Genomic DNA, 57,671 nt, shown 5'->3' on the forward strand with positions numbered 1-57,671 from the left:
TATGATCTTGTTTAATTACAATATCTCCATATTCGCTGTTATGAAAAGTCTCATATTCATCAGTTGAATACCAATGATTTTTGTTTTTTAAACGTTTAGTTACTTTATCACTATCTGTGCCTACCAATCCGAATCGTTTTTTCCACAAAAACTCAGTTGCTTGTTTTGTTGCACATTCTGCTGAACTTGTATTTCTATCCTCAACTCTACTATAAATAACTCCTGCATGGACTATGGTTTTATCCTTTCCGGGAGTGTTTTTTACATAGTCTTTCAGTAAATAATAGGGTGTAACATTACTATTATGAATAATTAAAACATCAATTTCTTTTCCGTAGATTTGTATGTTTTTTACTTCTATATCAGGAATTTCTTCACCAGACCAGATTTGAGAGTTAAGAAAACCAATGATATTTTCTTGGTTTTTACGATTAATATCATCTATAACACCAGTAATCTTGAATGTCTTATCTTCAATACCAAAAATTATATATCCATCCTGCATATCAACAGTTGTGTTGTTCGCCATGCAAATAATATCTTTAAGTAAATCTGAATTATTATTATGCCAATTTTGTTTAAAATCCCAATAACTGCCTTCTGAATGTTTTTTGATAAATGATTCCACTATATATTGTAATTCCATCTCTTTCTCCTAGCCTATTTTATATGTATTATTGCAATTTGTATAAATTTATTATAGCAGTTTTGACATTGAAGCAGAAGAATTAATATATTATTTTATATTCTTTGCTTTTTTTAATCTTGTTACATGTAAGGAAATCATATAATTTAATATTCGCTGTTGATTATATAAATATGTGGGATAATATATCTATTGATTTATATAATTATTACTTATATAGAAACCAGAAATTGCTATGCAAGAAGATTGAATTTCTAAAATTTTTAGATCTTATTCATGGAGTAACGATGCACTTGTTGTATTAATCCTATTTTGTAGTTTTGTTTTTACACATAAAAATCACATAATATTCTGATACTAATTTGATATCGCTAACTTGTATAATCAGTAGAGTTAGTATAAAGTAAAGTTGAAAAAAGATATGTATATTATACGAATCAAACAAATGTGTTTAGTATAATTAATCTAATGAAGAGTTTGAGTAGTACGAAAGCGTATCATTTATTTTATATGGCAGGTAGTCTATATGATTGCCTGTTATAAATTATTTATTTTGTAATGTTTTATTTATATCTATACCGTTAGTTGGATTTTGTAAATCATCTCAACAAACAAAACAAATAGTTCCTATAATTATTACTAATGTTAGCCCAATAACCATGTTTAACCATGGATGACGCTTAGAAAAAGCATCTTTAACGTTTACCACTTTTTTATCCTTGTATTTTCCAGCCACCCAACATACAAATATGCTTATCAATGAACCCGCAAAAAACATATTAGTATATAATAATAAATGTGTCTTTTTATACTCATTATTGTTTAAACAAAAAATCAAGATTATAAGTAGGTGTCATAAATTGTATAATGAGATTTACAAATTAAAATTTATGAGATAATATTCATTATTATTGACCTTAAAATGACCTTGTTTTATTGAAAACAACAAAAATATTATGAAAATTGTGTAATAGATAAAATAAGTGATAAATATTAATCTAAGTAGATTAGTAAAAAGATATGAATTCATGGAGTTTGAATAGTAAATAGAATGTAAAAAAGCCTTTAGATGATATGATGCCCCAGTAAACATTGTAAATAATTAAACACTGACTATAGGAGGTTTTTACTTACTATAGGTAGAAAATTACAATATTCAAAAGAAATAAAAATATGTACTGTAAAACGTTATTTGTCAGATTTTTATTTGAATAACATAGATGATTCCAAAAGCTATTTTGAAAATTGAAAAAATGAAGATATTTACTTGACAGGATGGTTGCGAAGATATTTTTCAAAAGTCAGAAGTAAATTTGAAATTGGTGAATTAGATAATAGTTTAAGAAGAAAAGAATTTTTTATAAAAGAAAATTTTCAAGAATAAATAGATGTAAATTATAAAAGTCAAGTTCTTTGGTTACAAAGAATATTGACTTTTTTAATACACTATATTATTTTGTGCTTACTATTTATAAAAAAGTATTTCATATTTATAAAAATATATTATAATGTAAAAGCATTAAAAATGTAAATATATAGGGGAAGAAGGTTTGATATGATTAAATTTTTTAAAGTAAACATAGAACCTAAAAAAAGGTTGAGAATGATAGAAGTAATATTTTCAATAGGATTATGTATTGCTTCAATTATATCAATTGGATATGGCTTGTTTGATATTAATGCTAATATTGAAGATATACAGTTTAAACAAAGTATCCAGATGACAAGAGATACTGACTTAGAAGACTACAGTGAAGATAACACGATTTGTGATGTTACCTATATAAATGGTGACAAGCAGCTAATTGTATCTTATTCATATGAAGACTATGTTAAATTAGATGATAAGACAATTACAGCATATGAATACGAAACAAAAAATGGGACAAAATTATATTTTGATCACCAAAATATAAACGATCAAGAAGTACAGTATGCCTACAAACAAGTAAGAGCTAATGAATTAGCCTCATTATTTAACTTTGGGATTGCTTCTTTAATCTTGATGTTATCCATTTTAATTATGATGTTATTTGCGAAACAATTTACAACCTATGAAAAATCATGGTTTATTTCGATCATGGTTCTAGCAACGATTTTTTCCGTAGTTTTCCCAGAAGAAAGTGCTAATGGGGTAAATGGAATTATCATTATGTTACTTTATTTATTGGATACATTCTTAAATATTCTTTGTGAATTATTGATTTCTAAACAATCACGATATAATTTTCTTGTGTCGATATTAGTTGAAATTGTTGAAATTGCTATATGTGTAGTATTAATGTATCGATTTGCTACAATGGCAACAACATTATTTTTCTGGCTGCCAATTGATATTATTAGTTACATAAATTGGTCAAAACATAAAGATGATGAAGAAAATGAATTAACAGTAGTAAGAAAACTAAGAGGATACCAGGAAGTTTTAGTTATCATCGGAATCATTGTTTGGACGTTTGTAATTGGATATCTTATTAGTGGTTTAAATATTGCCACGGATTTCTACAACAATGAATTATTAGAAACATTCATTATCTATATTGATGCTTGTGCCTCAGCAGTAGGGATTGCAAATGGTTTATTTATTTTCTTTAGGTTGCAAGAGCAGTGGATTGCATGGTATATTTGTGCATTTCTTGAAGCCGTTATAAATATTATTTCGGGACAATATGTTTTATTAGTTCTAAAACTAGGCTATTTTACTAATACAACATATGGTTATATCAAGTGGAGCAGATATATTAAGGAACATACAACAGAGAAACAAGCACAAATATCATAATGTGTCTTGAGGAATGATGTTAAAATTGATAGAATAAAGTATATATTAATATGAGCAAGATTAGGAGTGAAAATATGGCTATATTAGCAGGTGATTTTAAAACAGGATTAACTTTGATTGTTGATGGTGATCCTTGTCAAGTTATGGATTTTCAACATGTAAAACCAGGTAAAGGAGCAGCCATCTTAAAAACAAAGATGAGAAACTTAAAAACTGGAGCGATTCAAGAAAGAAACTTTAATGCTTCGACTAAGTTTGAAGCAGCAAATATTTCAAGAAAAGATGCGCAATATTCATATGAAGCAGATGCTACTTTTTATTTTATGGATCTAGAAACATATGAAACATATGAATTGGCAGAGGATCAAGTAGGGGACAATAAATATTATATTATTGAAGGTTCAACTGTTTCATTAATGTTCTTTGACGGGTTATTGTTATCAGTATCTGTTCCTGAAAAAGTAGAATTAACGGTGGTTGAAACGGATCCAGCCATCAAGGGTGCACCATCTAACCAGACAAAAGATGCCGTTACTGATACAGGGTTAACATTACGGGTTCCTCAGTTCATTGATACTGGAGAAAAAATCGTTGTGTTTACAACTGATGGAAAGTATGCTGGAAGAGCTTAATAAGCTCTTTTTTAAAATTATGAATAAAATTGTATTGATTACTGGGGGAGCTAAAGGAATTGGCAAAGCAATTGCTTTAGAATTGGCAAAACAAGGATATGATATTGTAATTAATTATTTAACATCTAAAAAAGAAGCTGAGGCATTAAAAAATATGATTATTGATGATTATGGAGTACGTTGTTTGGCTATTGCAGGAGATGTTTCTAAGGAAGATAAAGTAGATGAAATGGTATCTTTGATTGAGTCAAAACTTGGTGGTGTTGATATTTTGATCAATAATGCAGCCGTAGATTTATCAAATTTATTTCATTTAAAAAATGCTGAAGAATTTAAAAAAACATTAGATGTAAATGTAGTAGGAGCATTTAATTGCAGTAAACGTGTTTATCGCCATATGATCGATCAAGAATATGGGAAAATCATTAATATTGCTTCGACCAATGGCATTAATACCTATTATCCGATGTGTATTGATTATGATGCATCTAAAGCTGCATTGATTTCTATGACACATAATCTTGCCTTTGAATTTGCACCTTTTGTTAATGTAAACTGCATTGCTCCAGGTTTCATTGGTACGGAAAATGAACTGAATGGTTATGATGAGCAATTTTTAAAAGAAGAAGTTGAAAAAATCATGGTCAATCGCTATGGTGATCCTCAAGAAGTAGCTTATTTAGTAAAGTTTTTAGTAAGCAAAGAAGCTGATTTTATTAATAATACCGTAATTCGAATTGATGGTGGACAAAAAGGAAGTTGCTAATTCAACTTCCTTTTCATATTTGATAATGCTAATAAAATAGATAATTTTCCATACTCAAAAGTTAAACCGCCTTGCAGATATAAGGTATATGGTTCAATAACTGGGGCATCAGCACTTAATTCAATCGTACTGCCTTGAGTAAAGCTGCCGGCAGCCATAACTTCATCAAAAGGATACCCTGGCATTGGAGCTGGTAAAACATGGACAAATGAATCAATCGGACTAGTTTGTTGAATGCCTTGAGTAAAGCTTACTAAATTCTCCTTAGATTTAAGTTCTAATGTTTGAATAATGTCAGTCCGTGGTTCATCATAGCGAGGAGATACGTTTGAATATTCTAGTTTTTCCAACATATAAGCTGTAAATATAGCAGTTTTTAATGCGTTTTTTACAGCATTGGGTGCCATAAAAATTCCTTTAAAAAAAGCATTGTTTAAATTGAAATTAGCCCCTAAATCTTTTCCAATTCCTGGAGCTGTTAATCTTTCCGCTACCATATAAACTAAATTTTGATTACCGGCTACATATCCTCCAGTTGGAGCAATCCCGCCACCAAGATTCTTCATTAAAGATCCGACAACAATATCAGCACCAACATGCCCGGGTTCTTTGGTTTCTACCAACTCGCCATAACAATTATCTACCATAATAATTACTTCATCATTTACTTCACGAATCTTTTTAATGATCCGTTCAATCTTTGCTATCGATAATGACTTACGATGCGAATAACCCCTAGATCTTTGAATTTCAACTAATTTAATATTCTTTTCTTTTAAGCGTTCAATAATCATTTGATCATCAAAATCGTCATTAATTAATTCAATTTGTTCATACTTCACTCCGGCAGCTTTTAGCGACTGACTTGAATCTCCGCTTATCCCAATCATTTCCTGAAGCGAATCGTAAGGAGCACCAGACAATGAAATCATTGTATCACCATGTTTCAATAAGGCTGAAAGAGTTATGTATAAGGCATTTGTTCCGCTCATAATTTGAGGCCGTACTAATGCATCCTCACAACCAAGAACCGTTGCAAAAATCTTTTCAATCTTATTTCTTCCCTCATCATAGTTTCCATAACCGTTGATATCACTAAAATCTGAGTAAGAGACTTTGTTTTCAATAAAAGCAGATAAGATTCGATTAGAATTTGTTAGACAAATAGAGTCGATCTTTTCGTAGATATCATGTAAAACTGTATCAGATTCTTTAGCTAAAGTAAGTAGATCCGGATTTATTTGTTCAAGTATCATAAAAAACCTCCTATAAATAATACATTGTTTATTATACACATTTTTTGATTAATTGCATTGGTATAATATCTGTTAACTATAATCTATCTATCATTGAGTGCTCATATTAATGAGCAACAAATGATGACTGATGAATTTTTTCTACCCATTAATATTTATAAATTAGATGATGAGTTGAAAATTTAATCAAATTAAACACCATGGACGCTCTTAATTGAGCTCTCTAAAAAATTGCGGGATAAAAATTAAATAGCTTTAAATACTTACGGGGTCAATGCCTTAAATTGACTTTATTAGATTTTGAAATATGGATTATTATTGAAAATTTATAAATTAAGAGAAGTAGCGCTTATATCTTAATTTAAAAAGATTAGTAAATTTGTATGAATTTGACGAGTTCGAATAAGAATATGATAGATATGCGCTTTAAAATATTGATTACAAATTATTAAAACGATATTGAATGGTACTAGCTTGTGATATCAAGTTATTATCAATAATTTGCATAATAATTGTGCTTAGCTTAGCAAAGCAAACCCTTTGTAAAATTTATAGAAGAAGTTGAGGTTAAAAAGATCAATGAGATATATTTTGAAAATTATTTTTTGATGCAATAAAAGTCAATTTTCGAAAGCCTTCATTTTATATTTGATTATTATTGTTTTGTACATTATGAGTATAAGTTTTCATTATATAGAAAGTAATTATTTATATTATATTGATATGAATAAAAGAGTAGATTTACTTAAAAAAATATCTAGTTTAGATTTTAATTTATTAAAATCTAAAGATATAACTAAGAGAGAGTATGATGATATTTTGGATAAGATGAAAAATCATCACAGTGATAGTTGAGAAGTCATAGATAATAATATAAAATCCATATCTGGTCCGTTTCTACCATTTTTAGTAATGCTATTTGTTCCGTTTATGAATACTTTCAAGAGTAATGCTCAAAAGGTAGGAGCTATTATTATGATGCTAATTATTTCTATAATATTTGGTTTTTAGGTATGATTATCCCACCATTGCCTATTAGATAGTTAAATTATGTGATACTAATATCTATAGAAATAGTTTTATATTTTTTAGAATATTTTGAGTGCTTAATTTTTAATAGTCATTTAGAATAATATTGAAATATAAATATATAGATAAAAGAAATATGATTACAAAAGAGTGACTGTCTAAACTAATAAGACAAGTTGGTAAAAATATTTATTTTTTAAGCAATGAGAACATATGTGGTATATAATAAAAAATGATATATTCTATAACTACAATGATAAGTTGTATTAAATAAAGGTTATTAGAAGTATTTTTTGTAAAAAGAGAATATTGAGTATAGAAAATTTGATGGACTTATAGTCCTAAGAGCTGCCATATGTAAATCAGATACATCTGTTTTTTATGAAATAGGATACAAAATTAATGTGCTATTATTATGATGAAGATTTAAAATTTTTTAAGGATGGTGATGAAATTATGAAAGAAGTAATCGTTTCAGCAGGATTAGTATACATATATCTTAATGGATATTTAGAAAATGAAAGGCTGCATATTCAATCCATTGATACTTATAGCTGTTTAGAAAATGGCTTTTATCAACGTGTAATAGAGGCTTCAACAATAGCTAATGAAGTTGATGAAATAGTACATATTTTTGCTGTTGTTGGAGTTAAAGAAAAAGCAAATCAAATATATTCTATGATAGAGAAAAGATTAAAGAATAATTTTAATAATATTATAGCTGGGAAAAATATTAAAAAATCTTCGAAAATGCTAGATAAAACAGGTAATGTTTTTTTTCGCTGTGTTCAAGAGTTTTTTTGTGAACAATTAGATCATTTTCCTAAACAAGTTAATTACGATTTTAACGATTTTACTATCAAAGGAATTTGTTCTAGCCGCTTACCGGATTATGTAGGAGATTCTATTACGAATGAAATTATTTATATATGGCTAGAACGCGAGAAACCAATGTTGTGTGGTAGACAATTGATGATAAGATCTTTCTTTGTGCGTGATTTTATTGGGAGAAAAGTTATAGCCTCACTTCCTAACAAAGAGAATGAATCATGGCGATTCATTTTTGAAGGGGGTCATCAGATTTCAATGAATGAGAAATTTTCTTATTTAAAAGAAACATTACATCCAGATGATTTAGGTGGATTCTGTTCATCAAATATACAAAGTATATTAATGAACCCAATTTATGCATATGGTCAATGGTTTCAACCAAATGATGTTTGCGAAGAATGGCATAAAGTGTTTCTTTATCTATGTGCTATTTCAGATAATGAGTGGAATGAAGTAAGTATCTCCAAAATATATGATAAGTTTTTAGATTTTCTTCGAAAAAATATATGTATTACAATGGAGGCCCCTTCTTTAATTTCTAAAAGTGAATATTACAAAATATTATTGATTCATATTGTAAATTTCCGTAGTTTCCTTAAAGGAGAAGATGAGCCAGTACTTTCTAAAGATTTGCTCCAAACAATGAACTCAAGGTATGTATATTTGCCATATCTGTGGGAATTGATTCCCCCAAATACATATAAAAATAGATTTTCAGCTAATAATTTTAAAAAGCAAATAAATGAAGCTATGAAAGAAAATGATTCTTATATAAAAGGAATTCTTTGGGAAAATGCTATAGCATATGTGTTAAACAATATAGAAGGTTTAAAAATCACTGGTAGAAGAATTCGGACATGTAATCAAGAAATAGATATCAGTCTTGTAAATATATCATTAGATGATCAACTTTGGCAATTGGGAGCATATATCTTGGTTGAATGCAAAAATTGGAGTTCGCGTGTAGGCGTACACCAAATTAGAAATATCGCACATATTTCTAATTTGAAAGGAAATAGAACAGCAATTTTATTTGCCTCAAACGGGATAACTAGCGATGCACAAAGAGAAATCTATCGATTGGCAATTGAAGGTTGTTTTATTGTTTGCGTTACTGTTGACGATCTTCTTCAAATGACAAGTGCTAAAGAGTGCAAAATACTTATTTTAGATAAGTGGAATCTTTTACAAGAAAATGTAGAATTAACTACGATATTATAATTATAGTATAAATAATTTCCATTTGTTGTCTATTTTTACTAAACTATAAAAATAGTGGTTAATTTTAGTGAAATCAATATTTAAATAAGATAATAATATAAAAGATATATGTGTTAATTCATACAGTTTCATAAATAATGGATGATTCTAATTAATGTATTATTTGAAGCTGCATATTATTTTTGGAGTTTATTAATATCAATGAAAATTAACATATAATTTTGTTTTCATTAATTTATTGATATTATGTTATACTTAAATAAATAGTTTTTAATTTGGGGTGAAGTTATGATAGTATATCAAGAAACAAAAGAACAATTTCTATTAGATGTATATAATGATAAAATAGATGAAAAAATAGAAAAATTAGTATTTGAAAGATTGAATAGAAGAACAGGCTATAGCGAATACCAAACATGGATGAATTCAATGCAATACATGTATAAAGTATTGGAAAATAAAGCTATACCATCAAATAGTATTGTTGCAATAGAGTACAAAGTACCTAATTCTAATAAAAGAATTGATTTTATTGTCAGTGGTGAAGATGAACAAGGTAGAGAAAGTGCTATAATTATTGAATTAAAACAATGGCAAAGTTTAAATAAGATTGAAAATATGGATGGATTAGTAGAAACGAAATTAAATGGTCATTTAACACCAGTAGCTCATCCATCATATCAGGCATGGTCATATGTTAGTTTAATTGAAGATTATAATGAAGATGTAAGAAAATATAAAATTAATTTGCAGCCATGTGCTTATTTACATAACTATCGAAAGAAAGAATATGATGATTTAGTAGACTTATGTTATGAATATTATTTAGATAAAGCCCCTGTTTTTACCCGTGGTGATACTAAAAAATTAGCAATGTTTATTGCTAGATATGTAAAAAAGGGCAATCCTGATGTAATGTATCATATTGATAGTGGTAAAATTAAGCCGAGTAAATCACTACAGGATAGTTTAACTAATATGTTAAAGGGTAAACCAGAGTTTACCTTGTTAGATGAACAAAAAGTTACTTATGAAAAAGCTCTTGCTATTGCTAAAGAAAATTCTGCTAGAAAACAAGTTTATATTATTCATGGTGGTCCTGGAACTGGTAAAACAGTTATCGCAGTTAATATGTTAGTTGAATTGATCAATCGAGATAAAAATACTATTTATGTAACTAAAAATTCTGCACCTCGTGAAGTATATCAAAAGAAACTAACTGATGGTGGATATAAAAAGGTTTATATTAATAATTTATTTAAAGGTTCAGGTGTTTTTATAAATGCGAATGAAAATGATTTTGATTGTATAATAGTTGATGAGTCACATCGCTTAAATGCAAAATCTGGAATGTATCAAAATAATGGAGAAAATCAAATTAAGGAGATTATTAATGCTGCCAAGTTTTCAATTTTCTTTGTTGATGATCATCAAATTGTAACAACCAGTGATATTGGTTCAAGTAAAGAAATAAAAAAATGGTGTAAATATTATAATGCTATTGTTTATGAGGATAAGCTGACTTCGCAATTTAGATGTAATGGCAGTGATGCTTATTTATCGTGGGTAGATAATGTTTTAGAGATAGAAGACACTGCAAATGATGAACTGGATATTGATTATGATGTTAGAATCTTTGATGATCCTTTAGCATTAAAAAAAGCTATTTTCGAAAAGAATAAAATTGCTAATAAATCAAGAATGTTAGCGGGCTATTGTTGGAAATGGCAAAAAAATGGTAGAAATAGATCAGATGTTCACGATATTGAAATTGGAGACTTTTCGATGTCATGGAATTTTGCATCAACTAAAACTTGGGCAATTGATGAGGAATCTATAAACGAAGTAGGGTGTATCCACACAAGTCAAGGATTGGAATTTGATTATGTAGGAGTCATTATTGGAGATGATTTACGTTATGAAAATGGCAAGATTATTACAGATTTTTTTAAACGGGCACCTACGGATAGATCAATTCGTGGTTTAAAAGGTCAATATAAAAATGATAAAGAAAGTGCTCTAAAATTAGCAGATGAAATTATAAAGAATACATATAGAACACTTCTTACTAGGGGACAAAAAGGATGCTATATATATTGTACAAACAAAGAATTAAATGAATATCTAAAATTAAAACTTAAAAGAGGTAAAGAGAATGTTAGAAAAAGTTAGAGAAGAGATAATTAAGTTTAATCAGGATAGGGATTGGGATCAATTCCATTCTCCAGAGAATTTAGCGAAAAGTATTGCAATTGAATCAGGTGAATTATTAGAGTGTTTTCAATGGGATAATAGCTTTAATAAGCAAGATGTATGTGATGAATTGGCTGATGTGGTAAATTATTGTATTTTGATGGCTGATAAGTTAGATGTTGATTTGGAAGATATAGTATTAAAGAAATTGAAAAAGACTGAAAAGAAATATCCTGTTGAAAAAGCTAAAGGAAATAGTAAAAAATATAATCAATTATAAGCTTTGTATATATAATAAAGTGTTGTATAAATATGCTGTTTTATATTAAAAGATATCAATAAATTTTGATATGAGGAATTTAAAGAGTATTAAAATCGTTACTTAAAATTAAAAAAATTGAGAGTTCTACCCATTGCATTTTATTTGGGTAATAATACTGCAGTAGAAATGAAAAAATTATATAAAGAGGATAATTTTGAAGAAAGGATAAAAGGTTAGTTTTAAAACATTTTATCCTTTTTATATAAAATTTTCTAAATTACTTAATAAATATTTTTGATTATCTCAGTAAGCATAGATGATTTGCATATATCCTAGACATTTACTATCTAATGATGATAAGATAGTTGTTAGTAAATAAAAAATTAGTAGCTAAAAAAGAGAGGAATCTAATTATGGAACCTAAACATAAAAGAAGGATTAGATATAAGGGAACGCATCCTAAAAAATACAATGAGAAGTATAAAGAATTAAATCCAGAATTATATCCAGAAACAATTGAAAAAGTAATTAAAAAAGGTAGCACGCCAGTAGGTATGCACCTATCAATCATGGTTGATGAAATTTTAGAATTTTTAGATATTCAAGAAGGGCAAATAGGATTAGATTGTACTTTAGGCTATGGCGGACATACTTTAAAAATGCTGGAATGTTTAAATTATACTGGTCATATGTATGCTTTAGATATTGATCCAATTGAAAGTATAAAAACTAAAGAACGCTTATTAGGTAAAGGATATGGCGAAGATGTTTTAACAATAAAAAATTGTAACTTTAAAGACATTGATATCATATCAAAAGAGGTTGGTTTGTTTGATTTTGTTTTAGCTGATCTAGGGGTATCATCTATGCAAATAGATAATCCAGAACGGGGCTTTTCCTATAAAAAAGAGGGTCCCTTAGATTTAAGATTAAATCCTCAAAAAGGAGTTCCAGCATCTATTAAGCTACAAGAGTTAAATAGAGATCAGTTAGAGCAGCTTTTTATTGAAAACTCTGATGAGCCATACGCAAAAGAAATAGCTAGAAATATTGATTCATACTTAAAATCAGGCCAATTAATTACAACGACAACACAACTGTATAAAATAATTGAAAAAAGCCTGTCTTCTATTCCAGTGACAGAACGAAAAGACATAGTGAAGAAATCAGCTGCACGGGTATTCCAAGCTTTACGGATTGAAGTTAATCGTGAATTCGATGTACTTTTAGAGTTTATGGAAAAACTCCCAACGATTCTTAAACCAGGTGCAAGAGTGGCGATATTAACATTTCATTCTGGTGAAGATCGAATTGTTAAAAAGGCATTTAAAGAAATGAAAAATCTTGGACTATATAGAGATGTTGCTAGAAATGTAATTAGACCAAGTAAAGAGGAATGTCATATCAATAGCCGAGCTAAGTCAACTAAAATGAGATGGGCAATCAAAGCATAAGTATATTTGGAATTGCTATACTTTAAAAGATAACTAAACTAATATATTAATAATAGGGGGAATCAAAATGGTGGATTTTAGTGATTTAATTATCCCAACATTGGAGATTTTATATGAATCAAAAAAAGAGATGTCAATTAGGGAAATTGATGAGACTTTAATTAGTCGATTAAATATAGGCGAGTTAGATTTAAAATTAAAACATAAAGATACCAAGCAATCTGAATTTTCATATAGATCGTCATGGGCAAGAACATATCTAAAAAAATATGGGCTAATATTGAATATTAGTCGAGGAATTTGGAAAATCAGTGATATATATAATGGAGAAAACATTGATGATAAAGCGGTTGTTTTGGCAGTAAGAAATAATCAAGTATATATTCCGATTTCAAAGTTAGAAGAGAATATAGATATCATTGAAGAGAATTGTGATGATATTGCAGCTAATAACGATAAGTACATAAAAGAATTATCAAAAAAATATCATAACTATAAGGTAGCATTATTTTTAGGTGCAGGGGTATCAATGTCAGCAAACATGCCATCTTGGGATGAGTTAGTAGCTAGTTTTTTAGTAAATAGGTTTCGTAATGAATCAAAGAAAAATTTGGATGATAACATTGTTGATGAATTAGCAAGAATAGCAAAACTTAATAGTGATAATTCGCCAATAAGCCAAACTAGATTCATCAAGCAAAATATCGAGCCAGAAATATATCTTGAATTATTAAAAGAATCTATTTATCATAACGAGAAATCAATTAATATTAATAATGATTTATTTGAAGTTTTAACAAATTTGATCAGATATGAAAATTGTGTCTACATTAAAGATATTATTACCTTTAATTTTGATAATCTCTTAGAAAGAAAATTTGAACAAAAATATATTGCATATCAAAAATTTACTAATTATGAAGAAATACAAAATCAAAATTATGTCAATATTTATCATGTACATGGATATATTGATAAAGAGGCTACACCTGATGAAGTTGATTTAGAAAGAATTATTTTTTCTGAAGAACAATATCATAAAATGTATAATGATGTATATAATTGGTCAAATATAAAACAAATCAACGCATTAAGAGAAAAAAATTGTTTATTCATCGGGTGTTCATTGTCTGATCCAAATATGAGAAGACTCTTAGATATTGCTTATGATAAAAGTGAGGCTAAACATTATGCAATTCTAAAAAAAGAAGATATAAAATTACCAAATTCAATGAGTAAAGATAGTAATGCATATTTACTCTATCAAAATTTTCATTTAAAAAATCGAAATGATTATTTTAATAGTTTGGGGATAAATGTCATTTGGATCGATGATTATGATGATATTCCCAAAATACTCATGGAAATTATTAATATAAAATAAATTCTATAATAATTTTTAAGTAAAACAAAGCTTGATTAAATTAATTTTAAAATCATATAAATAAGAGGGCAACTTTAAATATATTAGATTTTGTAGTTGTCTTTTTATTTATTTTGATATTCATCTTTAAGGGGTTTATGAAATAGTTTCTTTTTATGTTTTCGACAGGCATCAAGGTCACAGTTTTCACAACTTAAATTATTGTTACTGATTTTATAAAAGTGTTCTGGATGTTTATAATGCATGTATACCCATTCAAGCATAGAAACCCTAAACAAAAAAGCCAAATTGTATATGGTGAGGGAATAAAGATAAGAAAACTATATTGAAAAAAAGAATCCCAATTATAAATATGACATTCCATACAGCATTCGGGTTTAATAAAAATAGAATTAAAAGGGCACCAGCCAAAAATAGCAAAAAATACAGAGAAGTTAGATAGAGCAAAGAAAACGAAAATCCAGATCCGTTCTAGATACCCTGTTAAATATAAAAATCCTGGAATCAATAGGAAAATAAGCTAAAAAACCAATAACCAAAAAGCTCTTTTATTATATTCTTGAACGATGTTTTTAAAGTTTATCTAATCTAACTGATTATTAGGAAAGTATTTTTTTGAAAACTGACGACCTTTATATAGGGTAGTGTTAAATGCAGCTATCATATCTTTAATAGGAAAGATTGTAAAATAGATAGTTGTTAAAAGATATACCCAAGAGGTTAAGTTAAAAGGAAGATTAGGGTTTTTTAAAAGACAATATATAGCAAATACGAATAAAAAGCCGCTAGAAAAGACTCTGATTCGATTCATCGTATTTTACCGTAGATCATATTTTTTGATTGCTTGTATATTTTCATAATTACCTACCTGAATTAATATATACATGATTAAATTGCCTAATATGACGTTCTAAAATATCTATTGCTTTTTGCTCGCGTTCTGGGGCGCCGTCACATAGTGAAATAAGAAAATAGATTGGTCCATAAAAATGGAGGGCAATAATATAAGAATCTTCGTTTTTTTAGTATGTCTTGTTTAGTTAAAATAGAAAAAATATATTGCTGGTATGATAAGGAATAATCAAAATACTGTTTGATATATTGGTCTGCTAAATTCTTATTTTTAAATTGTTCGATTGTAAGCATTTTTCTAAATTTGCTTTGCACCACATCATGAAGAAAATACGTAAACATATTTTTACCTATATTGATCAATTCCAGTTCATCCATGTTAATGAGACGGTTCATATCTTGTTTAGGCGATATTCCGGTCATTTTTAATATAATTGCATCAAAAATTTCTTGTTTACTTCGATAATGTTTATACAGTGATGGAGCCTTGATTCCAACGATTTGAGCAATTTGGTTAACAGTTATTGCATCGTAGCTATTTTTTGAAAATAAAGTTAGTGCTTCTAATAATATTTTTTCTTTTGTTGAAATCATTTCCTCCCCTTTTTAGCTAATAGTTATTAGTTGCCAAAATAAATATATTTAATAGTAGAAGTTTAAATATGAGAAAAAAATATATTGATGTAAGAAAAATTTCATATTCGTGTTTTTTTGATAAAAGAATGATAAAATATTAAAAAATATAAGGAGTGGAAACATGATAAAAATAGGAATTGTAGGATACGGAAATTTAGGACGTGGGGTAGAATGTGCAGTATTACATAGTCAAGATATGGAACTAACTGGGGTTTTTACAAGAAGAAATCCTAAATCAGTAAAAACACATAGTGATGTACCTGTTTATAGTATGGATAAAGTTTATGATATGAAAGATCAAATTGATGTTCTTGTTTTATGTGGTGGTAGTGCCAATGATTTACCAAAACAAACAGTAGAATTAGCAGAATATTTTAATGTAGTTGATAGTTTTGATACACATGCTAAAATCCCTGAACATTTTGCTAATGTTGATGAGGCAAGTAAAAAGAATAAACATATAAGTATTATTTCTGTTGGCTGGGATCCAGGGTTATTTTCATTAAACCGTCTTTATGGACAAGCTATTTTACCGCAGGGTCATGATTATACTTTTTGGGGAAAAGGGGTTAGTCAGGGACATTCTGATGCAATCAGAAGAATTGACGAAGTTAAGGATGCAAGACAGTATACTATTCCAGTAGAAGCTGCTCTTCAAAGTGTTCGTAATGGGGAGAATCCAACTTTAGTAACACGTCAAAAACATACTCGTGAATGCTTTGTTGTTGCTGAAGAAGGGGCTGATTTACAAAGAATAGAAGAAGAAATTAAGACAATGCCTAATTATTTTGCAGACTATGATACTACTGTTCATTTTATAAGTGAAGCTGAATTATTACGTGATCACCAAGGAATTCCTCATGGAGGGGTTGTATTAAGAAGCGGTACAACTGGATTCGAACAAGAAAACAAACATGTAATTGAGTATAAATTAACCTTAGATTCAAATCCGGAATTCACGTCAAGTGTATTAGTTGCATATGCTCGAGCAGCGCATCGGATGTATCAAGAGGGTCAACATGGATGTAAAACTGTTTTTGATATAGCGCCTGCTTACTTACATCCTGAATCTGGTGATGAATTAAGAAAAAAATTATTATAGTAAAATTTTCAAATTTAATAAATCTAAAACCTACTAGTAGATGTTATGGTATGGTACTTCTAAAGCAGACTGTGTAAATAAATGAAACGCTGAATATTAAAGAGGCATCAGATCATTAACTACTATGTAGGTTTTTATTAGAAATTACAGTTTTCTATTTTAATTATGTGATCAACTAATTCTTGATAAAAATCAGGCTCATGGCAAACTAAAATAGCACTACTAGAATAATTTTTAATTGCTTTTGCCAATGCTTTTTTTATTTCTTGATCTAGATGATTAGTTGGTTCATCTAAAATCAATAAATGGCTAGTAATAATAGCAACATACATAATTTTACTTTTGTCTGCTCACCACCATTTAATTGGATAATTGGTTTATCAATAAGATCGGTTGTAATATTGAAATGTGCAAGATTGGTTCGAATTGTCTTAATGCCTAATTTAGGATGACTATCGTGAACTATTTCTAACGGTGTTTGATAATCATTAGTCCAAATTAAATCTTGATTATAATAAGCAATTTTTATTTGATCATTAAAAATAAAGGTTCCTGATATCAGAATAATTTCACCTAGTAACGTTTTTTAAGTGTTGATTTTCCAACACTGTTAAATCCAGTAATGGCAATTTTTCTTGAGCGGACAGTGAAAAGCTGATCTTTGAAAGTAAAGGCTTATGATATCCAATCGTTAAATTAGCTGCTTTAAGAATTTGTTTCGTTAAAAGTGGTAGATTTTTAAATTTAAAATCTAGTATTATAATTGTAATAGGTGATGTTAGACGTTCAAAGTGAGCTAATTGTTTACGTCTTCCTTGAGTTATTTCTGAATTATTCCCAGCTATATTTTTGCGGATAAATTGTTCCGTTTTTTATATGTTTTTGTTGTTTTTGATAACGTCTTAGATAATCAGTGCGAAGACGTTTTTTTGTTTTAAAAAGATGAATATTTTCCACGATATTTTTTATTGTATAATAATCAATATCTAAAATACAATCAGTAATTTTATCTAGAAAATCAAAATCGTGCGAGATAACAATATAGGTGCCCATAAAATTATTTAAAAAGTCAACTCGCTAATTAATATGTTTAGTGTCTAAAAAATTAGTAAGTTCATCCAATAATAAAACATCTAGTTTTTCTAATAACAATTTAGCTAGAATCACTTTAGCACATTGTCCACCACTGATTTTATTAATTTTTTTATCAAGTCCAATTAGATTAATCCCAAGTCCTGCAGTTACCATATTTATTGAAGTATCGATAGTATAATAACCACTGTTAATCAATTTTTCTTGATATCTACCAGCTAAAGTCAAAAGTTCTTCATTATTATTAAAACTTCTTTTTTTGATACAGTGTTAGCATTTTTTGTTCTAAAAAATATTCTTCATTGTAGACAGGACTAAGATATTCTTTGATTATTTATTCTTGATTAAGAGTAGCATATTGATTAAGGTGGGCGACTTTAATATTAGAATGCCAAATAATTTGACCATACTCTGGTAAATAAGCACCGGTAAGCAATTTCATTAATATGCTATTACCAGCACCATTGGCTCCTAAGATGACTATATGTTCATTTTTATATCATATTTTATCTCTAAAATCATGAGATAAATCTTTAATTGTTAATAAACTCATTTTCTTTTTTTCCTATCTAATAAAGCAGTAAATATTAACATAAATATTACCTTCTGCAAATGAATATATAATAAATTAAAGATACTGTCAATTTCAGTCAATAAATGTATTAAACTATATTTTTTAATAAAGTGATTACTTGATATAAATAGTTTTTCATATTTATAAATTTTCTTAACATTGTTAGAAAATAATGTATAATAAATAAACATGTTTAAGGAGGGAAAATGATGAAAAAGGATATGACGACAGGTAGTCCTCTTAAGCTGATTATTGCTTTTGGGATACCTTTAGTAATAGGTAATATTTTTCAACAGTTTTATAGTATGGTTGATACAATTATTGTTGGGAAATATGTTGGGAAAACAGCTTTAGCAGCTGTGGGGTCGACCGGATCACTAAACTTTATGATTATTGGTTTTGGAATTGGTATATGTAGTGGTTTTGGAATTCCAATTGCCCAAAGTTTTGGTGGTAAAAAAATACAAGACATGAAAAAATACATAGTTAATTCATTTTATTTATGTATGTTGATTACAGCAATTATGACAATTGCTACTGTTATTGCTTTACCATCAGTTTTAGAGTTGATGCAAACACCAAGTGATATTTATCAGCAGGCATATGATTATATCGTGGTTATCTTTATTGGATTATTTGCCACAATGCTATATAATATTTTATCAAGTATTTTAAGAGCAATCGGAGATTCAAGGACACCGTTATATTTTTTGATTTTATCATCAATAATTAATATTGTTCTAGATTTGATTTTTATTACTCAATTTGATATGGGAGCAGTAGGAGCTGCCTATGCAACAGTAATTGCCCAATTTCTATCTGGAGCAGCCTGCTATATTTATATGAAAAAGAAAACCGACGTTTTAACTTTCGAACATGATGATAAAAAATTCAGTAAAAAACACAGTATTCGATTATTACAAATGGGCTTACCAATGGCAATGCAGTTTTCGATTACTGCAATTGGCAGTGTTGTGATTCAATCTGCTGTTAATACTTTAGGTTCAGATGTTGTAGCTGCAGTTACTGCTGCGATTAAAATTTCTGTTATGTTGACTCAGCCATTAGAAACTTTAGGGTTAACAATGGCAACGTATGGCGGTCAGAATTTAGGTGCAAATAAAATAGGACGGATTTTCGCCGGATTACGAGTAAGTTGTATTATTGGCGCTGCTTATTGTGCTATTGTATTTATATTTGTTTACTTTACTTCTGATTATCTATCATTGTTATTTATCGATGCTAAAGAAGTTGTTATTATGGCAGAAATTAAACAATATTTGTTAATTAATTCGATGGGATATTATATCTTATGTATTTTATTTATATTGCGTAATTTACTACAGGGATTAGGTTATAGTTTTTTAGCAATGTTTGGCGGTGTTGCGGAAATGATAGCTCGCTGTATTGTTGCTTTCTTTTTTGTTTCATCATTTGGTTTTAATGCAATTTGTTTTGCAAATCCATTAGCGTGGCTTTTTGCGAATATTGTCTTTATTGGTGGATGGATTTATAAACGTAAAGAATTAAAAGTAATTCAAAGTAGCGAGGAAGTAACAGTTTAATTAACAATTCGTTTATTTTTTCCCAGCAATAGTAACTAACGGTCAATTGTATCTTAGAATGCATATGTTATTATATTACTATAATGAGGTGAAAATTAATGAAAATTAATGAAATAATTAAAGAAAAGCGATTAGCTTTAGGGTATACACAAGAGCAATTAGCCAAGTTTTTAAATCTTACTACGCCAGCAGTCAATAAATGGGAGCGGGGGATTAGTTATCCAGATATTACTATTTTACCAGCTCTAGCAAGAATCCTAAAAACAGACTTAAATACTCTATTGTCATTTAAAGATGATTTGTCAGATTATGAAGTTGTGTTGTTTTTAAACGATTTAGCTGCAATCAAAGATTTTCAGCAGGCATATAGAATTGCAATAGATAAAATAAATGAATATCCAACTTGTGATAATCTAATTGTTAATGTAGCAGTTGTTTTAGAAGGATTGCTTTCATTAAACGAGATGGATGAAGCTATAAAATATCAGCAAAAAATTGACAGTTTATTGGAACAGTGTTTAACTAGTGACAATCCAATGATTAAAAATCAAGCTCAAGCAGTTTTGATCAACAAGTATATTAATCAAGGGAAACTTGAACAGGCTGAGAAGCTAATTAATGAATTACCAGAACAACATTTAATAGATAAAAAACAAAAGTTAGTCAATCTCTACATAGCTCAAGCAAAATTAGAAGCAGCCGCTAAATTACAAGAAGAAAAACTTTTAGTGACAGTTAATGAGATTCCAACTATGCTTTTAACTTTAATGGAGATTGCAATTAAACAAGAGCGGTATGATGATGCTGAAATAATCGCCGATATATATAAAGAAATGCATGAAGTTTTTGGATTATGGAAATATTCTAGTTATACTGCACATTTTCAATTATGTATAAATCGTAAAAAACGGTTAGAGTGTTTAAAAATATTAAAAGAAATGTTCAATGCAATTAATAAAGGATGGAATATCAATACTTCTCCTTTATATCGCCATATTACAGCAAAAAAAATTGATCAGACCTTTGTTCAAGAAATGAAAAATATGCTTGTGACATCAATTAAAAGTGATCCTGATTGTAAATTTATTACCGATGATCTTGAAATGAATAAAATCTTAGAAAAATATAAATGATGGTTAAATATCATCATTTTTTATAATATTTAAGAATATGCACAAGTAATTCACAATTTGTGAATTACTCTGTGATTGCAAGGTAGTCGCGTATCATTTAGTATTAAACATAATGTATAAGAAAAGGTGAATAACGCGTTTCTTTATAAGCTTAGATATGTTACAATAATATCCTTGAAAATCAATTTGAAAGTCGGTGAGTATATGACTATAGAAACTAATGATAATTTAAACCAGCTAATAAAAGCATACAATCATGATATTGAACTCAATCGTTTAAAAGATATTCTTGATTATTTAAAATCAAAACCAATTTATATGCCTTCGACAATTAAGATTTCAAAACAAAAATTACTAAAGATCCCCAATGATGATCTAATAATGATTTTAGATAATTTATCTGGAGAAACTACTCAAAATTATTTACCTGTATATTCTAGTCCTGTTTTATTCAATTCAAAATATCGCTATTTTGTTACTTTGAGTATTTATGATTGTTTTATGTTAATGAAAAGATTTAAAGAGAAAAATGCAATAATTATTAATCCTAATAGGGATAATTCATTAGTTATTGATAACATATTAATTAAGTATTTAAAAAATGGCGGATAAAAACTAAATTTATGTTTATTGATCCATATCGCAGCTTGTAAATAGAAATGATATGGATCATTTAATTGTTGCCTTTTAAATTGTATGATAAGATAATTTTAATGATAAATAGGTATTTATATTACATGGAATAAAGAAATAGAAAGGTTAAATGGAAACGTAAATCAAACTATTGAAAAGAAAGGGGATAGAATCTATCGTAACAGCTATTGGAAACCTTATATCCATGATTTTTCACAATATTTAGAATTTAAAAAGTGTAATAGAGTTCCAAGATTTTTAGGCGATGATGAAAATAATCGTGAGATATTATCTTTTTTGCATGAATATGTATCTGGTAACAACTTTTTTAATTGTCATGCAATTGTTTGGACAGATTATATTGTCACAATGATGCTAGTTATCAGACTAATTCGGATGGAACAATAAGAGATTATAAGACAAATGATACTTTGTTTAGAAAAGAAAGAATAAAAATATTTTTTAAAGCTTACGGAATGATTATACCAGATAATCTCTTTATTTGGGGGATATGTTGAATCGAAGAACTTTGTAATTTGACTAATCATGAGGTATTGGCTGGAAATAAAGCTTTTCAAAAAATAATGAGATTAATTATTATCAAAATGAAATTACTTTTATAAAAAACAATAGTAAAGCCTGGTATTGAATTATGAATAGGAGAAATTGGATGAATTTGGTGACAACAATGTTAATAAATGTAATAAATAATTCTCACAACAGTGTAGTTGATCGTGATATTGCTAAATATTTAATAGCAAATCACGAAAATATTAATAGTCTATCAATTAGTGAGTTAGCGAAAAATACAAATGTTTCAATATCGCAAGTAAGCCGATTTGTACGATCGTTAGGGATTGAATCTTTTTCTGATTTTAAAGAAGCCTTGGTATATCACGGGGAGCAAAAGCGACATACAGGTTTACAAAGAGAAATAATTGATTATAGAGTATATCAGAAAATGGTTACTGAGGAGATTACATATTTTTATCAGAATTTTGATGAAAGTCGAGTGGATAAACTTGTCTATGATTTTTACAAATATCCAAAAATAGCAATTTTTGGAATTTTAAATAGTGATAATGGAGCAAAAGAATTACAGTATAATTTAATTGGCTGGGGAAAAATTTGCATTTCTTACACTAACTTTCAAGACCAACTAGATTTTATTAAAAGTGCAGATAGTAATACTTTAATTGTAATTTTTAGCTTTTCTGGTAACTATGTCATGAAAAATGGCTATTCACGTTTTTATCATACTTATGATTATTTAAAAAGTAGTAAAGCAAAGGTTTACGTAATTACTAAAAATAATTTAGTGCAGGAGCTCGAATATGTCAATGAAGTTATTTTGGTTCCAATAAAACATGATTTATATAACTATACTTTGCAATGTCTTGTTGATTTGATTTTTATGAAATATCAAAAAAATTTGATAAAATAGAATTTCCATTTTTTGGAAATAATATTTATTTAAATATAAGAATGCTATGCTAAAGGAGGGTGAGTCGAATGAAAATAAATGAAAATTGTTTACCATGCTTGATCAGTCAAGTTATTAAAGTGGCCAATATTACAAATATAAAAAATCGTGATATGTTTTATCGAGGAGTATTTCAGTATTTGGGAAAACTAAATTTTACTAAAACTAATCCAGAGATAATTGGTGCTACATTTGAAATGATCAAGCAGCAAGTTAATGATGAGGATCCATATTTTGAACTTCGGAAATATTATAACGAACTTTTCTTATCACGTAGTACTGAATTTGAAAATAAGATCAACTCTTTTGAAACGGCTGTTAAATATGCAATTATTGGAAATATTATTGATTTTAGTCCTATCTATAATACCCAAATTAAAGACATTGATAAGTGGTTTGAAAATATTGATCAATTAAAATTAGCAATTAATCAGCTTGAAGAAATGATAACTGATATAAAAAGTGCAAAGGTACTTTTATATTTAGGTGATAATTGTGGTGAAATTTGTCTTGATAAATTATTAATTAGAAGAATTAAAAAACTCAATCCGGAGATTGATATATATTTTGGTGTAAGAGGAAAACCAGTAGTAAATGATTCAATTGAAGCTGATGCATATTTTGTTGGAATGGATGAATACGCTACAATTATCAGTAATGGTGATAATTCTTTGGGTACGGTATTAGAACGTACGAGTAATGAATTTAAAAGGATATACCGAAGTGCCGATATAGTTATTGCTAAAGGGCAGGCAAACTTTGAAAGTTTGAGTGAACAAGAGAAAAATATTTATTTTTTATTGATGGTTAAATGTGAAGTTATTGCTAATTATATTGGGGTCGCACAAAAATCATTAATTTGTTTAAACTATTATAAAAGCATGAGTCATTGATTCATGCTTTTACAACAATTCAAAATAATTTTAGTTGAATTAAGCATATTTTTAAGCTGAATTAGATAAATTGGTAATATCAATTGTAATTATAGCAATATTCTTTATAATTATATTATTAGAAAATAAGTAGGATGATATAAATGAAAAAGATAGTATTAGGAATTCTTGCACATGTTGATGCAGGAAAAACAACATTAACTGAGAGTATATTATATTTAACAGGAACAACACGAAAATTAGGTCGAGTTGATCATCGGGATACTTTTTTGGATTATGATTTTCAAGAGAGAAATCGAGGGATTACAATTTTTTCTAAGCAGGCAATAATAAATTGGCATGATAGCCAAATTACTTTAATTGATACGCCAGGTCACATTGATTTTTCGACAGAAATGGAACGTACGCTACAAGTGCTCGATTATGCTATTTTGGTAATCAGTGGGATAGACGGTGTCCAAGGTCATAGTGAAACAATTTGGAATTTATTGAGATATTATAAAATACCAACCTTTATTTTTATTAATAAAATGGATGTTAGTCGTTATGAGCAATCTGAATTAATGCAGAATTTAAAAGAACGACTAGATGAACATTGTTTTGATTTTAGTAATTTGAATGATGAATTTTATGAAAGTGTTGCTTTAAATAGCGAAGATTTATTGAATTATTATCTAGAATATAATACCTTAAACAAAGAGATGTTAATTAATGAAATTGCTAGATGCCAATTATTTCCGTGTTTTTTTGGCTCTGCGTTAAAAATGGAACGGATTGATAATTTTTTTAATGAATTTACTAATTATATAAAGAATAAGGATTATTCTGAATCTTTTGGAGCGCGAGTTTTTAAAATAAGTCATGACGAACAAGGAAACAAATTGACACATTTAAAAATTACTGGCGGTAGTTTAAAAGTGAAAACGCAACTTTTAAATGATGAAAAAGTTGATCAAATTCGTATTTATTCTGGGAATAAGTATCATTTAACTGATGAAGTGATGGCTGGGGATATTTGTGCGATTAAAGGGCTTAAAAGTATAGTTGCTGGTCAGGGATTAGGTATAGAAGATAATACGACTCAGCCATTGTTGTCACCATACATGGATTATCAAATTAAATTGCCTCCTGATTGTGATCAACATCAAGTGTTAAAAAAGTTAAATTTATTAGCACAAGAAGATCCTCAGCTACATATCAATTATAACGTTAGAACCAAAGAAATTCATGTTCAATTAATGGGTGAAATTCAAATTGAGGTGCTTAAAAATATAATCCAAGAGCGGTTTAAAGTTGAAGTTGATTTTGATTATGGGAGAATTATTTATAAAGAGACGATTGAAGAAACTGTTGAAGGGGTAGGACATTTTGAACCATTACGTCATTATGCTGAAGTACATTTACTTTTAGAACCCGGGAAACCAGGGTCGGGATTAAAATTCGATACAAATTGTCAAGAATATCTTCTAGCGAATAACTATCAACGATTAATTTTGTCGCATTTACAAGAAAAAGAGTATTTGGGAGTACTTACGGGCTCGCCAATCACAGATATGAAAATAACTTTAGTGGCTGGAAAAGCACATTTAAAGCATACTGAAGGCGGTGATTTTAGAGAGGCAACATATCGGGCGATACGTCAAGGCTTGAAAACAGCAAAATCGGTTTTACTAGAGCCGTATTTTGATTTTTCACTTGAATTACCGATTGAATATCTGAGTCGAGCGATTTATGATATTGAGGCAATGGCAGGGAACTTTAAATTACCGGAAAATCAAACTGATATTGTTGTTATTACCGGAAGTGCACCAGTCAGTAAAATGCAAAATTATCAAAGTGAAGTTGTTAGATATACTAAAGGAAAAGGACGCCTAATTTGTCAGTTAAGTGATTATCGCCCATGTCAAAATCAGGCTGAAGTAATTAAATCATTCAACTATGATAGTGAGGCAGATGTAGAAAATCCAACAGGATCAGTATTTTGCAGTCATGGTGCTGGTTATAATGTAAGGTGGGATCAAGTTGCCCAACATATGCACATACCATTTGTTTTTAAAAAAATAAAGAAGACCGCTAATAATATTCAGGATAAATCTAAATTTGATAATATTGATGACGAGTTAGAAAATATTTTCACACGCACTTATGGACCAGTTAAACAAAGATCTGGCGAACATCAAGTAACTAAAAAAATATTTAATGAGTCAAGTTATAAATACATTCCAGAATGTTTATTAGTTGATGGCTATAATGTTATTCATGCCTGGCCAGAATTGAAAGAGTTAGCAAAAGATAATTTAGACGCAGCTAGAATGCGATTAATTGATATTATGTGCAACTATCAAGGTTACAAAAAATGTATTTTGATTTTAGTATTTGATGCATATAAGGTTAAAGATAATATTGGTTCAACTACTAAATATCATAATATTTATATCGCATATACTAAAGAAGCACAAACTGCTGATATGTATATTGAGCGGGCAACTCATGAGTTGGCAAGTAAATACAATATTACAGTGGCCACATCTGATGCGTTAGAACAATTAATCGTATTAGGGCAAGGTGGGAAAAGAATATCTTCTCGCGAACTTCGATTAGAAGTAGCACAACTTGATCAAGAAAAATTAGAAGAATTCCGACGTAAACAACCTAAGAGTCATAATTATTTATTAGAAGGACTTAAGAATTTTAATCAGGATTAGGAGTTTGAAAATGAAAAAAACATTTAAATATAATCTTAATTATATTGGTGGTATTGCTGAATATCAAAAGCGTGCTATTTATACCTTAAATCTTAAAGAAAATAGCTTTTCAGTTGATGGTATCTTCAAAAGTAGAAAGTTTTCTTATAACGATATTATTGAAGTGAAATATGGTGAAATCGAGGAATTAAAAAAACAGCTGGATCCTGTAAATGTTTTATTATTTGGACGAATGGCGTTATTAGATAGACGATTGAATCGTAAATTAAAATATTGTTTAGCTATTATTTTAAAAGAGGAAATGACTATTGTTTTTGCTGAGGAATACGATGGTACGATTAAAACAGCATATAATACACTAAGTAAAATATATAAAATGACCGGCTCTAAATAGAAGCCGGTTTTTAATTTTAGTAAATACCTTGACAGACTTTATTAATAAGATTAGTATACTAATAGTTAGGATGCTAATAATAGGAGGAAAGATGGCTAATTCATTATATTATTTATTATTTAAAACAGCGCATACACAAAGGAAAAAGAATATTCCTTTTTTAAAAGAACTGAATTTAGCACCAGGACAGCCAAAGGTTTTACGATATTTGTATGAACAGAAAAGAGAATGTTTACAAAAAGATATTACTAAAGGTTGTGATATTGAGCCTGCTACAGTTTCAATTATGCTAAACAAATTAGAAAGTAATGGTTTTATTAAACGGAATTATAGTGAGGAAAATAAGAGAAATGTATATATTCAACTTACCGAATTAGGAAAAATCACTTTTCTTAAATGGCAAGCATATCTAGATGAGCGTGAAGATATTACCTTGAGAGATTTTAGCAAGGAAGAAAGAAAACAATTTATTAATTACTTAGAGCGCCTTTATGACGCCTTGTTAAAGGAGGAATAAGATGTTCAAACAATTTTTTGGCTATTTTAAAAACTATAAAAAATATCTTTATTTAAGTGCAGTGTTTGTTATTTTAGAAACTCTTTTTGAGTTGATTATTCCTTTGATAATGGCTGATATTATTGATATCGGTGTAGCAAATAAAGATAGAAATTATATTCTGATCAAAGGGGGATTAATGATTATATGTGCGCTTTTGTCGCTTGGTTTAGGCTTATTGTATGCAAAGACTGCTGCCAAAGCAGGACAGGGGTTTGGCTATGAATTGCGAAAAGCACAATATCAAAAGATTCAAGAATTTTCGTTTAAAAATACAGATCATTTTAGTACTTCATCGTTAGTTACTCGACTTACAAGTGATGTTACTATTTTACAAAACGCTATTTGTAATGGGATTCGTCCGTTAGTTAGAGCACCTTTTATGATGTTAACTGCACTAACTATGGCAATACTAATTAATGCTAAATTAGCTGTTGTTTTTTTAATAGCTATTCCTGTTCTAGCAACATGCTTAATTATAATTATGTCAAAAGTTCGTCCTTTATATGGGAAAATGCAAAGAGCTTTAGACTCTGTCAATTCGATAGTTCAGGAAAATCTAATTGCGATCAGAGTTGTAAAGTCATATGTTAGAAAAGATTACGAACAAGCTAAATTTAATGAAGTTAATTTGAATTATCAACAAGTTTCACGTAAATCATTCCATTATGCAGTTATGAATATGCCGTGTTTTCAATTTGTGATGTATTCGACGATTATTGCAATTCTATGGTTTGGGGGTGGGATGATTCAGGTTGGAAATATGCAAGTAGGTGAATTAACAGGATTTTTAAGCTATATTATGCAAATCTTAAATTCCTTAATGATGATTTCAAATGTTTTCTTGATGTTAACTCGTTCTCTAGCTTCGGCATATCGGATTCAAGAAGTTTTTGATGAAGAAATAGATATTAAAGATGAAAAAAGTGACATAAAGATTACGAGGGGAAAAATCATATTTAAAAATGTTGCTTTTAAATATGACTTAAAAGCAAAAGAATATGTATTAAATAATATAAATTTGGAAATTGAGCCTGGTGAAACTGTTGGTATTATCGGGGGAACAGGTAGTGCCAAAACTTCATTAGTACAATTGATTCCTAGATTATATGATATTACAGCAGGGGATTTATTAATCGATGGTCATGATATAAAATCATATGGAATCGAACATCTTCGAGATGAAATTGCTATGGTATTACAAAAAAACACTCTATTTTCTGGAACGATTAAGGAAAATATTTTATGGGGTAAAGCAGATGCTAGTGATCACGAACTTAATGAAGTTTTAGACATTGCTTGTGCCAGTGAATTTATCGATGCATTGCCTAAGGGAATCAATACAGATTTAGGGCAAGGTGGAGTTAATGTTTCTGGTGGGCAAAAACAAAGGTTATGTATTGCACGTGCATTATTAAAGAAACCAAAAATTTTAATTCTTGACGATTCTACCAGTGCATTAGATACAGCAACTGAACGAAAACTAACAGATGGATTAGCATACTATTTGCCTAAGACAACTAAAATTATTATTTCACAGCGATTATCATCACTTGCCCATACAGATAAAATTGTTATTTTAACTGATGGTAAAATTGATGATATAGGAACACCTGAAGAATTAGCAAATCGTAATCATATCTATCAAGATTTATGTAAAATTCAAGAAGGAGATAAATAATATGGCTAGAATAAACGGAACTCCACGCCCTAAAAATTTAAAGAAAACTTTAAAAGCAATGGCTAGTTATTTAACTCGACATATAGGAACACTCATAATCATTGCTATTTTAGTATTAATTAGTGCAGGTGCAAATATTTTAGGTACTTATTTATTAAAACCGGTTATTAACGATTACATTCTACCAGGTAATAATGCTGGACTATTACAAGCAATAATAACGATGGCAATTATGTATTTAACTGGTGTCGGGGCTTGTCATCTATATAATCAATTAATGGTAAAAACTGCTCAAGAAATCGTTAAAGAAATTCGTGAAGATTTATTTGATAAGATACAAAACTTACCGCTTAGTTTTTTTGATCAGCGTACTCATGGTGAGTTGATGAGTCGATTTACTAGTGATATTGATACAATTTTAGAAGCTTTAAATAATAGTTTTGCAATGTTGATTCAAAGTTTTATAATGATTGTAGGAACAATTACGATGATTATTATTTTAAATCCTTATCTATCAATCATTGTAATTGCTTCAATGGTAATGATGTTTATTTTTATTCGTTATAGTAGTAAAAAGAGTAAGCAGTATTTTAATCAACAACAAAAATATATGGGAAGTTTAAATGGTTTTATTGAAGAAATGGTCGAAGGAAGTAAAGTAGTTAAAGTTTTCAATCATGAACAGGTGAACTTTGCCGAGTTTGAAAAAAGAAATCAAGCTTTACGACAAGCAGCTACGAAAGCAGTTACTTATTCAGGAACTATGATACCAACAGTTGTCAGTATTTCATATTTGAATTATGCATTATCTGCTGTAATAGGCGGGTTTATGGCAATTTATGGGATTATGGATTTAGGAAGTTTATCATCATATTTGGTTTTTGTTCGACAAACTGCGATGCCAGTAAATCAATTTTCCCAACAAATGAATTTTATTTTGGCAGCAATGTCAGGTGCAGAACGTATTTTTGAAATTATGGATGAAAAAGTTGAAATAGATGAAGGAAGTGTCACTTTAACAAATGTTCGCAATGAATATGGTAAGCTAGTTGAGTGTCATGAAAATACTGGACTTTGGGCTTGGCGTCATCCCCGTTCTAATGGTGATGTAGAACTGGTTTTGTTAAAAGGTGATGTTCGCTTCCATGATGTTTGTTTTAGTTATGTCCCCAACCATCCTATTTTAAAAAATTTAAACTTATATGCAAAACCAGGTCAAAAAATTTCATTTGTGGGCTCTACAGGAGCTGGGAAAACAACTATTACTAATTTGATTAATCGTTTTTATGAATTAGATTCTGGCAGTATAACATACGACGGAATTGATATTAAATTAATAAAAAAAGCAGCATTGCGACAATCGTTATCAATGGTTTTGCAAGACACTCATTTATTTACAGGAACGATTGAAGATAATATACGTTACGGTAAATTAGATGCTAGTGATGAAGAAGTGGTGGCAGCAGCTAAACTAGCAAATGCAGATTCATTTATTCGGCGACTTCCGCAAGGCTATCAAACAATGTTAACCGGTGATGGTTCTAACTTATCACAAGGACAACGTCAGCTATTAGCTATCGCTCGTGCAGCAATTGCTAATCCCCCAGTTTTAATTTTGGATGAGGCTACAAGTTCTATTGATACTCATACTGAAAAATTGATTGAAAAAGGGATGGATAGTTTAATGAAAGATCGTACCGTTTTTGTAATTGCACATCGTCTTTCTACAGTTCGTAATTCAAAAGCAATCATGGTACTCGATCATGGAGAAATCATAGAACGTGGGAATCATGATGAATTAATTAATCAAAAAGGAAGATATTATCAATTGTATACTGGAAAAATGGAGTTGTCATAGAGGATATCAATAGGTATCCTTTTTTGTATTGATAAAGTGTGAAGATTGTATAAATGACCAATTTGTGTTATCCTTTAGGGGATAAGGGAATGGAGATAAGCATATGAAAAAAGTAAGATTAGTTTTGATATCTTTATTAATGTTTTTTGCTGTAACTGGATGTAGTAATGAGGATAAAAACTTATTAGACAAGGATGATCCAACGACGATTCAAGTATGGCATTATTATAATGGTGCGCAACAAGAGGAATTTAATCGTCTAGTCGATGAATTTAACAAAACAGTCGGTAAAGAAAAAGGGATAATTGTTGAGGGCTCTGGTCAAGGAACAATTTCTGATTTAGAAAGAAATGTCTTAGATTCAATTAATGGAAAAGCTGGGGCTGCAGATATTCCGAATATTTTTGCAGCGTATGGTGACACAGCTTATCAAGTGGATAAGTTAGGTTATGCAGTAGATTTAAATAAATATTTTAGTAAAGACGAGCTATCTAAGTATGTCGATGGTTATCTTGAAGAAGGACACTTTTCAAGTAAAGATACATTAAAAATTTTTCCAGTGGCTAAATCAGTAGAGTTATTTATGTTGAATAAAACAGATTGGGAGAAGTTTGCAAATGCTACGGGTGCTTCAACAAATGATTTAAATACAATTGAGGGTGTTACTAAGGTTGCAGAGCAATATTATAACTGGACTGATAGTTTGACAGCTGCTCCAAATGATGGAAAAGCATTTTTTGGTCGTGATGCTTTTGCAAATTATATGCTCGTTGGCTATCGTCAGCTAGCAACAGATATTTTTAGTAAAAAGGATAATAAAATCGTATTAAATTTTGAAGCAGATATTGCTAAAAAATTATGGGATAATTATTATGTTCCTTACATAAGTGGTTATTTTAGTTCATCAGGTAAATTTAGAAGTGATGATATAAAAATCGGAAATATTCTTGCTTGTGTTTCTTCATCTTCGAGTGTCACATATTTTCCTAAAGAAGTTATTTTAAATGACGAAGAAAGCCATTCAATTGAATTGGAGACATTTGCTTGCCCTAAATTTAAAGATGGTAAAGATTATGTCGTTCAACAAGGAGCAGGAATGGTTGTTCTCAAAAGTGAAGAAAAAGAACAACAGGCAGCTGTTGAATTTTTGAAATGGTTTACTAGTGATAAACAAAATATTGCTTTTTCAAATGCTAGTGGTTATTTGCCAGTTACCAAAAGTGCAAATGATCTTGATAAGATTACTGATGAAGTAGAAGTCAATGAGTCAGTAAAGAAAACGTTAAATACTAGTCTTAAAATGATTTCAGATAATAATATGTATACATCAGTTCCTTTTGAAAAGGGAACTGATGCAAGAAATGTTTTAGAAACAACAATGAGTAATTTAGCTAAACAAGATCGTGAAACAGTTATTACTAATCTTTCAAATGGAATGAATTTAGAACAAGCAATTAGCCAATTTAATAATGATACTTATTTTAATCAGTGGTATACTAATACTAAAAGCCAATTAGAATCATTAATTAAATAGTTCTATAGAAGGAGGATTGTGATGTTTCGTAAAATCATGAAAAACAAATCAATTTTTTCATATTTACTTGTAGTAATGTGTATTTTAGTGTTAATCGAGACAACAATCCTTGTTGGTAGCCTTTCAACTGGTGGAATGTTTGCTAAATTAAACCAGAACGCTAAAGATATTGTTGATCAGCGAGTTATTAATCGAAGCAGTTATCTTCAAAATGAAATGTTAAACAATTGGTCCAATTTATCTCAATTGACAGACCACATAAATACGACAGCTAAGCAGCTTGTTAGTGAAGGAAAGGTTGATTATGAGCATCTTGATGACAGCTCTGAAACAGCAACACCACTTATTTTGGCAGTTGTAGATCAATTGATTTCAACAATGCGCTCTCAGCATGTTACAGGGGCATATATCATTTTTAATAATCATGACTTGGATAAGGGACTTGAAGATAAACCTGGAATATATTTAAGAGATCTTGATCCATTATCAAAAGCTTCAGCAGAAAATGGGGATTTATTAATTGAACGAGCTCCAACTGAAGTGGTTAAATCTTTAAATATTGCTACTGATTCATCATGGCGGCCACGTTTTGAATTTAAAAAAGCAAACATAAAATATTATGATTTTTTCTATACTCCATACCAGCAGGCAATTAGTAATTCACAAGAATTTTCGAGTACTGATATGGGCTATTGGGGTGGGAGTTTTCGCCTGAGAGATTCTGAAAATGAGGCTTTCACCTACTCATTACCGCTAATCAACGATCAAGGAGCTGTTTATGGTGTCGTTGGAATTGATATTACATTAGATTATTTGAACAAATTATTGCCCAGTACAGAGTTACTTGATGAAGGTAATGGAAGCTATTTGTTGGCAATCAATCAAGATGATTCATTGATTTTAAGTAATATTTTAACTAATGGAAATATTTATACGACGAAAAGTCCTACAACTGAATTAATGCAATCTGAGAATGATTATTATATCAATCAAGGTTCTAACACTTTATATAGTTCATTAAAATATTTGAATATTTATAATTCTAATACACCATACAGTAATCAACGCTGGGCTTTAGTAGGAATAGTTGATACTTCAGATTTATTTGCATTTACAAATAAAATCACTTCGATTTTGATGTTCGCAATCTTTTTAACCTTGACAGTTGGAATTGGTGGAAGTTTCATTTTTAGTTATATCATTTCAAAACCAATAAAAAAATTATCAGATGAAGTCGTAAAAGCTAATATTAAAAATAAGATTTCTTTCAGACGTACAAATATTGCTGAAATTGATCATCTTGCAAATATGATGGAACAACTAAATCAAAATGTTCGTGATACTGCCTTGAAATTCACTAATTTATTACAAATGGCAAGTATTAAGCTAGCAGGGTTCGAATATAATATAAACACTGAAGAATTGTTTATATCAGAAAACTTTTTTGAGGTTTTACTAAAATATGATGTTAATACTTCAGAATTAACAATGACAAAATTTAAAGAAACATTTGAAGGCTATAAACAATATATTGTTTCACATGATTATAGCAAAAAAGAATATCTCTTCAAAATTCCTGATGATGATAATTATGTTTTTGTGAATCTACGGCTATTGGTAAATGATAATGCATATACTGGGGTAATTGAGAATGTAACTAATACAATTGTTGAAAAGAATGTGATTGAATATGAACGTGATCATGATGCTCTAACTGGACTTTTGAATCGGAGAGCATTTATTAGGATCATGAATAGTTTATTTGAAAATGAAATAAACAAAATAAAAATAGCAGCACTATTGATGTTAGATTTAGATAATCTGAAGTACATTAATGATAATTATGGGCATGAAATTGGTGATAATTACATTTCTAAAGCTGCTGAAACATTTGTAAACAGCACCCCAGAAAATACTATTATTTCACGGATTTCTGGTGATGAATTTTTTGTTTTCTTTTATGGTTATGATGATGAAAATGTAATTAAGCAGTTAATTAATAAATTAAAGGAAGCAATTAGCAAGGCTTTTATTCCTTTGGCTGATAATAGTAATTTTCATGTCAATGCATCAGGCGGTATTGCCTGGTATCCACGGGATAGTGAATCTTTTGAAAAACTCCAACATTATGCTGATTATGCAATGTATAAGATCAAACGTACAAGTAAAGGTAATTTAACAGAGTTTAATCTCAATGATTATATTGCGGATTCTTTTTTAAGCGAAAGTAAAGAAGAATTAAACACTATTATTGAAGATCGAGCAATTCAGTTTTATTTTCAACCAATTATAAGTAGCAAAGATGGAACTATTTATGCATATGAATCATTAATGAGATCATTTATGCCATCATTAAAAAATCCCCTTGATATTTTAAAAATAGCTAAAGAGGAGGGACGTTTAGCAGAAATTGAAGAATTAACATGGTCCTCATCACTTGAAACCTTTGCCAACCATTTACGAAATGAGCGAATTAATAAAGATTGTAAAATATTTATTAATTCTATTTCAAATCAAATTTTAAGTAATAAAAAAATTGATGAGCTAGAAAAGGAGTATTCAAAGTATTTAAAAAATGTTGTTTTAGAAGTTACTGAAGTTGAGTACATTGACGAAAATTATCATCAGCAAAAAGCAGAATTAATGAAAAAATGGCAAGCAGAATTAGCATTAGATGATTATGGAAGTGGATATAATAGTGATCGAATCCTATTGCTGATTTCACCTAAATTTATTAAAATCGATATGGATATAATTCGTAATATTGATAGTGATCCTGATAAGTGTAAAATTGTTGAAAACATTGTTAATTATGCTCATGAACGGGATATGAAATTAATTGCTGAAGGAATTGAAACGATTGATGAATTAAAGCAGGTGATTAAGCTTAAAGTTGATTATCTTCAAGGTTTTTTATTAGCCAAGCCGCAATATTTACCACCTCGGATTCAAGAAGATGTGATTAAGTTAATTCAACTTTTAAATGAAAAATAGATATAGAAGGTACAGTAATGTATCTAAATATATCTTTTTGTTTAGATAAATAGATTTGTTTTAAATGGGAGCCTGTCCAAGAAAAACTTGAACAGGCTTATTAATGCTATAAAGCTTTTTTACTATTTAGATTCTTAAGATAATAACTAACACTCCTTGTCAGGATGATTAAAACAGGAATGCTAATAACAATCGTAATTAGGATAATTTGAATTAACTTAGGTGTTAATACATGCATTTCTAAAAGTGGCCAAAAAATCGGTGTAGAGAGGATAAAGCCAATAATATCAATTATTAAAACTCCACCTCGATACCAGTTTAATGGTTTATAAATACGATAAATCATGTGAATAGACACAAAAGCAGTTGTAAAATATAGGACTGAAAAAGTTTCTGCTAACGACAATTGTAAGGTTGGTGCGAGTAATCTTATACCAGCAACGCTTAAAACTATTGCTAATGCGTTAGGTAAGGAAAAACGCATAGCATGATGACCAATTGATTCTTTTGGTTTTTCGATATTTCGTTCAAATAAAATCATAAATGAAGGGAAACCTTCAATAAACATATCCAATAAAGTCATTTGGAAAGGAATAAAAGGATAAGGTATATTCATTAAAATAGATAATATTGAAAGTAAAATCGTGTAAATTGTTTTCAAGTAATACATTGACGCAGAACGTGTAACATTATTAATAACTAGGCGACCTTCTCGAACAACTTCTACTAATGTTTGTAATTTACCATCAATAATAATAAATTGCGATACTTGGCGGGCAATATCGGAATCAGAACCCATCGCAATTGAAACATCAGCATCTTTTAATGCTAAAACATCATTTACTCCATCACCCGTCATCGCAACCTTTTGATTATGTTTTTGTAAACATAAGATCATCTGGTGCTTTTGAAAAGGACTAGCACGACCAATAACATTATAGTTTAAAATTGCATCTTCTAATTGTTGATCAGTAACGATTGTTGAAGCATCAATGTATTTTTCTGCATTAGCAACACCTGCTTGACTAGCGATTGCACTAACTGTCGCTGGATTATCACCAGATATAACTTTTACAGCAACATCATTATCACTGAAAAATTTAAGGGCTTCATGAGCATCTTTCCGAATAGGATCTTTAATAACAATTAGCCCAATCGGTGTTGTTTGTCCTAAAGTTTCCTGTAAGATATTTAATGTTGGGTGATGGCCAATTAATAAAACACGTGCGCCGCTTTTTTGCATCTCAATAATTCTTGGTGATAATTGATAATCAGGACGAATTATTTCTGGTGCTCCAACAATAATTGTTCCTATTGAATCTAGTTCAATGGCGCTCCATTTCCGGGCTGAAGAAAAAGCTATACGGTCTAATGTTTCATACTTTGCAGGGCCAGTAAAATAGTTACTAAGTGTTTTAAAAGTAATATTATTATCAAGAGATCCTTTAACAAAGGAACACATAATCTCATCCAGATCAAGATTTAATGGATTTTTTAATTTAATGACTTGTTCGATTTCCATTTTTCCTTCAGTCAAGGTACCGGTTTTATCTAAACATAGAACATCAATTCGTGATAAGGTTTCAATACTAAACATTTCTTGAACTAAAGTGTTCATTTTCCCTAATTTAACAACACTAGCAGCTAAAGATACACTTGTTAATAGAACTAGTCCTTTAGGAAGCATCCCTAGCAGAGCTGTAGCAGTGTTGACGATTGTGCTTGTAATTCCTTGATCACGAATGATATAAGCCTGATAGAGCATTAAAATACTTAATGGTAAAACTAAATAACTAGTATAACGAGTAACTTTATTAAAAGTGTTTAATAAGACAGAACTAACAGGCTTACGAGTTCTTGCCTGATCAGTAATTTTATTTGCATAGTTATCTTTTCCAACATGTTCAACCTTACCATAGCAAGCACCGCTCAAAATAAAACTACCAGATAATAAATGGTCACCAGGCCCTTTAGAAATTGGATCAGCTTCACCAGTTAAAAGTGATTCATCAACTTCAACATTATTTTCAATAATAATTGAATCAGCACTGATTTGATTACCGGTTTCAAAATAAACTACATCATCTAGAACGATTTCTTCGTTATCGATTGAAATCGTTTTTCCCTCACGAATAACTTTAGTTTTTGGCGAAACGATCAAGTTTAATTTAGCAACCATATTTTTAGATTTTATTTCTTGTCGCGCTCTAATAACAGTATTTGAAATGACAATAACAACAAAAAATAAACTTGAATATGCTTGAACAGCAATTAGAGCAGCAGCAATAATAAAATTATAGGCATTAAAGAGGTTAAAAACATGCCCCATAATAATTTGAAAATTACTTTTAACTACTGGTTTAGGGGAAAGGTTCACTTTCCCTTCACTAATACGCTTTGCAACTTCTTGTTTATTTAAACCTTTAATTTTTCCCATAAATAACATCCTCATAAAAAACAAAATTTATCTAATTGTAATATAACTACAATTGCTTTGCAATGAATTAGCAAGAATTAACCAATACATAACAATTATAATCATAACACGCTATTTTAAAAATTCTATCATAATAAATCCTAAGAATCTCTTAATAAATCTTAAAAATAAAAATAGTTTTATTGAAATAGGTTCCATCTTTTGAAAAATCAAATTCTAGAGCCAATTTCGAAAACTACTTTTAATTATTAATATGATGATGAGGAACATAAGAATTGTCATCTATACTTTTAAAAGAATAACCTAGTGCCTGATAATGCTCGATTATTGCCGGAAGGGCATCTACCGTGGTATTTTTGGCATCTGTATCATGAGCAAGAATCACTTGATTATTGGCATTTCCAGCTGTAGCAGTAGCAATGATTTGATTAACTGGAATATTGTTTCCACCGGCATCACCTGTACTATAATTCCAATCATAAAATTGATAACCACGGTCAATTACTTCGTTTGCTAGAATACTCATGATTCCAGGACAATATTTACGTGAAATTGTATTTGAAGCTCCACCAGGGAAACGAATATACTTTGGAATAAAGCCAATTTCATTTTTAACCATGTTTCCAACTCTTTCTAAATCATTAAAATATGCGGTTACTGAAGTATAAACGGTTTTATAATCATGGCTGTAAGTATGTAAACCGATTGTATGACCTCGTTGATATGCTTCTTTGATCAAGTAATTATAGTTTTGGTTTGTACCAGTCACAAAGAAAGTTGCTTTTGCATGATATTTGTCAAGAATATCTAAAATACGTTTGGTATTTTTTGAAGGACCATCATCAAATGTCAAATAAATAACTTTTTCTTCAGTTTGAGCATAAACTCCAATTTCTTTCTTTTCAACAACTGAAACTTTTCTTTTAGCAACTATTTTATTGCCAGACCTATCTTTGCAAGTATAGGTTACAATATAATCACCTAATTTATCCAATCTTACTTTTTTGTTATCAATAGTCAATTGTGGATGTGGATCACGATTATCATTTCCTTTAACGCCAGCTAAATAATCAACCTTACCATTTAAAGTGACAGTTAGATCATTAAGACCAGAAATAGTTGGTTTTGTTGTATCTTTAGATAAAACTGTAACAGTAGCGTGCTTTGTTGATTTATTATTACTTTCATCGCTAACAATTACTGTCACTTTGACTTTTCCTTTTTTTGAAAAATTATATGCATCTTTAAAAGAAATAGTTGTTTTTGTTTCATCAACAATGTTATCAACTAACATTGTTGGATCAACATCCATTCCTGCATCTATTTCAATATTATTAATTTCAAATTTAGGCTTAGTTTTATCAACTACGTTAATATTTACTGTGAACTTTTTGCCCTGATAAATATAGGTAACAGGATAGCTGCCAATTTTATCATTTTTTAATTTAGATGTGTCGACCTTAATATCGGATGTTTGGACATTTTTAATATTTTTAATTATTTTTTGATAATCAAACTCATGGTTGATTTCTAGTATTGGGTCTTTGACAAAAGTTAACAATTGGTTATTTTTTTACCAGATTAAATAAACTGTACTAATAATTAAAATAAATAATACTGAAATAAAGGTAATTTTTTGTTTTTTTGAAAATTTATTGAATAACTTCATTTTTCTCGACCTTTCCATAAACATTATAGGTTTCAAAAATTTATTGTCAATAAATGTCATGAAGTTGTATAATTTTTTTTAAATATGGTATAATGCCAAAAAAGGAAAGGGGGAACAAAAATGTCCAATATATATGATTATTTAAAATGGCGAGGTGATCTGTCAATGAGAATAGATCCATTTAATGATATTGATGGCTTGATTTTAAGTGAATTAGTTTATGTTGATTTTGATAAAATAGTTCCCACATTTCCCAATGAACAAAGTTATTGTTTAAAAGATGTTGCTAATAATTTTAGTCAAGTAAATAATATTGAAGAATTACTAGATGAGATATCTTTCACTAAGGAATCAATTACATTATTACAAGAATTAGCTAAATGTCCGCGTTATCAAAATATTCTGCTATCTAATTATATTAATGAACTGGACTATCAAAGTATAAAACAATTTGCGGCAATTACTTTTCAATTAGAAGATAGTAGTATTTATGTTGCTTTTCGTGGCACTGATGATACAATTTTAGGCTGGCGTGAGGATTTTCAAATGACTTATCAATTTCCAGTTGCTTCTCAGCAAAGAGCAGTTGAGTATTTGGCTAAAATTGCTGAAATCGATTTTTCTAAATCACTTTTTTATCTTTTATGCCATTGTGATTATAAAATGAAGTGGTATCAAATTTTTAGGATATATATCACCCAAAAGATATCTGGTGTTAAAATTCGTGTTGGTGGTCATTCAAAAGGAGGAAATTTAGCAGTTTATGCATCTAGTTGTGTGAATTCTAAAATATCTAAACGAATTATTGAGATTTATAATAATGACGGCCCTGGTTTTAATCAAAAAATGCTAAATACAGATAATTACCGCAATATTTCTACTAGGATAAAAAAATTCATTCCAGAAAGTTCCGTATTCGGGATAATGCTTGAGAATCTTGAAGAAAAAATAGTAGTTAAAAGTAGCGCTAAAGGTTTAATGCAACATAGTGGCTTTAGCTGGTCAGTAGAAGGAACACAATTTGTTTGTGCTACTGAAATGAGTAAGGACAGCCAAACTATGGATGCAGCTTTTAAATCATGGCTAAGTAAAGTCGACAGTAAAACACGAAAGGATGCAGTTACTGCAGTATTTTCAATTTTAGAAGCAGCTAAAATTGAAAAAATTAATGATTTTTCTGAAAAATCATTATCACATCTAATTACGGCTATTAAAGAAATCAAAAATATGAACAGCGATACAAGAAATGCATTAATTCAATTTTTTAAAACGTTAATTGTAGAGACATACGATTGTAGTCGTAAAGAACATAAGAAAAAAGATACTAATGAAAATAATTCATAAAGATTTAATAATTTCAAATTATACTTAATGTATAATTTGAAAAGAGGGTTAACATGAATAAGTTTCAAAATGCGCTGTATCGCTTTATGTCAGGTCGTTATGGATTGGATCAACTAAACAATTTTTTATTAATATTTGCATTAATTTTATTAATTTTAAATCTTTTTGTAATTCGCAATCCATATCTTGCAACAATTATTTGGATAATTTTAATTATTAATATTTTTAGGACCTATTCTCGTAATATTTATAAAAGGCGAGCTGAAAATGATAAATTTTTATCTTTAATCCAGCCTGTCAAAAAAAGAATTAATATTATTAAAAGTAATAAAAATGATAAAATGCATAAATATTTTCTATGTCCTAACTGCAAGCAAACTGTTAGAGTGCCACGTGGTCGGGGACAAATTACAATTACTTGTCCTAAATGTAAACAAAAATTTGATAAAAAAAGTTAAAAGGAGGAAACTATTTTGTTTCTTCCTTTATTCGTTTTAAATGTTTAATAATTATGTGTGCTAATTTTTCTAGCTCTTCCTGGTCATCAGGTTGAAACCGTGCAAAACAACGAGAATCTAAATCTAGAACGCCATACAAGCTATTATCTATAATCAACGGGATAACAAGTTCACTGTTTGTTGCGCTATCACAAGCAATATGACTAGGAAACTGATGAACATCAGGAACACAGTAAGTTTTAAGATTTGTTGCACAGGCACCGCATACACCTTTGTTAAAGGGGATGAGTGTACAAGCTGTTTTTCCTTGGAATGGACCTAAGATCAGCTGATTATCTTGGCAAAGGTAAAAACCAACCCAAGATATATCAGAAAAGACTTGTTTGATAAAGGCACTTGCATTGGATAATAAACTTATTTCATAATTAATATTTTCTAGTAATGCATCTAATTGTTGTTCTTTCATAAAAATCACCAAATTCATTATACATGATTTTTATGATATTTTGTTTAAAAAAAATAATTTTGGTGAAAAATATAGATAGATAAGTTAAAGGAGAATAGATATGAAACGTATTTTAAAATCAATATGCTGTTTATTGTTATTATTTGCAATGAGTTTTTCGATTGTTGGATGTTCAAACAATGATGATACTAACAAAGATAGTAATAACAATACTACCACTAATGAATCAGATGAGGATAATGGATTAGAGGGAATTGATAGTAGAGTTAAAAATAAATTTAGTAGTGACTATAAAGTTAATCGTGATGATGTAAATGAAGCAGTAAATTATATTCGCGATAATATCGATGATGTTAAAGACAAAGAGGTTGCGAAAAAGCTTTACGAACATGGTAGTTATTTAGAAATGGCTGCAGATAAGGGAGAAGTTGACGATGATAATTCAATTAGAGATTTAGGGATCAGCACAAAAGAATACGCTGCAAAAGTTTATAATGCTAAAGATGGAGAAGTTGATGACATTATAGCTGATGCTAAAGTTCGATTTGATCAATTTAAAACCGATCTTGATAGTGGTGTGGATACTGCAGTTGATAAATTTATGGATTTCTTTAAATAAGGGCACAAATTGTGCTCTTTTTTAATTTAAAAAGTGATAGAATCTTGATTCTATCACAAATATTAATCTTGATTTAATAAATAGTAGGCAATGCTACTATAGACAGTTGTTCCTGTTAACAAAACATCTTCATTAAAGTCATATGTACAGTTATGAGGTGAAGCGACTAGATCAGTTGTCAATTTCATATAAGTGCCTATTCCGCCATGTGCTTGGACAGTGGCAATCATATAGGAAAAATCATCACTACCGTCTAGCGGGCTTAAATCCTCTTTGGCAACTTTAATATCACCTAAATGATCGATACAAATATGGCGAATTAAATCCATCATTTTTTTATCACAGTCAAGCGAATAAGCTTTTCCCATCTCGTTTATCTCTACAATGGTATCGTGCATTAATGCTGCTCCTCTAATAACATCCCGAGCATAAACTTCCATATAATTATTCAATTCTGTAGTGGCGCCACGTACTTCGATTTCTAATTTAGCTGTTTCTGGGACTACATTTCTTCCTGTTCCTGCTCTAATTGTACCAACATTGATACGGGTACAACCATCACTATTACGTGGAATTGAATGAAGATTTAGGATACATGAAGCAGCAGATAATAAGGCGTTTTTGCCGAATTGTGGCATTCCTGCAGCATGAGAAGAAACACCATGATAGGTTACGTCAAGTTTTGTTGTTGCAAATGTTTCGTTCATTCCCAAATAAATATCATAATCTTCCCCTTCGACCTGCTGCCAAATATGACCCGCAAAAATATAATCAACGTCATCAAGAATTCCGCTTAAAGCAATACTTTTAGCGCCACGTACACCTTCTTCAGCAGGCTGAAAAATTAATTTGATTGTTCCATGTAGTTGTTCCTTTATTTGTGCTAGTATTTTGGCCACAGTTAATCCCATGGCAGTATGACCGTCATGACCACAAGCATGCATAGCACCAGGATTACAAGAAATAAAGCCATTTTTACCAGGATTATGATCTGCTGAATCATCTTCAGTAATGCTAAGAGCATCTATATCAAAACGAATTGCTACAACAGGTCCAATTCCGTTGTGCATTACTCCAACGACCCCGGTAAAACCATTCTTTACTTTTTCTATGTAATAGGGGTCGGCTCCTTGAAGGAGGGCACGATTGTAATTTAAAGTTAATAGGCGTTTACTTGGTAATCCCATCCGGAACTCTTCACGCATAACTTCCTTGCCAACTGAGACTTGGTACCCTAAACTATCAAGTCTACGGGCTACTAGTGAAGCAGTTCGCATTTCTAACCAGCCGCGCTCAGCATATTTATGAAAATCACGTCGAGTTTGAATTGTTTCTTGGTGGTATTGTTGTGCCAATAATTTTATTTTATTATACATAATATACCTTCTTCCTTTATTCTATTCTATCAATATTTATGTTATTTTGGCAACAATAAAGGCTAAGGAAAATCCTTAACCTTTTGACAATCTCTTTTTTCGACGTTTTTCAAGAAATTATTTAAATATTTTTATATATTTAAATAGTTCAGCAGACAAGTCAACAATAATTGATGAAAACGCAATTAATCCTAATAGTATCATTAGCCAGTTAAATGAAACGCCTGTTAATTCTAAAATTGACTGCCCGATCATCATTGAAATATAGTAACAAAATTGAGTTGAATAAATAATAAACTTGCGATATTTAGTTAGTGGTCTATATATCTTTAAAAGAGCTATTGTATAATTCCATCCTGTAAATAAAACACAGACAGTTGAAAGCATGTTAGGATCATAATTCAAAGCAAGACCAATATTTGTAATTAAAGTAGCTCCTATGGCAATTGTAAAAGCAGAAGGGAAAGACTTTTCTAAAACGGTTTCTAAAAAATTTCCTTCAACTCGTGCAAAGTTAGCTTCATATGTCAAGAAGAAAGTTGGTATTCCTACACCACATGCGCTGATAAGTGATAATTGTATTGGCTCAAAAGGGTAGGCTTGACCAAAAAAGATAGTTGAAATAGCTATGAGAGCAGAAAATATAGTTTTAATCAAAAACATAGATGCTGACATCGTAATATTATTAATAACGCGCCGTCCTTCATCAACGATATGAGGCATTGCATCAAAATTGTTATCAAGCAAAACTAGATTAGCTGCATTTTTAGCTGCATCACTTCCTGATGCCATTGCAATAGAGCAATCTGCCTCTTTAAAAGCTAGAACATCATTGACTCCATCTCCAGTCATTGCAACAGTGTGACCCTGTTGTTTTAAGGCAACGACCATAGCCTTTTTTTGTTGCGGAGTGACTCTCCCAAAGACCGAATATTTATTTAAAGCTTCTGCTATTTCTTCAGAAGTTGAAAGGGTAGTTGCATCAACATAATGGTGGGCATTATTCAATCCAGCTCGTTTCGCGATAGATGAAACTGTAATCGGATCATCACCAGAAATAACCTTTAAATCAACACCTTGCTCGTTAAAATAAGCTAATGTTTCTTTAGCGTCTTTCCTAATTACATCACTTAACACAATAATACCTAAAGGCTCTAAATCGACAGGCAAAGCTTCATTACTCATTACTTCATCAGTATGTGCCAAAACTAAAATACGATAGCCTTCACTAGCATAGTCAACACATTTTTCTTCCAATTCTTCATTTCCCTTTGGAAATAAAAACTGATAAGCTCCAATATAATATGTACCACGATTAAAATAGGAGGTACCACTATATTTTCGATCAGAACTAAAAGGGATAACAAAATATGGATTAAAATTAGTTTTTGTTTGATAATGCTCTTTTAATGCTTGAGCAGTGACATTAACATCTGTTAGAGAATGCATTAAGTTTCCAACGATTTCACTAATATCAACATTGCTCATTTTAACATCAAATTCAACTTTCATTGTTCCTTCAGTAATAGTCCCGGTTTTATCTAAGCATAAGACATCAACACGTGCCAAAGTTTCAATGCAAAATAATTCCTGAACTAAAGTATTCTGTTTTGCTAATCGTAAAACACTTAAGGTCAAAGCAACACTTGTAAGCAGCACTAAACCTTCTGGAATCATTCCTAGTATAGCAGCAACGGTACTAACGATTGAGCTGTTAAATGTTTGATTTCCATAAAAAAATTGCTTTAAAAATAATAGACCGCCAATCGGTAAAATAACGATGCTTACATATTTTAAAATTTTATTTAAACAACGATTTAATTCAGAATTATGTTTCTTTAAACGTTTTGCTTCCTGTGTAATCTGATTCATATAGTTATCATCCCCAACGTGAATAACTTTACAAATTCCTTTACCAGAGGTAATAAAGCTACCGGAATACAAAGTATCGCCATTTTGTTTTAAAACAGGATCTGATTCACCAGTGAGCAGTGATTCATTAGTCTCCATATGCCCATCAATTAAAATACTATCAGTTGGAATCTGGGCTCCTGTAGTTAAGACAATATAATCATCCAGAACGATCTGATCAATATCAATTTCTTTTAATTCATCATCACGAATAACTTCAACGTGTGAGGTAGTAAGAATAGATAGGCGATCTAACGTTCTTTTCGCTTTAATCTCTTGATATATTCCAGCGATCGTATTAATAATAATTACTAAAATAAATAGTGTATTTTTATATGAACCAACAAAAAGTACTAAGCCGAGTAAAGCAGCATTTAAAATATTAAAAAAAGTAATTGTATTATTTAAAAAAATCTGTTTATAAGATTTAGTGATTTTATTATCGACCGTGTTGATTTTACCATTACTTATACGCTGATTAACTTCAGCGGTTGATAAACCATGATAATCTTGATTATTTATTTTCATATAATTCTCCTCTTTAGAATATTTTAACTTAATTATAATGATTAAACAATAAGTTAAAATTAATCATCTCATTAATTTTACTTAAGAATATATTAAATGATTCTAAAGTTAATTGGACAACTTGTTATTGTATACAATTTGTCACAAAGATTGTATACAATCAAAAGAAGAAGTGTTATAATAAAACTACTTAAATTTATGGGGGTGCTTATATGAGTCAATTTATTGATGGTTTTATTGAAAAAGCAAAAGAAAGTAATAACAAGATAGATAATGAATTATATTCAAAATTTGATGTAAAAAAAGGATTACGGAACGAGGATGGTACTGGGGTATTAGTAGGTTTAACCAAGATTGCTGATGTTGTAGGGTATAAAAAAATTGATGGTAAGAAAGTTGACTGTGATGGGGAGCTTTATTATCGTGGAATCGCAGTATCAGACATTATCAATAAACGCGAACCGCATCAACGCTTTTTATTTGAAGAGACTTGTTTTCTGATCTTGTTTGGCTATTTGCCAAACAAAGAGGAATTAGAAAATTTTAAAAAGGAGCTATCTGAGCGTTATGAATTACCACCGCATTATTTGGAATCTAAAATTCTTGGGTTTCCATCTAAAAATTTAATGAATAAATTACAACAGGAAGTTTTGATGTTATATTCGTATGACGAGGATCCAGATAATATTAGTCCTTCATCAACAATGTACAAAGGATTGAATCTAATTGCTAAAATTCCTTCAATTGTTTGTTATGCATATCGTAGTAAAGTGCATTATTTTGACAAAGAAAGTTTATATATTCACCAAATTAGGCCAGATCTATCAATTGCAGAGAATATCTTATATTTATTGCGTGACCATAAACACTTCACACCTAAAGAAGCTGAAGTACTCGATATGTGCTTAGTTCTGCATGCTGATCATGGTGGTGGTAATAATTCAACGTTTACTAATGTTGTAATAAGTTCGACCGGAACAGATATTTATTCGAGTTTTGCTGGGGCAATTGGTTCTTTAAAAGGTCCTAAGCATGGTGGGGCAAATCTTGCTGTAATGAATCAAATGAAACTGATAATTAATGAAATTGGTCTAGATGCAAGTGATGAACAAATTAATGAGATCGTCGAAAGAATTTTAGATAAACAATACAATGATAATAGTGGATTGATTTATGGGATTGGTCATGCTGTATACACGGTTAGTGATCCGCGTTGTGTTATTTTAAGACAACAATGTAGCGAACTAGCTCTTGAAAAGGGGCGAGAAGCAGAATTTGATTTCTATTATCGTTTTGAACAGGCTGCTATTCAGGCAATAAAAAATCGTAAAGGAATTACTGTTTGTGCGAATGTCGACTTTTATAGCGGACTAATATATGATATGTTGTGTATTCCAACAGAACTATATACATTGATGTTCGTAGTTGGTCGAGCAGTTGGATGGTTAGCTCATAATATTGAAAATAAATTATATTCAGGACGGATTATTCGTCCCGCTGCTAAATATGTTGGAGAAACATATGAATATATACCTATGAATAAACGAAAATAAGAACATATCGATGTTCTTATTTTTATATTTATAAGAAAAAACTGGAGTGTCTCCAGTTTTATTTGATGTGACGAACCCAACCATATTTATCTTCTAAACGACCCCACTGGATCCCGGTTAAAGTATCATATAATTTTTGTGTCAAGTCACCAGTTTTAAAATCATTGATAATAACTTCTTCACCTTTATAATAAAGTTGACCGACAGGGGAAATTACAGCTGCTGTTCCAGTTCCAAATGCCTCTGTCAATTTACCATTGCGACCAGCTGCCATTAATTCATCGATACTTAATTCACGTTCTTCGACTTCATATCCCCAATCTTTAAGAATATGGATGATAGAATCACGAGTAACTCCTGGTAATACTGAACCTTCTAAAGGTGCTGTAACAACTTTACCATCAATTACAAACATTACATTCATTGTTCCTACTTCTTCGACATATTTGCGATGTACACCATCAAGCCAAAGAACTTGAGTATAACCATGAGATTCTGCTTTTACTTGAGCTGCAATACTGGCAGCGTAATTACCACCACATTTAGTGAATCCAGTGCCACCTTTAACGGCTCTTACATATTCATCTTCAACCCAAATTTTTACAGGATTTACACCTTCAGGATAGTAATTACCAACTGGTGATAAAATGATAATAAAAGTATAAGTTTTAGCAGGATGTACCCCAACACCAGCTTCACTTGCAAACATGAATGGACGAATATATAAAGAAGTATCTTTTGCAGTTGGAATCCAATCCTGTTCATATTTAACAATTGCTTCAACCGCTTCTACAAACATTTCTTCAGGTAATTCAGCCATGCAAATACGTCTATTTGAATTAATCATTCTTCGAGCATTCATTTCTGGTCTGAATAAAGTTATGTTACCGTTAGGATCACGATATGCTTTTAAACCTTCGAAAGTCTCTTGGGCATAGTGAAGTACCATTGTAGCAGGATCCATTGGAATTGGTGCGTATGGAACGATGCGTGCATCATGCCATCCTGTTCCTTCTGTATAGTCCATCATAAACATATGATCAGTAAAATAATTTCCAAAACCTAAATTATCTTGATTTGGTTTTTCTTTTAGAGTTTTCGCTCTTTCAATTTTGATTTCCATTATTAAACAACCCCCTTAATTTATTTATAAGTATACTCTCATTTAGCTAGTGATACAAGATAGAATTTATCTAATAAACTATGATAATGTAACTAATTATGTTCTTATCCTAAAAAAAGCAATTAGTTTGTTGGAAACGAAGATTATATGATAAGATATATAGTAGTATAAATATTTGCAGAAGTTAAAATTCTAAGGCCATTAATAGTTATGAATAGTAAATTATAAAGGAAGGAATAGTTATGTTGAAAATATTAATATGTTGTGGCGGAGGATTCTCTTCTAGTTATGTAACTGAGAGAATGAAAAAAGAAGTAGTTGAGAAAGGATTACAAGAAGAGGTTTATCTTGAATTTTATCCGTTTTCTCTTGTTAAAGAAAAAGAAGCTGATTTTGACATAATTATGTGCTGCCCTCACTTAAAAATTTATGTTGAACGTCTTTTACAGGAGACGACCATATCAGTTCCAATTTATCTGTTACCGCCTAAAATGTACGGTTTTATGCAATTAGAAGAAATAGTTGCAGATGCAAAAGATATAATTGAAATTTATCGGACGTTCCCTAATAATCCAGTTCATTTTCCTGGTGAAGAGAAATTATTACGGATTACTCGTGGTGTTGCATATCGAAATGTTAATAAAAAAAGATAGCTGTTTTAAATCTTCAATACAGCTATCTTTTTTTATTAATAATTTTCATATGTAAATTTTCCATAATATCAATTGATTTCTGTTCAAGAAGGGGGTCGTTGCTTGCAATTCCTAAACAATCAATAATGATAGATGCTTCGGGTAAGGCCGCTTTAATAATTATTGCATTAGATATTACACAGATATTTGAAACGACACCGACTAAAGTAATTTCATTGTATTGTTTATTTTTTAAATAATTACCTAATGCTAATGAGCCAAAAGTTTCTTTTATTATTTTTTTATCATTTTTTGCTAAATCATGGATTTTTCCATATAATTGCCATCCTTCAGTGTTTTCAAGACAATGCGCAACAGGAAGATTTTTTCCTTCTTGGGTAGTTAAATAATTTTTTTGATGAGTGTCATAAGTAAAAATAACATCATCGTTGTTATTATGGTATTCCTTGATAAGATCTGCAAGATAGTCTTCCAAGGCCACTGCTTCCTGGAATCCTAAACTACCATTTACAAAATCATTTTGATAATCAATCACTACTAGTAATTTTTTCATGTGAATCCTCCATACTTTTTAAAATATTTTATCATTATTGATTGACAATGTAAATATATGGATATATAATCATATTGTCATATGAATAAATATTCATACGAAAGGAGATAAGAAATGGATAAAGTAGTAAACGAAGCTATTGTTAATAAAGTTGCTGCAGCATTGCCGGAAGAGGAAATTCTTTATGATGTTGCTGAGTTGTTTAAAGTTTTTGGTGATTCAACTAGAATCAGAATTATTTGTGCTTTGTTTGAATCAGAAATGTGTGTATATGATTTAGCGGCGTGTTTAGATATGACACAGTCTGCTATTTCACACCAATTAAGAATTTTAAAGCAAGCAAACCTAGTTAAATTTAGGAGAGATGGGAAATTGATGTATTATTCACTTGATGATGAACACGTTAAGCAGATATTTGACGCTGGGTATAAACATGTAATTGAGTAAGGAGAGGGTATTTATGAAACTTAAGTATAGTTTGAAAGGTTTAGATTGTGCTAATTGTGCTCAAAAGGTTCAAGAGCGAGTTAGTAAACTTGAAAATGTTAGAGAGTGCAGTGTTGTGTTCGCAACGACAAAAATGTTTGTTGAAACAGATACTGATTTGTTTGATGAATCAAAAATTGTTGAAGCTGTTAAAAGCGTTGAACCGGATGTAGAAGTAATCAATTTATCAAAAAATGGTCAAGATTATAATGTTTCTAATAATCACGAAGAATGTAACGGTGAACATGATCACAAACATCATCATGATCACGAGAAATGTGGCTGCGGACACGAGCATGAACATCACCATGATCACAAGGAATGCAGCTGTGGACATGACCATGAGCATAATATTGAATCAGTTCAACATGGTGATTTAAAAGGTGCGATTAATATTAAAATCAGTGGATTGGATTGTGCAAATTGCGCTATGAAAGTTGAACAAGCAATTAATAAAATGAATGAAATCGATGAAGCAATGATTATTTTTTCTACTGAAACACTGAAAGTAAAACCTAAGACATCGATTGCTCAAAATGAATTATTGAAAAAACTACAAAAAGTAGTTGATCAAGTTGAAGACGATGTGACTTTGACATTAAAAGATGAAATTAAAGTAGTTGAAAAACCAAAATTATTTGTTCCTAAGGAACATCTTGGGTTAATTGGTGGAACCTTAGTTTATATTGCTGGTATTATAGCGGGCGAGTTTGATTATGCAGCAATTGTTTATGGAATTGCATATTTATTAGTAGGGTATAAAGTTATATTAAAAGCATTAAAGAATATCAGGCGTGGTGAGGTTTTTGATGAAAATTTCTTAATGTGTATTGCAACGATTGGGGCATTTTGTATCAGTGACTATAAAGAAGCTATTGCAGTTATGTTATTCTATTCTGTTGGAGAAATTTTTCAAGCATATGCAGTTAATAAAACAAGAACTTCAATTAGTTCATTAATGGATTTAAAAAGTGATTATGCTAATTTATTAGTGGGTGAGGAAATAAAAAAAGTTGCTCCAGAAGAAATTAAGATTGGTGACGAGATTATTGTTAAAGTTGGTGAAAAGGTACCTCTTGATGGAGTTGTACTTGAAGGTGCTAGTACTCTAGATACATCTAGTTTAACTGGTGAAACACTGCCGCGTAATGTTAGCAAAGGTGACGAAGTATTAGCAGGCGTAGTTAATTTAACAGGAATTATTAATCTTAAAGTATCTCAGGTTTATGAAGATTCAACTGTTTCAAGAATTTTAGATTTAGTTGAAAATGCAGCTAGTAAAAAAGCTCCAATTGAACAATTTATTACACGCTTTGCAAGAATCTATACGCCAACTGTTGTATTTTTGGCTGTTGCACTTGCAATTGTTCCAATGCTGATTTTTAAAGATGCAGTATTTACAGATTGGTTATATCGGGCTTTAACTTTCTTAGTTGTCTCATGTCCATGTGCATTGGTTATTTCAATTCCATTGGGACTATATGCAGGATTAGGGAAAGCAAGTAAAGTTGGGGCATTAATCAAAGGCGGTAATTATCTTGAATTATTAAAGGATATTGATACTGTTGTGTTTGATAAAACTGGAACACTTACAGAAGGTAGCTTTGAAGTTGTAGAAATTAATGGTGCCGATGACTTATTGATGCTTGGAGCATATGGTGAAAGTATGTCAAATCATCCAATTGCTAAAAGTATTTTAAGAAAATATGGTCAAGAAATTGATCAAAAGCGAATTAGTGACTTTAAAGAGATAGCAGGTAAAGGTATTGAAGTTAAAATTGATGGTAAAGTATATAATTTAGGTAATAAATCTTATATTGAAGGTTTAGGAATTACAGTCAATAATCCATCTACAGTAGGGACAGTAGTGCATATTGTTTGTCAAGGTAAATATTTAGGTAATATTGTTGTCGCAGATAAAATAAAAGAAACTACTATTGAAGGAATCAAACATCTGAAAAAATATGGTATTAAAAATACTGTAATGTTGACAGGGGATCGTAGCGAAGTAGCCGAAGATATTGCTAAAAAAATTGGAATTGACACAGTTTATAGTGAGTTGTTGCCACAAGATAAAGTAATTCAAGTAGAAACTCTAATCAATCAGGGAGCAAAATTATCATTTGTCGGTGATGGTATTAATGATGCACCAGTTCTAGCTCGAGCTGATTTAGGAATTGCTATGGGTGGTGTTGGAAGTGATGCCGCTATTGAAGCAGCTGATATTGTATTGATGAATGATGATATTGTTACGATTGGTGAAGCAATCAGTATTTCACAAAAAACAAATAAAATTCTAAAACAAAATGTGACTTTTACATTGATTATTAAAATTGGAGTCTTATTATTAACAATGTTTGGATACGCCAATATGTGGATGGGTGTGTTTGCTGATGTTGGAGTAACATTGATTGCAATCTTAAATTCAATGAGAATATTACGATAATTGATTAGGACTGGTTAGCCGGTCCTAATTTTCTTTAATTTAAAGTTAGAGTCTATAAACTTTATTTGATATGGTGTATAATTTAGCGCGGAGGATATTTATGGAGAAGGTAATTATATTAGGAACAGGAAATGCAGGTGTAAAAAATTGTTATAATACTTGCTTTGCTTTGAAAAATAAAAATGAATATTTATTGGTTGATGCCGGCGGTGGAAATGGTATTTTAAAGCAGCTTGAACTGGCAAAGATTGAATTATCCCAAATAACAAATATGATTGTTACGCATAGCCACACTGATCATGTATTGGGAGTAGTATGGATTTTTAGAATGGTTGCAACCAAAATCAAAAGTGGTGAATATGACGGTAACTTCAACATATACTGTCATGATGAATTGGTTTCTACAATAAAAACAATTATCAAACTAACAGTACAAGAGAAACTCTATAATTTAATTGATGAGCGCATATTTATTAATGAAGTACAAGATGGACAAAAAATCACAATTTGTGAACATCTTGTGACTTTCTTTGATATTTACTCAACAAAAGCAAAACAATTTGGTTTTTCGATTGAATTAGATGATGGAAAATTGACATGTTTAGGTGATGAGCCATTCAATGAATTATGTTATCAATATGCTGTTGATTCAAAATGGTTATTAAGTGAAGCTTTTTGTTTATATCAAGAACGTGATTTTTTTAAGCCATACGAAAAGCATCATTCAACAGTAAGAGAAGCTAGCGAACTAGCACAAACATTAAATATCAAGAATTTGATTTTATATCATACTGAGGAAAAAAATCTTAGTCATCGTAAAAAATTGTACACTGATGAAGCAAAGCAATATTTTAATGGAAATATCTTTGTGCCTGATGATCTGGAAGAATATAGGTTGTAGGAGGAGTAACATGACACTAGATAAATTAATTCCAGGAATGAGTGGGAAAGTTACGATTGTTCACGGAGAGGGCTTATTGCGTCGTCGTTTGTTGGAAATGGGATTGACTCCAAAAACAGTTGTAAAAGTTCGCAAGATTGCACCGATGGGTGATCCTATTGAACTTTATTTACGAAGTTATGTTTTAACGATTCGTAAAGATGATGCAGCGATGATTGAAGTAGAGGTGATTAGTGATGCCAACTAAAACAATAGCTTTAATTGGAAATCAGAATTGTGGTAAAACAACTCTTTTTAATGCTTTAACTGGTTCGAATCAGCATGTTGGTAATTTTCCAGGTGTAACAGTTGAACAAAAATCTGGAACTATTAAAAAACATCCATCGATTAAATTAGTTGATTTGCCAGGAATATATTCATTAACACCATATACAATGGAAGAAATCGTCTCAACTGATTTTTTGATTAAAGAAAAACCATCAATGATAATAAATATTATCGATGCGACTAGTATTGAACGGAATTTGTATTTAACAATGCAGCTTTTAGAATTAAATATTCCAATGATTTTGGCGCTGAATATGATGGATGAGGTTATTAGTAGTGGTAATAGCATTGATGTAGAAGGATTACAACAGGCGTTAGGAATACGGGTTATTCCGTTATCAGCAAGTAAAAATGAGGGAATTGAAGAATTGATCGAGGCTATTGAAACAACTCTAAAAGAAAATAACTGTTCACATTTAGATCTTTGTTCAGGTGAGATTCACAAAGCGATACATTCAATAACCCATTTGATTGAAGATAATGCAGTTAAGGCAAAACTACCAAAACGTTTTGCCGTTACAAAAATTATTGAGGGTGATAAAGATATTATCAGGCAATTACATCTTGATGTTCAGCAACTTCATATTATTAAACATATTATTGAGGATATGGAAGAAAAGGAAGGCTTGGATAAAGATGCGGCCTTAGTGGATATGCGCTATCAAGTAATTGAAAATATCACACGACAAACTGTTTTTAAAGAGCAAGAAACTGCGGGTCAAGTACGTTCTGAAAAAATAGATTCTATTTTAACTCATAAATATTTTGGAATACCAATCTTCATTGTCGTTATGCTAATGATTTTCTTTCTGACCTTTAATGTTATTGGTGCACCGTTACAGTCATTAATGGAAATAGCAGTTAATTTTATCGGGAGTACGATTATTACATTTTTAACTAATCATCAAGTTGCACCTTGGCTAATTTCGCTACTGCGAGATGGAGTAATTGCTGGAGTTGGAAGTGTTTTATCATTCTTGCCGTTAATTGTTGTATTATTCTTTTTTCTATCGATGTTAGAGGATAGCGGATATATGGCACGGGTAGCTTTTGTAATGGATAAGCTGTTAAGAAAAATAGGTTTATCTGGTAAATCTTTTGTTCCGATGTTAATTGGATTTGGGTGTTCTGTACCTGCAATTATGGCTTCACGAACATTATCGTCTCAACGTGATCGTAAAATGACAATTATTGTGACACCATTTATGTCATGCAGTGCTAAATTGCCAATATATGGGATGATAATTGCAGCTTTTTTTAGTACGAAAGCACCACTGGTGATGATTACTATATATTGTATTGGAATTTTAGTTGCAATTTTTTCTGCATTATTATTAAAAGCGACAATTTTCCCTGGTGATCCAATTCCTTTTGTAATGGAATTACCAAGTTACCGAATCCCAACAGCTAAAAATGTGATTATGCATATGTGGGAGAAAGCAAAGGATTTTTTAAAAAAAGCTTTTACAATTATTTTTATTGCATCTTTATTAATTTGGTTTTTACAAAGCTTTAATTTTCGTTTTGAAATGGTCACTGATAGTTCAAAAAGTATTTTAGCTTACATCGGAAATAAACTATCATTTATTTTTGCACCTTTAGGATTTTCTGATTGGCGCTTATCGACATCTTTGATTACTGGAATAACAGCAAAAGAATCGGTTGTCTCAACCTTATCTGTCCTTACTAATTCAAGTAGCCCGGATGCTTTATATCATGCTTTGAATACTTTACTTACACCAGCAAGTGCATTTGCTTTTTTAACCTTTACGGTATTATATATGCCTTGTGTGGCTGCTTTTGCGGCAACAAAACGAGAACTTGGTTCTTGGCTACAGGCAATCTTGACAGCAGGTTATCAAACAGGAATTGCTTACGTAGTTGCTTTTATTGTTTATCATTTAGCTTTATTGATTTCTTGATTGACAAATAATATAATTATAAATAGATAACCAATGAAAGGACTTACATTATGGATAAAAATTTAGGAACTATTATTAAAATTAAACAAGATGGGATGATCAAAGCGTTTGAACAAAATAATATGCAAATTACTTTTGTTGATAACTTTGAACAATTACATAATTATTTAAAAAAATATTTATGTAATCACAAAACAGTTGCCTTAGGTGGTTCGATGACTTTATTTGAAACAGGAGTAATTGATTTAATTCATCAATCTGATGTTTTATTGCATGATCGCTATCAAGAGGGATTAGAGCGAGAACAAATGCAGGAAATATTCAGAAAAGCTTTTACTAGCGATTTATTTATAACGAGCACAAATGCTCTAACTACAAATGGATGTTTATACAATGTTGATGGAAATGGAAATCGTGTTGCAGCTATGATCTATGGTCCAAAAGAAGTTATTGTAATCGCTGGGAAAAATAAGATTTTTGATAGTGAAGAAGAAGCAATCAATCACATTAAATCAATTAGTGCTCCCGCAAATGCTGTTCGTTTAAATAAAAAAACACCATGTACTAAAACAGGGACATGTATGAATTGTTTATCAGCAGATAGAATATGCAGCAGCTATGTCAAATTGGGGTATCAAGGTAACATTAATCGAATTAAGATCGTTATTGTTGATCAAGATTTAGGTTATTAAGATGAAGAGTGGAATTTTATTTCCTTTATCAAGTTTTCCTTCAAAACATGGGATTGGTGATTTAGG

The 57,671-nt window shown here is 30.0% G+C and carries 48 protein-coding genes (2 of these 48 cut by a window edge); 34 read left to right on the plus strand and 14 right to left on the minus strand.

Annotated features, from left to right (window positions below; genetic code table 11):
- On the minus strand, window positions 1-646 hold the 5' portion of the coding sequence (locus KTF99_RS07415; RefSeq protein WP_029480101.1) for an ATP-binding protein. The gene continues 587 nt to the left of window position 1, outside the view; the window shows 646 of its 1,233 coding nt (coding positions 1-646); it begins with the start codon at window positions 644-646; the stop codon falls past the left edge of the window.
- A gap of 1,555 nt (window positions 647-2,201) precedes the next feature.
- Here KTF99_RS07415 and pnuC point away from each other — a divergent pair.
- The 3 genes from pnuC to KTF99_RS07430 all read left to right on the plus strand — a co-directional run bounded on the left by pnuC (window position 2,202) and on the right by KTF99_RS07430 (window position 4,826).
- Window positions 2,202-3,428 carry a nicotinamide riboside transporter PnuC gene (gene pnuC, locus KTF99_RS07420; protein ID WP_029480099.1) on the plus strand — a complete coding sequence of 409 codons (1,227 nt, stop codon included), beginning with the start codon at window positions 2,202-2,204 and terminating at the stop codon, window positions 3,426-3,428.
- A 74-nt stretch (window positions 3,429-3,502) separates the two neighbouring features.
- Complete coding sequence (efp, locus tag KTF99_RS07425) at window positions 3,503-4,060, plus strand: elongation factor P (protein ID WP_008791678.1); 558 nt, start codon at window positions 3,503-3,505, stop codon at window positions 4,058-4,060.
- A gap of 19 nt (window positions 4,061-4,079) precedes the next feature.
- Window positions 4,080-4,826: an SDR family NAD(P)-dependent oxidoreductase gene (locus KTF99_RS07430; RefSeq protein ID WP_029480097.1), complete on the plus strand. Its 747-nt coding sequence runs from the start codon at window positions 4,080-4,082 to the stop codon at window positions 4,824-4,826.
- Here KTF99_RS07430 and KTF99_RS07435 read toward each other — a convergent pair.
- Window positions 4,823-6,082, minus strand: coding sequence for a methionine gamma-lyase family protein (locus KTF99_RS07435; protein ID WP_009010078.1), 1,260 nt, complete (start codon window positions 6,080-6,082; stop codon window positions 4,823-4,825). The genes KTF99_RS07430 and KTF99_RS07435 overlap by 4 nt on opposite strands.
- 723 nt (window positions 6,083-6,805) lie before the next feature.
- On the opposite strand from KTF99_RS07435, the gene KTF99_RS17390 reads away from it, so the two are divergent.
- The 6 genes from KTF99_RS17390 to KTF99_RS07460 all read left to right on the plus strand — a co-directional run bounded on the left by KTF99_RS17390 (window position 6,806) and on the right by KTF99_RS07460 (window position 14,456).
- Window positions 6,806-6,937, plus strand: coding sequence for a hypothetical protein (locus tag KTF99_RS17390; RefSeq protein WP_256443924.1), 132 nt, complete (start codon window positions 6,806-6,808; stop codon window positions 6,935-6,937).
- A gap of 630 nt (window positions 6,938-7,567) precedes the next feature.
- Entirely contained in the window at window positions 7,568-9,163 is a 1,596-nt protein-coding gene (locus KTF99_RS07440; RefSeq protein WP_217215505.1) for a restriction endonuclease, read from the plus strand.
- A gap of 288 nt (window positions 9,164-9,451) precedes the next feature.
- Window positions 9,452-11,335, plus strand: coding sequence for a DUF2075 domain-containing protein (locus KTF99_RS07445; protein ID WP_029480090.1), 1,884 nt, complete (start codon window positions 9,452-9,454; stop codon window positions 11,333-11,335).
- Window positions 11,319-11,636, plus strand: coding sequence for a nucleotide pyrophosphohydrolase (locus KTF99_RS07450; RefSeq protein WP_009010081.1), 318 nt, complete (start codon window positions 11,319-11,321; stop codon window positions 11,634-11,636). Before KTF99_RS07445 ends, KTF99_RS07450 begins: the two co-directional genes overlap by 17 nt.
- 395 nt (window positions 11,637-12,031) lie before the next feature.
- Window positions 12,032-13,072, plus strand: a complete 1,041-nt coding sequence (rsmH, locus tag KTF99_RS07455; RefSeq protein ID WP_029480089.1) for a 16S rRNA (cytosine(1402)-N(4))-methyltransferase RsmH — start codon at window positions 12,032-12,034, stop codon at window positions 13,070-13,072.
- Window positions 13,073-13,139: 67 nt separating this feature from the next.
- Complete coding sequence (locus tag KTF99_RS07460; protein WP_009300303.1) at window positions 13,140-14,456, plus strand: SIR2 family protein; 1,317 nt, start codon at window positions 13,140-13,142, stop codon at window positions 14,454-14,456.
- Window positions 14,457-15,407: 951 nt separating this feature from the next.
- Here the strand turns inward: KTF99_RS07460 and KTF99_RS07465 are convergent.
- Window positions 15,408-15,902: a TetR/AcrR family transcriptional regulator gene (locus KTF99_RS07465; RefSeq protein ID WP_029480087.1), complete on the minus strand. Its 495-nt coding sequence runs from the start codon at window positions 15,900-15,902 to the stop codon at window positions 15,408-15,410.
- Between the two features lie 163 nt (window positions 15,903-16,065).
- On the opposite strand from KTF99_RS07465, the gene KTF99_RS07470 reads away from it, so the two are divergent.
- The gene (locus tag KTF99_RS07470; protein WP_003537683.1) at window positions 16,066-17,046 is read left to right on the plus strand and encodes a diaminopimelate dehydrogenase; all 981 of its coding nucleotides are present in this window, start codon (window positions 16,066-16,068) and stop codon (window positions 17,044-17,046) included.
- Between the two features lie 137 nt (window positions 17,047-17,183).
- Here the strand turns inward: KTF99_RS07470 and KTF99_RS07475 are convergent, their stop codons facing one another.
- From KTF99_RS07475 to KTF99_RS07490, 4 genes are all read right to left on the minus strand, one after another.
- The gene (locus tag KTF99_RS07475) at window positions 17,184-17,378 is read right to left on the minus strand and encodes a hypothetical protein (protein WP_003537685.1); all 195 of its coding nucleotides are present in this window, start codon (window positions 17,376-17,378) and stop codon (window positions 17,184-17,186) included.
- A gap of 499 nt (window positions 17,379-17,877) precedes the next feature.
- Window positions 17,878-18,099: a hypothetical protein gene (locus KTF99_RS07480; RefSeq protein WP_009300304.1), complete on the minus strand. Its 222-nt coding sequence runs from the start codon at window positions 18,097-18,099 to the stop codon at window positions 17,878-17,880.
- A 24-nt stretch (window positions 18,100-18,123) separates the two neighbouring features.
- On the minus strand, window positions 18,124-18,366 hold the full coding sequence (locus KTF99_RS07485) for an ATP-binding cassette domain-containing protein (RefSeq protein WP_003537689.1): 243 nt from the start codon (window positions 18,364-18,366) through the stop codon (window positions 18,124-18,126).
- Between the two features lie 106 nt (window positions 18,367-18,472).
- Window positions 18,473-18,622 carry an ATP-binding cassette domain-containing protein gene (locus KTF99_RS07490; RefSeq protein WP_081446373.1) on the minus strand — a complete coding sequence of 50 codons (150 nt, stop codon included), beginning with the start codon at window positions 18,620-18,622 and terminating at the stop codon, window positions 18,473-18,475.
- A gap of 299 nt (window positions 18,623-18,921) precedes the next feature.
- Here KTF99_RS07490 and KTF99_RS07495 point away from each other — a divergent pair, with 299 nt between their 5' ends.
- From KTF99_RS07495 to KTF99_RS07550, 12 genes are all read left to right on the plus strand, one after another.
- Window positions 18,922-20,277: an MATE family efflux transporter gene (locus tag KTF99_RS07495; protein WP_008791686.1), complete on the plus strand. Its 1,356-nt coding sequence runs from the start codon at window positions 18,922-18,924 to the stop codon at window positions 20,275-20,277.
- A gap of 98 nt (window positions 20,278-20,375) precedes the next feature.
- Window positions 20,376-21,410, plus strand: coding sequence for a helix-turn-helix domain-containing protein (locus KTF99_RS07500; RefSeq protein ID WP_009010106.1), 1,035 nt, complete (start codon window positions 20,376-20,378; stop codon window positions 21,408-21,410).
- 204 nt (window positions 21,411-21,614) lie between these two features.
- On the plus strand, window positions 21,615-22,022 hold the full coding sequence (locus tag KTF99_RS07505; protein WP_008791697.1) for an SseB family protein: 408 nt from the start codon (window positions 21,615-21,617) through the stop codon (window positions 22,020-22,022).
- 691 nt (window positions 22,023-22,713) lie between these two features.
- A complete protein-coding gene (locus tag KTF99_RS07510; protein ID WP_008791698.1) occupies window positions 22,714-23,487 on the plus strand; it encodes a MurR/RpiR family transcriptional regulator in 774 nt (257 codons plus the stop codon).
- Between the two features lie 68 nt (window positions 23,488-23,555).
- Window positions 23,556-24,419, plus strand: a complete 864-nt coding sequence (locus tag KTF99_RS07515) for a damage-control phosphatase ARMT1 family protein (protein WP_003537694.1) — start codon at window positions 23,556-23,558, stop codon at window positions 24,417-24,419.
- A gap of 143 nt (window positions 24,420-24,562) precedes the next feature.
- Window positions 24,563-27,124, plus strand: coding sequence for a translation factor GTPase family protein (locus KTF99_RS07520; protein ID WP_217215507.1), 2,562 nt, complete (start codon window positions 24,563-24,565; stop codon window positions 27,122-27,124).
- 10 nt (window positions 27,125-27,134) lie between these two features.
- The gene (locus tag KTF99_RS07525; protein ID WP_003537699.1) at window positions 27,135-27,518 is read left to right on the plus strand and encodes a hypothetical protein; all 384 of its coding nucleotides are present in this window, start codon (window positions 27,135-27,137) and stop codon (window positions 27,516-27,518) included.
- A gap of 91 nt (window positions 27,519-27,609) precedes the next feature.
- The gene (locus tag KTF99_RS07530) at window positions 27,610-28,035 is read left to right on the plus strand and encodes a MarR family winged helix-turn-helix transcriptional regulator (protein WP_008791701.1); all 426 of its coding nucleotides are present in this window, start codon (window positions 27,610-27,612) and stop codon (window positions 28,033-28,035) included.
- 1 nt (window position 28,036) lies between these two features.
- A complete protein-coding gene (locus KTF99_RS07535; protein WP_029480073.1) occupies window positions 28,037-29,755 on the plus strand; it encodes an ABC transporter ATP-binding protein in 1,719 nt (572 codons plus the stop codon).
- A gap of 1 nt (window position 29,756) precedes the next feature.
- Window positions 29,757-31,613 (plus strand): ABC transporter ATP-binding protein, encoded by a 1,857-nt coding sequence (locus tag KTF99_RS07540; protein WP_029480071.1) that lies wholly within the window; start codon window positions 29,757-29,759, stop codon window positions 31,611-31,613.
- Between the two features lie 103 nt (window positions 31,614-31,716).
- Window positions 31,717-33,147 carry an extracellular solute-binding protein gene (locus KTF99_RS07545; protein WP_008791703.1) on the plus strand — a complete coding sequence of 477 codons (1,431 nt, stop codon included), beginning with the start codon at window positions 31,717-31,719 and terminating at the stop codon, window positions 33,145-33,147.
- Between the two features lie 21 nt (window positions 33,148-33,168).
- Complete coding sequence (locus KTF99_RS07550; RefSeq protein ID WP_009301060.1) at window positions 33,169-36,141, plus strand: EAL domain-containing protein; 2,973 nt, start codon at window positions 33,169-33,171, stop codon at window positions 36,139-36,141.
- Window positions 36,142-36,247: 106 nt separating this feature from the next.
- Here KTF99_RS07550 and KTF99_RS07555 read toward each other — a convergent pair whose 3' ends face one another.
- Together KTF99_RS07555 and KTF99_RS07560 are read right to left on the minus strand one after the other, a co-directional pair.
- On the minus strand, window positions 36,248-38,578 hold the full coding sequence (locus tag KTF99_RS07555) for an HAD-IC family P-type ATPase (RefSeq protein WP_217215509.1): 2,331 nt from the start codon (window positions 38,576-38,578) through the stop codon (window positions 36,248-36,250).
- 241 nt (window positions 38,579-38,819) lie between these two features.
- Window positions 38,820-40,139 (minus strand): polysaccharide deacetylase family protein, encoded by a 1,320-nt coding sequence (locus tag KTF99_RS07560; protein WP_254210108.1) that lies wholly within the window; start codon window positions 40,137-40,139, stop codon window positions 38,820-38,822.
- Window positions 40,140-40,367: 228 nt separating this feature from the next.
- On the opposite strand from KTF99_RS07560, the gene KTF99_RS07565 reads away from it, so the two are divergent.
- Window positions 40,368-41,591 (plus strand): Mbeg1-like protein, encoded by a 1,224-nt coding sequence (locus KTF99_RS07565; RefSeq protein WP_003537709.1) that lies wholly within the window; start codon window positions 40,368-40,370, stop codon window positions 41,589-41,591.
- Between the two features lie 53 nt (window positions 41,592-41,644).
- Window positions 41,645-42,049 carry a hypothetical protein gene (locus tag KTF99_RS07570; RefSeq protein ID WP_029480067.1) on the plus strand — a complete coding sequence of 135 codons (405 nt, stop codon included), beginning with the start codon at window positions 41,645-41,647 and terminating at the stop codon, window positions 42,047-42,049.
- Between the two features lie 10 nt (window positions 42,050-42,059).
- Here the strand turns inward: KTF99_RS07570 and KTF99_RS07575 are convergent, their stop codons facing one another.
- The gene (locus KTF99_RS07575; RefSeq protein ID WP_029480065.1) at window positions 42,060-42,533 is read right to left on the minus strand and encodes a GAF domain-containing protein; all 474 of its coding nucleotides are present in this window, start codon (window positions 42,531-42,533) and stop codon (window positions 42,060-42,062) included.
- Between the two features lie 82 nt (window positions 42,534-42,615).
- Here KTF99_RS07575 and KTF99_RS07580 point away from each other — a divergent pair, with 82 nt between their 5' ends.
- Window positions 42,616-43,134: a hypothetical protein gene (locus KTF99_RS07580; RefSeq protein WP_008791709.1), complete on the plus strand. Its 519-nt coding sequence runs from the start codon at window positions 42,616-42,618 to the stop codon at window positions 43,132-43,134.
- Between the two features lie 62 nt (window positions 43,135-43,196).
- Here KTF99_RS07580 and KTF99_RS07585 read toward each other — a convergent pair whose 3' ends face one another.
- Together KTF99_RS07585 and KTF99_RS07590 are read right to left on the minus strand one after the other, a co-directional pair.
- Complete coding sequence (locus KTF99_RS07585) at window positions 43,197-44,510, minus strand: amidohydrolase (RefSeq protein WP_003537713.1); 1,314 nt, start codon at window positions 44,508-44,510, stop codon at window positions 43,197-43,199.
- 117 nt (window positions 44,511-44,627) lie between these two features.
- Complete coding sequence (locus tag KTF99_RS07590) at window positions 44,628-46,949, minus strand: cation-translocating P-type ATPase (protein ID WP_217215511.1); 2,322 nt, start codon at window positions 46,947-46,949, stop codon at window positions 44,628-44,630.
- A 212-nt stretch (window positions 46,950-47,161) separates the two neighbouring features.
- Between KTF99_RS07590 and KTF99_RS07595 the strand changes: the two genes are divergently transcribed.
- Complete coding sequence (locus tag KTF99_RS07595) at window positions 47,162-48,502, plus strand: citrate synthase (protein ID WP_003537715.1); 1,341 nt, start codon at window positions 47,162-47,164, stop codon at window positions 48,500-48,502.
- 58 nt (window positions 48,503-48,560) lie between these two features.
- Here KTF99_RS07595 and KTF99_RS07600 read toward each other — a convergent pair whose 3' ends face one another.
- Window positions 48,561-49,625 (minus strand): branched-chain amino acid aminotransferase, encoded by a 1,065-nt coding sequence (locus KTF99_RS07600; RefSeq protein ID WP_003537716.1) that lies wholly within the window; start codon window positions 49,623-49,625, stop codon window positions 48,561-48,563.
- A gap of 242 nt (window positions 49,626-49,867) precedes the next feature.
- Here KTF99_RS07600 and KTF99_RS07605 point away from each other — a divergent pair, with 242 nt between their 5' ends.
- Entirely contained in the window at window positions 49,868-50,278 is a 411-nt protein-coding gene (locus KTF99_RS07605) for a PTS sugar transporter subunit IIB (protein WP_008791711.1), read from the plus strand.
- A gap of 22 nt (window positions 50,279-50,300) precedes the next feature.
- Here KTF99_RS07605 and KTF99_RS07610 read toward each other — a convergent pair whose 3' ends face one another.
- The gene (locus KTF99_RS07610; RefSeq protein WP_003537718.1) at window positions 50,301-50,831 is read right to left on the minus strand and encodes a cysteine hydrolase family protein; all 531 of its coding nucleotides are present in this window, start codon (window positions 50,829-50,831) and stop codon (window positions 50,301-50,303) included.
- A gap of 114 nt (window positions 50,832-50,945) precedes the next feature.
- On the opposite strand from KTF99_RS07610, the gene KTF99_RS07615 reads away from it, so the two are divergent.
- The 7 genes from KTF99_RS07615 to malQ form a co-directional block, all read left to right on the plus strand.
- Window positions 50,946-51,278: an ArsR/SmtB family transcription factor gene (locus tag KTF99_RS07615; RefSeq protein WP_003537719.1), complete on the plus strand. Its 333-nt coding sequence runs from the start codon at window positions 50,946-50,948 to the stop codon at window positions 51,276-51,278.
- Between the two features lie 13 nt (window positions 51,279-51,291).
- Window positions 51,292-53,763 carry a heavy metal translocating P-type ATPase gene (locus tag KTF99_RS07620; RefSeq protein WP_029480060.1) on the plus strand — a complete coding sequence of 824 codons (2,472 nt, stop codon included), beginning with the start codon at window positions 51,292-51,294 and terminating at the stop codon, window positions 53,761-53,763.
- Between the two features lie 100 nt (window positions 53,764-53,863).
- A complete protein-coding gene (locus KTF99_RS07625; protein ID WP_029480058.1) occupies window positions 53,864-54,664 on the plus strand; it encodes an MBL fold metallo-hydrolase in 801 nt (266 codons plus the stop codon).
- A gap of 10 nt (window positions 54,665-54,674) precedes the next feature.
- A complete protein-coding gene (locus KTF99_RS07630; RefSeq protein ID WP_003537724.1) occupies window positions 54,675-54,911 on the plus strand; it encodes a FeoA family protein in 237 nt (78 codons plus the stop codon).
- On the plus strand, window positions 54,901-56,913 hold the full coding sequence (gene feoB / locus KTF99_RS07635) for a ferrous iron transport protein B (protein WP_217215512.1): 2,013 nt from the start codon (window positions 54,901-54,903) through the stop codon (window positions 56,911-56,913). Before KTF99_RS07630 ends, feoB begins: the two co-directional genes overlap by 11 nt.
- Before the next feature lie 50 nt (window positions 56,914-56,963).
- Entirely contained in the window at window positions 56,964-57,605 is a 642-nt protein-coding gene (locus KTF99_RS07640) for a lactate utilization protein (protein ID WP_008791714.1), read from the plus strand.
- A gap of 1 nt (window position 57,606) precedes the next feature.
- On the plus strand, window positions 57,607-57,671 hold the start of the coding sequence (gene malQ / locus KTF99_RS07645) for a 4-alpha-glucanotransferase (protein WP_003537728.1). The gene runs 1,351 nt beyond the window's last position; only the first 65 of its 1,416 coding nucleotides appear in the window; it begins with the start codon at window positions 57,607-57,609; its stop codon lies off the right edge, out of view.

This window comes from Erysipelatoclostridium sp. MSK.7.34, from assembly GCF_019041935.1.
Taxonomy (GTDB): Bacteria; Bacillota_I; Bacilli_A; order Erysipelotrichales; family Coprobacillaceae; genus Thomasclavelia; species Thomasclavelia ramosa.

Bases quoted from the DNA above. Each gene is read 5' to 3' on its own strand.
- pnuC (WP_029480099.1), top strand. From the start codon at position 2,202: ATGATTAAATTTTTTAAAGTAAACATAGAACCTAAAAAAAGGTTGAGA.
- efp (WP_008791678.1), top strand. From the start codon at position 3,503: ATGGCTATATTAGCAGGTGATTTTAAAACAGGATTAACTTTGATTGTT.
- KTF99_RS07430 (WP_029480097.1), top strand. From the start codon at position 4,080: ATGAATAAAATTGTATTGATTACTGGGGGAGCTAAAGGAATTGGCAAA.
- KTF99_RS07435 (WP_009010078.1), bottom strand. From the start codon at position 6,082: ATGATACTTGAACAAATAAATCCGGATCTACTTACTTTAGCTAAAGAA.
- KTF99_RS17390 (WP_256443924.1), top strand. From the start codon at position 6,806: ATGAATAAAAGAGTAGATTTACTTAAAAAAATATCTAGTTTAGATTTT.
- KTF99_RS07440 (WP_217215505.1), top strand. From the start codon at position 7,568: ATGAAAGAAGTAATCGTTTCAGCAGGATTAGTATACATATATCTTAAT.
- KTF99_RS07445 (WP_029480090.1), top strand. From the start codon at position 9,452: ATGATAGTATATCAAGAAACAAAAGAACAATTTCTATTAGATGTATAT.
- KTF99_RS07450 (WP_009010081.1), top strand. From the start codon at position 11,319: ATGTTAGAAAAAGTTAGAGAAGAGATAATTAAGTTTAATCAGGATAGG.
- rsmH (WP_029480089.1), top strand. From the start codon at position 12,032: ATGGAACCTAAACATAAAAGAAGGATTAGATATAAGGGAACGCATCCT.
- KTF99_RS07460 (WP_009300303.1), top strand. From the start codon at position 13,140: ATGGTGGATTTTAGTGATTTAATTATCCCAACATTGGAGATTTTATAT.
- KTF99_RS07465 (WP_029480087.1), bottom strand. From the start codon at position 15,902: ATGATTTCAACAAAAGAAAAAATATTATTAGAAGCACTAACTTTATTT.
- KTF99_RS07470 (WP_003537683.1), top strand. From the start codon at position 16,066: ATGATAAAAATAGGAATTGTAGGATACGGAAATTTAGGACGTGGGGTA.
- KTF99_RS07475 (WP_003537685.1), bottom strand. From the start codon at position 17,378: ATGTATGTTGCTATTATTACTAGCCATTTATTGATTTTAGATGAACCA.
- KTF99_RS07480 (WP_009300304.1), bottom strand. From the start codon at position 18,099: ATGGGCACCTATATTGTTATCTCGCACGATTTTGATTTTCTAGATAAA.
- KTF99_RS07495 (WP_008791686.1), top strand. From the start codon at position 18,922: ATGAAAAAGGATATGACGACAGGTAGTCCTCTTAAGCTGATTATTGCT.
- KTF99_RS07500 (WP_009010106.1), top strand. From the start codon at position 20,376: ATGAAAATTAATGAAATAATTAAAGAAAAGCGATTAGCTTTAGGGTAT.
- KTF99_RS07505 (WP_008791697.1), top strand. From the start codon at position 21,615: ATGACTATAGAAACTAATGATAATTTAAACCAGCTAATAAAAGCATAC.
- KTF99_RS07510 (WP_008791698.1), top strand. From the start codon at position 22,714: ATGAATTTGGTGACAACAATGTTAATAAATGTAATAAATAATTCTCAC.
- KTF99_RS07515 (WP_003537694.1), top strand. From the start codon at position 23,556: ATGAAAATAAATGAAAATTGTTTACCATGCTTGATCAGTCAAGTTATT.
- KTF99_RS07520 (WP_217215507.1), top strand. From the start codon at position 24,563: ATGAAAAAGATAGTATTAGGAATTCTTGCACATGTTGATGCAGGAAAA.
- KTF99_RS07525 (WP_003537699.1), top strand. From the start codon at position 27,135: ATGAAAAAAACATTTAAATATAATCTTAATTATATTGGTGGTATTGCT.
- KTF99_RS07530 (WP_008791701.1), top strand. From the start codon at position 27,610: ATGGCTAATTCATTATATTATTTATTATTTAAAACAGCGCATACACAA.
- KTF99_RS07535 (WP_029480073.1), top strand. From the start codon at position 28,037: ATGTTCAAACAATTTTTTGGCTATTTTAAAAACTATAAAAAATATCTT.
- KTF99_RS07540 (WP_029480071.1), top strand. From the start codon at position 29,757: ATGGCTAGAATAAACGGAACTCCACGCCCTAAAAATTTAAAGAAAACT.
- KTF99_RS07545 (WP_008791703.1), top strand. From the start codon at position 31,717: ATGAAAAAAGTAAGATTAGTTTTGATATCTTTATTAATGTTTTTTGCT.
- KTF99_RS07550 (WP_009301060.1), top strand. From the start codon at position 33,169: ATGTTTCGTAAAATCATGAAAAACAAATCAATTTTTTCATATTTACTT.
- KTF99_RS07555 (WP_217215509.1), bottom strand. From the start codon at position 38,578: ATGGGAAAAATTAAAGGTTTAAATAAACAAGAAGTTGCAAAGCGTATT.
- KTF99_RS07565 (WP_003537709.1), top strand. From the start codon at position 40,368: ATGTCCAATATATATGATTATTTAAAATGGCGAGGTGATCTGTCAATG.
- KTF99_RS07570 (WP_029480067.1), top strand. From the start codon at position 41,645: ATGAATAAGTTTCAAAATGCGCTGTATCGCTTTATGTCAGGTCGTTAT.
- KTF99_RS07575 (WP_029480065.1), bottom strand. From the start codon at position 42,533: ATGAATTTGGTGATTTTTATGAAAGAACAACAATTAGATGCATTACTA.
- KTF99_RS07580 (WP_008791709.1), top strand. From the start codon at position 42,616: ATGAAACGTATTTTAAAATCAATATGCTGTTTATTGTTATTATTTGCA.
- KTF99_RS07585 (WP_003537713.1), bottom strand. From the start codon at position 44,510: ATGTATAATAAAATAAAATTATTGGCACAACAATACCACCAAGAAACA.
- KTF99_RS07590 (WP_217215511.1), bottom strand. From the start codon at position 46,949: ATGAAAATAAATAATCAAGATTATCATGGTTTATCAACCGCTGAAGTT.
- KTF99_RS07595 (WP_003537715.1), top strand. From the start codon at position 47,162: ATGAGTCAATTTATTGATGGTTTTATTGAAAAAGCAAAAGAAAGTAAT.
- KTF99_RS07600 (WP_003537716.1), bottom strand. From the start codon at position 49,625: ATGGAAATCAAAATTGAAAGAGCGAAAACTCTAAAAGAAAAACCAAAT.
- KTF99_RS07605 (WP_008791711.1), top strand. From the start codon at position 49,868: ATGTTGAAAATATTAATATGTTGTGGCGGAGGATTCTCTTCTAGTTAT.
- KTF99_RS07610 (WP_003537718.1), bottom strand. From the start codon at position 50,831: ATGAAAAAATTACTAGTAGTGATTGATTATCAAAATGATTTTGTAAAT.
- KTF99_RS07615 (WP_003537719.1), top strand. From the start codon at position 50,946: ATGGATAAAGTAGTAAACGAAGCTATTGTTAATAAAGTTGCTGCAGCA.
- KTF99_RS07620 (WP_029480060.1), top strand. From the start codon at position 51,292: ATGAAACTTAAGTATAGTTTGAAAGGTTTAGATTGTGCTAATTGTGCT.
- KTF99_RS07625 (WP_029480058.1), top strand. From the start codon at position 53,864: ATGGAGAAGGTAATTATATTAGGAACAGGAAATGCAGGTGTAAAAAAT.
- KTF99_RS07630 (WP_003537724.1), top strand. From the start codon at position 54,675: ATGACACTAGATAAATTAATTCCAGGAATGAGTGGGAAAGTTACGATT.
- feoB (WP_217215512.1), top strand. From the start codon at position 54,901: ATGCCAACTAAAACAATAGCTTTAATTGGAAATCAGAATTGTGGTAAA.
- KTF99_RS07640 (WP_008791714.1), top strand. From the start codon at position 56,964: ATGGATAAAAATTTAGGAACTATTATTAAAATTAAACAAGATGGGATG.